We start from the raw sequence: 56,673 nt of genomic DNA, 5'->3' as shown, positions 1-56,673 counted from the left end.
CGATGACGCTGGGGTCGTCGTAGAAGGTGACGGCCTTGACGATGGCGTTGGCGCGGGCCTGCGGGTTGCCCGACTTGAAGATGCCGGAGCCGACGAATACACCGTCCGCACCCATCTGCATCATCAGGGCCGCGTCGGCGGGGGTGGCCACGCCACCCGCGACGAAGAGCACGACGGGGAGCTTGCCGGTGGCGGCGATCTCGGCGACGAGTTCGTACGGCGCCTGCAGTTCCTTCGCGGCGACGTACAGTTCGTCCTTGGTCAGAGCCGACAGGCGGGCGACCTCACCCTTGATGGTGCGGATGTGCTTCATGGCCTCCGAGACGTCGCCGGTGCCGGCTTCGCCCTTGGACCTGATCATGGCCGCGCCCTCGTTGATGCGGCGAAGCGCCTCACCCAGGTTGGTCGCGCCACAGACGAACGGGACCGTGAAGTTCCACTTGTCGATGTGGTTGACGTAGTCAGCCGGGCTCAGCACCTCGGACTCGTCGATGTAATCGACGTTCAGGGCCTGAAGGATTTGAGCTTCGACGAAGTGGCCGATGCGCGCCTTGGCCATCACCGGGATGGATACCTCGGCGATGATGCTGTCGATCAGGTCGGGGTCGCTCATGCGGGCAACGCCACCCTGGGAACGGATGTCGGCGGGAACGCGCTCAAGGGCCATGACGGCGACAGCACCGGCGTCCTCGGCGATGCGAGCCTGCTCGGCGTTGACGACGTCCATGATGACGCCGCCCTTCATCATGTCGGCGAGACCACGCTTGACGCGGCTCGAACCAAAGGCGGAAGTGGTTTCAGTCATAGCTTTGATTCTATTCCTTGGGTGGTGTCGATTCCGCCCGGCGGGTGCCGGTGGAGGGGTATATACGGCTAGTTGCCATCCTGGGGCCAGCCCTCGGCGACTTCGCGCCGCACATCGCCCAGAAGACGGGGAATCGCCTTCGTTCCGGCGATGATCGGGAAGAAGTTCGAGTCGAGCGCCCAGCGGGGAACGATGTGCTGGTGTAGGTGCTCGGCAATGCCCGCGCCGGCAATACGGCCTTGGTTCATGCCGATGTTGAAGCCGTCGCAGTGCGACACCGCCTTGAGCACACGCATGGCCACCTGGGTGAGACTGCCGATCTCGGCGACCTCCTCCGGACTGGCCTCATCGTAAGTCGCGACGTGCCGGTACGGACAGACCAGCAGATGCCCGCTGTTATACGGGAACAGGTTCAGCAACACGTAGGCGTGCGTGCCGCGGGCCACAATCAGTGCCTTCTCGTCGGTCATGCTCGGGGCCAGGCAGAAGGGGCAGTCATCCGGGTGCGGCTGCTGGCCGTCCTGGATGTAGACCAGGCGGTGCGGGGTCCATAGCCGTTGGAAGGCATCCGGAACCGCGGCGAACTCGGACGACTGCTCGAGCCCCTCGAACTCGTCGCTGTGCGTGTCCATCTCAGACCTGGCCCTGGGTCGTGACCTGCGCGCGCGCATGGATCGCGGCGATGATGCGACGGATGGCCTCGTCGGCCGGTACGCCGTTCTCCTGGGTGCCGTCGCGGAACCGGAAGCTCACCGAGCGATTGGAGCGGTCATCCTCGCCGACGATCAGCTGGAAGGGCACCTTCGCCTTGGTGTGGTTGCGGATCTTCTTCTGCATGCGGTCGTCGGAGTGGTCGACCTGGGCGCGCACGCCTGCCGTCTCGAGCCGGCCGATGATTTCGTCGAGGTATGGACCGTATTGCTCGGACACGGGGATGCCGACGACCTGCACCGGGGACAGCCACACCGGGAACGCCCCGGCGTAGTGCTCGGTGAGCACGGCGAAGAAGCGTTCGATCGAACCGAACAGGGCCCGGTGGATCATCACCGGGCGCTGGCGGGAGCCGTCGGAGGCGGTGTACTCGAGGTCGAACCGTTCCGGCAGGTTGAAGTCCAGCTGGATGGTGGACATCTGCCAGGTGCGGCCGATCGCGTCGCGGGCCTGCACGGAGATCTTCGGGCCGTAGAAGGCGGCGCCGCCCGGGTCGGCCACGAGTTCGAGACCGGATGCTTCGGCGACTTCGCGCAAGGTGTCGGTCGCTTCCGCCCAGGCCTCGTCGGTGCCGACGAACTTCTTCGGGTCCTTCGTGGAGAGCTCGAGGTAGTAGTCCTCGAGGCCGTAGTCGGCGAGCAGCTTGAGCACGAAGTTGAGGGTGCTGGTGAGCTCCTCTTTCATGCCTTCGCGGGTCGTGTAGATGTGCGCGTCGTCCTGGGTCATGCCGCGCACGCGGGTGAGGCCGTGCACGACGCCGGACTTCTCGTAGCGGTAGACCGAGCCGAATTCGAACAGGCGCATGGGCAGGTCGCGGTAGCTGCGGCCGCTGGAGCGGAAGATCAGGTTGTGGAACGGGCAGTTCATCGGCTTGAGGTAGTAGTCGACGCCCTGACGGGTCATGTGGCCGTCGGCGTCGTACTCCGCGTCGAGTTTCATCGGCGGGAACATGCCATCGGCGTACCAGTCGAGGTGACCGGACGTCTCGAACAGGTTCGACTTGGTGATGTGCGGCGTGTAGACGAAGTCGTAGCCGGCCTCGGTGTGGCGCTTGCGGGAGTAGTTCTCCATCTCCTGACGGATGATGCCGCCCCTGGGGTGGAAGACGGGCAGGCCGGAGCCGATCTCCTCGGGGAAGCTGAAGAGGTCGAGTTCGGCGCCGAGCTTGCGATGGTCGCGCTTGGCGGCCTCCTCCTGGCGGGCTTGGTAGGCCCGCAGTTCGTCCTTGGTGGCCCAGGCGGTGCCGTAGATGCGCTGCAGCTGCGGGTTCTTCTCGGACCCGCGCCAGTAGGCGGCGGCCAGACGGGTCAGGGAGTAGCCGTTGCCGATCATGCGTGTGTTCGGCAGGTGGGGACCGCGGCAGAGGTCTTTCCAGAGCGTCTCCCCCGTCTTCGGGTCCACGTTGTCGTAAATGGTGAGTTCGGCGCCGCCGACCTCGACCGACTCGTTGTCGACGGTCTCGGCGGCCCCGCCCTTGAGCCCGATCAGTTCGAGCTTGTACGGCTCGGCGGCGAGTTCGTCCCGGGCCTGGTCGTCGGTGACGACGCGGCGCACGAACCGCTGGCCCTGGCGGATGATGCGGTCCATGGCCTTCTCGAGCGACTTGATGTCCTCGGGGGTGAATGCCTCTTCAACGTCGAAGTCGTAGTAGAAACCATCGGTGACGGGCGGGCCGATGCCCAGGCGCGCCGCCGGGTTCACGGTCTGCACGGCCTGTGCGAGCACGTGCGCGGCCGAGTGGCGCAGGATGCTGAGGCCGTCGGGCGAGCCGATGGTCACCGGTTCGACGACATCCGTCGGAGTCACCGTCGTGGCGAGATCCTTGAGCTCGCCGTTGACGCGCATTGCGACAACGGACCGGTCGGTGAATAGCTCAAAGCCGTCAGCCACGTGTATTACTCCTTCAGTATTGTTCGAACCCCAATAACTTTAGCGGCGCGCCTCGACCACGACGGGCACGGCCATTTTGGGCAAAGAAAAACCCCCGAGTTACCGGGGGTTTGCCTGTGGGCGATACTGGGATCGAACCAGTGACCTCTTCCGTGTCAGGGAAGCGCGCTACCGCTGCGCCAATCGCCCATTCTCTGAAAAGACATTCCAGAAGTGGAGGTGGATACGGGATTCGAACCCGTGTACACGGCTTTGCAGGCCGCTGCCTCGCCTCTCGGCCAACCCACCACATACGTTTCGTACCAAAAAGAACCGGCTTTGCGGCCGATTCCATTCGAGCGGATGACGAGATTCGAACTCGCGACCCTCACCTTGGCAAGGTGATGCGCTACCACTGCGCCACATCCGCACTTATCAACGTTTCCGCTGACTTGAAAGACTCTAGCCGATTCCGGCCGAACCCGCCGCACCCTCCCTGGCGATTCATCGCGGCGAGCCCGAGGAAGGCCCGACTGCACCTGGATTTCCGGTGCTGTGCGGGCAAAAAAAACCCCCGCTTTACCGGGGGTTATCTGTTTCCCAACTCTGTGGGCGATACTGGGATCGAACCAGTGACCTCTTCCGTGTCAGGGAAGCGCGCTACCGCTGCGCCAATCGCCCATTTCCTGAAAATCATTCCTGCATTGCGACTTCCGGGATTGGAGGTGGATACGGGATTCGAACCCGTGTACACGGCTTTGCAGGCCGTTGCCTCGCCTCTCGGCCAACCCACCACTTGGGATTCGTACCGAAAGAAACCGGCCTCGCGGCCGATCCCATTCGAGCGGATGACGAGATTCGAACTCGCGACCCTCACCTTGGCAAGGTGATGCGCTACCACTGCGCCACATCCGCAACTGCCCGCATTTCTGCGCGCTTGAAAGACTCTAGCCGATAGTCCTGTTCATATTCAAACCGAGTCGTTCCGGCGTGTTGAGGCCCCCACGATGTGCGCCTTCCACCCGGTCTGGGTTAGTATCGAGACTTGTGGCTACAGTACGAGGCCACAGGGGCGATTGGCGCAGTTGGTAGCGCGCTTCCTTCACACGGAAGAGGTCATCGGTTCGAGTCCGGTATCGCCCACAGCCAAGAAAAAGCCCCGAAAGTCGGGGCTTTTTCTTTTTCTCGGTACGGGTTGGAGACCACATGCGCGGCCCGGTCAGGCCCGCTTCCCGGAGATCGTCCGGGCAAGCCAGACGATCAGCGCGATCACGACGAGCACGATGCCGACCCAGATGAGGAAGTTGAGCGACTCGACGAACCCTCCGGTGAACAGAAGCGCGATGGCGATGATGGCAACAATGACGAGGAGTACGTTCATCCTGCTCGCCGTCCTTTCTTTTGATTGACGTGCACTGATGGTGTGGAGATGCGGATTCGACTCAATCAGTGACGGCGTCCTTGACGTTCTCTCCGGCCTGCTTGAGGTTTGCCCTGGCCTGTTCAGCCTTGCCCTCGGCTTCCAGCCGCTCGTTGTCGGTCAATTTGCCGGCGGCCTCCTTTGCCTTGCCCACGGCTTCCTCGGCCGAGTTCTTCATCTTGTCCGAAGCACTCATGGGGACCGTCCTTTCACTCGTATCCAGCTTTTGCGATCAGTATAAAGCTCCCGCCCAAGGTAATCTAGGCTGAAATCCATGGACGGGCTTGTCGATCTCTGGGGGCAACTCTCCGCCCGAAACGAGCCTCTGCCCGCGATCACGGCCTGGCTGACCATCGCGGCCGCTGCCGTGCTCGTGCTGGTGCCGGCCGCGTGGCGGGTCACCCGCCACGTCATCACGATCGCGCACGAGGGCGGCCATGCGGTGGTCGCGACGGTGAGCGGTCGCCGGCTCGGCGGTATCCGTCTGCATTCCGACACCTCGGGGTTGACCGTCAGCAGCGGACGCCCGCGCGGACCCGGCATGGTGCTGACCCTGCTGGCCGGCTATACCGCCCCTGCCCTGCTGGGGCTCGGCGCGGCACGGATGCTCAGCCTCGGCTACGACATCGGCCTGTTGTGGCTGTCGCTGGCGGCCCTGGCACTGCTGCTCGTGCAGATCCGCAACTGGTTCGGACTGTGGTCCGTCCTCGTTACCGCTGGACTGGTCTTCGGCATCACCTGGTTCGGCACTCCTCCGGTGCAGAGCATCTTCGCCCTGCTGATCACGGCGTTTCTGCTGCTCGGGGCTGTGCGCACCGTGGTCGAGCTCCAGCGGTCCCGGTCGCGGAGCCGCGGTACCGCCTCCGACGCCGACCAGCTGGCCCGTCTGACCCACATCCCGGGCGTGGTCTGGGTGGCCGTGTTCTTCACCGCGACGATCGCGTGCGCAGGGTTCGCCGGACGGCTCCTCGGCCTGCCTGCCTGATCCTGCCCCGCGGGGGTGCTGCCGTCAGGAGACCGTCGGCACGGCGTGTTTGAAGCCCACGTGGGACGCGGTGAAGCCCAGCCGTTCATAGAACCGGTGCGCGTCGACGCGCGCTGCGTCCGACGTGAGCTGGACGAGTTGAGCCCCGAAGGCCGGGGCATTCTGCACGGCCCACCGAATCATGGCTCCGCCGAGCCCGCGGCTCCTCTGATCCGAGCGAACCCGGACGGCCTCGATCTGCAACCGGGTGGACCCGACACGGGCGAGCCCAGGGATGACGGTGAGCTGCATGGTGGCCAGCACCTCGCCCAAAAGCGACGTCGCGACCAGCAACTGTTGGGCCGGATCTGCGTCGATTGCGGCGAATGCCCGTTCGTAGGCGACGCGATCTTCCGGCCGGTCGGCGTCGCCTCGGGAAGCGCTGATGGAGTCGTCGGCGAGAAGCCCCACGATTGCAGACAGATCCTGGGACAGGGCGCGCCGAAGGAGCACAGCGCCGGCGGGAAGGGTGAGGGTGACGTCGACCATTCTCCGAGTATCCCAAATGCCGCCTTCGCGTCTGTGCTCAGTTGAGCTGGGCCCGGGTCTGGGTCTGGGTCTGGGCCCGAGCCCCAGCCCCAGCCCCAGCCCCAGCCCCAGCCCGTGATTGTGCCACTGGGGTCTCGCTGGGTGAGCAGCCGGAACCAATTCGACGGAGATTCTCCGGAAAAAAGGGATTTCCAAACGATTTAGGGCCGATTTTGACAAAATCTCCGTCGAATTCGTTCGGGAGAGCCTGCCGCTCTCACGCTGCCGACGACAACGCTCATGAAGTCCGCGCTGTGTCAGACCGCGTTGAGTCCGCGTAACGCGGCTTGACGGTTGCGGTCGACTCCATGCGCGAGCATGCGCACGAGATGTCGATCGTGGGGCTGCACCCGGGAGAGTGCGACCCAGGCGACATCCTCGGCGCAGGCGGTCGGGCCGGGGGCTTCCCCGATCGGACCGGCCCCCTCAGATCAGGGCCGCGCCGATGACCAGCAGCACTACGCTCATGATCGTGGCATGGTGGCGCACCAGGAGGTCGACGGTTCGGTCGAAGCCGAGCGGATGACCCTGGCCGGCTCGCTCACGAGCCTGCGCCCCGTCGGCGACGTCCACTCACGTAAGCCGCCGCCGCGGTGCAACATCCGCCAACCGGTCTCGCTCGTCAGCGCATGACAGCCCGCAGACAGACGTGCCAGATTGTCGTGCGCGGTCAGCCCATCGAACTATCAATCCAGGGAATGCTCGATATCGCAGTTTGCGACCGACCGGTTGCAGCCTGGAAACCGGCAGGTTTGACCCACACCCGCAGGAACCGTTTCGGGTCTTCCGGCACCATGTACCGGTCGCGGCCGACCAAGAGCACCGCCCCCGCCTCCGGACGCACCAGAATCCGGGTGAAGCTCGGCACCCGACCGCGATCCGCCGGGCCGTCTCCGCGGCGATCGGACCGCAGCGCCACTTTCTCAGCACGGTCGTAGAGCGTCCGCGACGCCATGCCGCGGGGCCTGGTACGTCAACTTCGACGCCGGCAACCTGCCTGCCGAACGCAGAACCTCCACCTCGAACGCCGGCCTCACCTCGTCGGCACCGACCACGCCTGAACGATCACCACCCTCGCATGCTGACAACTGATCTCACCCGACTCCAACGCGGCGCGGGCCAGCCCGAAGCGACGCGCGCCTCGACCGGTTCCGCCCGCCGAGCGAACGCCCCGTCCTACCTTGCCTCGATAGCGTCGGCCCGCGACTCAGCCGGCGGCGCCGAACCAGGTGGTGACCCCGGGCGAATACAGCACGGAATCCGGCTCGCGTCCGGCCAGCCCGGGGAACCCCGCCACGGCGAGCAGGGTGTCGTCAAGGCTCACCAGTTCGGCCTCGAAGAGCTCCCACGGCTCATGGTGGTTGCGCAGGTGCACCGTGCGGCCACGCGTACGGGTGAATAGAGCCCAGCGGGCGGTCAGGAAATCGGCGAGCGGGTCGCCGAAGACCGGGCGGGCAGTCGGCCGCACCACGATCTCGGTGTGCGCCCCGGCGGCCAGGTGTCGGCGCGCGGTGTAGCGGTATTCCCCCGCCCCGACCTCAAGCTTGGTGCGGGACCACATGTACGGGATCGAGAACAATGCCCGGGCCGCCAGCACAGCCGCCAGCCGGGAGGCCTCCAGCGAGACGAAGACCACGCCGCGGTGCCCGTTCGCATCCACCGCGTACAGGCGCACGTTCACCTCAACGAAGGTGCCGAAGTAGGGAATGGGCGGACTGCCGAAGACGGTGGCCCGGTCCAGCACGAACGGGATCAGCCCAACCCAGCTAGCGCCGTCGAATTCGTCGGGCACGAGACCGTCCGGCAGCAGCGGAGCCACGAGAGCGGCGTCCACGCGCCAGTGCACGAATATCAGATTCGACCAGCGCTGGCTCGAGGACGCTCGCCCGGCCAGCAGGGGCGCAACGGCCGAGACCGGGTCCATCGCGGCATCCGTCATCTGGAAATCTCCCCTTGTTCCCGAGCCCATGCGGACCGGACTGCGGCATTCTGTGAACATCAACGCTACTCGCACCGGGACCAGGTCGACGCCCTCGAAATGCGAGCGATCCAGGCGCGAAGGCCTGAATCAGCGTCCGACCTGACTGCGTGCTATGCCTCGACGGCCGGCGCGGCCAGAGCGCTGTCGACGTCGGCCTGCTGGGCGGTCGTGAGTGAGGCCTGTGGCTTGGCGGTTTTGGTCGCGGCCGCTCCGACAGCGGCTCCACCGACGAGGTTGCCGAGCAGTTCCCGGATGCCGATACCCATGGTCGACTTGAGCACGCCGTCGACCTCGGTGATACCGGAAGCGACATTCTTGGTCAGTTGGCTGGCGCCATCCGTGGAGATGACCGTCAGGTTGTCGATGTTCGACATCGGAGCGGCCAGCTCGCGGGCGATCTCGGGCAGCATTTCCACCATGCGAAGCTGGATCAGCGCCTCACTCTGCTCGGCGACGGCCTCGGCGGACAGCCGGGTAGCGGTCGCCTCAGCGGTACCGCGGGCGAGGATGGCGTCGGCCTCGGCCTGCCCCTCCGCGCGGAGGGCCTCGGCGTTGGCGATGCGGCTGTCGCGGTCGGCGTTCGCGCCGGCCACGGCGGCCTCCGCCGCCGCGATGGCGGTCACCCGGATGCGGTACGCCTCGGCGTCGGCGATCGCGTTGACCTCGGACTCAAGCTCGGCCTTGCGGAGAGATGCGCGCCGCTGGGCGGTGAGCTCCTGCTCCTGAACGATGGCCTGCTGGGCCTTGGCCTCGGCCAGCGGCTTGGCCGCGGCGGCTTCGGCGGCGGCCTTGTCGGTGTCCAGCTGCAGCGCCGCTTTTCGAAGTGCGAGCGTGTTCTGGGCCTCGGCGATGGCCTGCTCGGCCAGAATGGCGGCCTCCTGTGCCTCCCGGTTGGCCGCGTGCTCGGCAACCTCGGCCTGGCGCCGCACCTTGGCCTGCTCGGCGCGTCCGAGGTCCCGGATGTAGTCGTTCTCGTCAGTGATGCCCTTAATCTCGAACGAGTCCACGTCGACGCCCTGGTTGGCCAGGGACTCCCGGGCGGTCGCCAGCACCGAGGAGCCGAGCTCGTCGCGCTTCTGGATGATGGTCATCACGTTCGTGCCACCGATCGACGACCGCAGGGATCCCGACAGTACTTCCTGTGCGAAGCCGTCGATGTTCTTGTCCTGGCCGAGAAACCTCTGCGCGGCGGCACGAATGGCGGCCGGGTCGTCGCCGACCTTCACAATGGCGACTGCTTCCACGGTGAGGGTGACGCCGTTCTGGTCCTGGGCGACGGCCGTGATCTCGATCGCCCGGCTGCGCAGGCTGATCTTGAACGCCTTCTGGAAGAACGGGGTGATGAACACGCCCTGGCCGTGCACGACGCGTTGCCCGGATTCCTCCAGCGTGGCGCCGTCGACGATGGTCTTCTTCGATTTCTTGCCGGTGATGATCAGGGCTTCGTCCGGCCCGGCGTTCTTGTAGACGCTCTTGGCATAGAACAGGCCGATCAGGAAGACGACGATACCCAGCATGATGAGACCGGGGATGGGGCTGAGCAGGAATTCAAACATGGGGTCCTTCCGTTCCGCCGGCACGAAGATCATGCACGTGGCCTGGCACTTCGCGCGGCGCGCGCGGGCACGAGACCCTCGAAGCCTAGTGGTCTGGGTCAGGCGGAACCATTCCCATTCGGGGGGTGCAGGTCAGAGCAGGCCGCGCTCCTGAGCAATAGTCACGGCCCGGGTGCGGTCGGTGTCCTCAAGCTTCTGATAGATGTTGCGCAGATAAGTTTTGACGGTGTTCGGGCTCACATTGTGCTTGCGGTCGATGTCCGCCACGGATTGATGGAAGGGCAGCTCGCGCAGCAGCACCCGCTCCCGCTCGGTGAGCGGTGCGACCGGGGCCGGGGCTGGGGCTGGGGCTGGGGCTGGGCTGGGGCTGGGGCTGGGGCTGGGGCTGGGCAATTCTCCCCCGGCGCCTGAGCGGACCGAGTCACAATCCGGTTTGCGAAACCGTCGAGGTCCCGCAGCTGCTCAGCCAGGCGCGGCGCCCGAGCCAGACGGGCATCCGCTTCGGCAGATCGTTCACCCTCCTCAGCGATGCCGGCGAGCACGATCCAGGCGCTCACGAGCGTGGTCCCGCTCCAACACCGGGCGGCCGGCGTTGCGGCGGCTTCCAGCCGCCCACCGGCGCCGTGGCGGCCCGGGGCCGGCGGGTACGCCAGGGAGCGGAGCAGCACGGCCTCCAACGAGTCCGTACCCAGCACGTTCTCCACCAGGAGCGTGACACGTCGGGCCTCGGCCCGCCCGTCCAGCGCACCGGTCAGCTCGAACCAGGGGATGCAGCACAGGCTCGGCACACGCGGGTGGGCGTCCGCATTCTCCCGCATCAAGCCGTTCAGATTCTCGAGCACCGATCGCCGCCTCGGGTCCGCCGCCGGTGCCGACAGGGACAGGAAGGTCTGGGCGGGCACGATCAGTCCGGAATCCCACACCAGAGGGTCGGCCGCGACAAGCCGTTCCAGCACGCCCTGATCGATCGGCTCGCAGCGTTCGTACCGGCGGATCTGGAGCGAGACCGAGGCGCGGGCCGCTGCGCGGTTGAACGCCGCCCCCGCCACGGATGCCACGGCACCCGTGGCCGGGCGCGCTGCGGCATCCGTCGCCCGAGCGAGTTGATCGTCGATGAGACCGGCGCGGGCCCAGTCGCCCCGGCGGGAGGCCGACATGGCGGCGAGGTCGCCGGCAAGCAGGAACAGCCATTGGTTACCGGCATTCCGCGCGGTCACAGCCACCATTCGCAGTCCCGCTTCGGCTCGCTCCGCCTCGCCCAGACCGGCGCGGCACCAGGTCTCCGCGGTGGCGGCCAGCAGGTCGACACCGAGGTCTCCCCGCCGCCCCGGTGCGGCGCGGACGGCGCCCAGCCTGGCCAGACGGTCCCGGATTTCGTCAGGCGTCGCTGCGAAGAAGGCGGCAAGCGCGTCGATCACGACGGTCCAGATCTCCGCACTGCCGCCGGACGCGAGCCCCACCACCTCGAGCTCCGCCAACAGGTGGTCGGCCTGCCCCCGGTCGGGAAAGTATGGTGCCTCCAGGAGCAGCCTTAGGGACGCCGCCACGGATGCACCTGGGTTCCCGGCGCGCGCGGCCGGCTCTGCCAGGGCACGGAGGACGAGGTCTGGCGTTCCCCTGAGCACGAGATCGAGACCGAAAGCATCGAGCATCTCGGCGGTGAGGACGGGCAGCCCGGCAGCAAGCGCCTGCTCGAGAGCGTTTTGACCGTCGGCGCGGCGCGCGAACCACCGGGCCGCGGTCTCGTGAGCCGCCGCCGCCGCGAAGTCACGTCGCCGCGCATCGCCCTGCAGATAGGCCAGCAGGATCGAGTGGATGCGATACGCCCTGGTGTCGTCGCCGCTCTCCCTGGTGATAAGTGCGCTGGGCCCGGCCAGCCGGTCCAGCCCAGCCCCGGCATCCGCTCGCTTCGTCACCTCGACGGCCAGGTCGACCGAGAGGACAGGCCTGACGGCGGCGCGCAGCTTCGTGTTCTCGTCACCGTCAGCTCAGCCGGCGATGATCTCCGACCGGAGGAAACCGGCCACCGCCGGATCGTCACCGTCGAAATCCACCACCAGCCGTGCGGAATCGTTCCTCCCGTGCAGGAACGGCACGATCAGCAGCAGCTCGCTCCGATCGAACGCCAGGTCCGCCGGCGGCACGTCGACCATGAAGCCGTCGCCGCGCAGTCGCGTCGGCCCTGCGCACGGCCGAGTGCGCCCGGCGACCACGAGACGGATGCCCTCGGGCGCCGACGCGACCAGCTCGCCCACCAGCCCGGCCGATCCGCTTCGACACGGTCCAACCCACCGATGAACACGTACCGGGTGTCCCCGTCGCCTGACACCCCCGAGCGCCGCCCGACCTGCCGCCAGACGTCAGCGGGACGGAACCGGCCCGGCTGCGCGCGTACCCAGGTGACCGACTCCCCGTTCCGGTGAAAACGGCCAGCCCAGGACGCCAGCAGGGTCATCTTCCCGGGGCCTGCCGCAGCCCACACGCAGACGCAGCGCGCTTCGCCGGCGATGAGCCGATGAAATGCACCATCAAGCCGCGGCCGTTTCACCTCAGCGGTCGACGGAGCCGGGATCGGCGTGCCGACCCCCGGTGACGGTGCAGCCGGTGACGACGCTGCAGGTGTCACGGCTCCCGGTGTCAGGGCTGCGCCCGGAAGCGCCATCTGAGCCGGTACCCGATGCGAGGTCATAGAGACGCGTCCTCCATTCGCGGCCCCGAGTGGTCGTTCAGCCTCGTCACCGTGGCTCTCGGCCTGCCCCACGGCTAAGGTGCACGCAGTTCCACGGAGTCGAGGGAGTACCAGGCGCAGACCGATCAGTGCATCCGCAGTGTCGCCGGAACCAGTGCCGGGCCCACGGAGGAGATCGGCCGGGCGAAGGCTCTGCACGCTGCGGGCGCGATCACCCCGGCCGAGTTCGACGCCCTGAAGTCCCAGGCGCTGTCGAGGTCGTCCTACACCGAATAGGACAGCCACCGAATAGGACAGCCACCGAAAAGGACAGCACGCACAGGGCGGTGCTGCTTCATGGTTAGACGGCGTCGAGCGCGTAGCCCTCTTCACCGTGCACGATGGTGTCCACTCCGGCCACCTCGTCTTCGTTGTTGATTCGGAAGCCGATCGTCTTCTGAATGATCACGCCGATGCCGTAGGCCATCACGAAGGAGAAGATCGCGATGCCGAAGGCTGCGACGAACTGCACCCAGAGCTGGTTGAGGCTGCCGGTGTCGAGCAGGCCGATGCCCGACCCGAAGATACCGATGTAGAGCGTTCCGATCATGCCACCGATGAGGTGGATGCCCACCACGTCGAGCGAGTCGTCGAAGCCCCACTTGAACTTCAGGTCGATGGCAACCGCGCATACCGCTCCGACGAGGACTCCGAGGACGATCGCCCAGAACGGGGTGAGGATGTTACAGGCAGGGGTGACGGCGACGAGCCCGGCGACGGCACCCGAGGCGGCACCGATCGAGGTGGGCTTGCCGTCCTTGATCTTCTCGACGATCAGCCAGCCGAGAATACCGGCGGCGGGAGCGACGAGCGTGTTGATCCAGGCGAGGGCGGCGACACCGTCGACGGCGGCTTCGGAGCCGGCATTGAAACCGAACCAGCCGAACCACAGGAGCGAGGCACCGAGGAGGGTGAGCGGAACGTTGTGGGGCTTGGAGATGCCTTTCTTGAAACCCACCCGCTTGCCGAGCACCAAGGCGAGAGCCAGACCGGCTGCACCGGCGTTGATGTGCACAGCGGTGCCACCGGCGAAGTCGTTGACCCCGAGAGCGGCGGGAGCCCAGCCATCGGCGAGGTTGAAGACCCAGTAGGCGACCGGGAAATACACCAGGGTCGACCACACGGCGGCGAAGATCAACCAGGCGCCGAACTTGGCACGGTCGGCGATCGCACCAGAGATCAGTGCGACGGTGATGATGGCGAAGGTGGCCTGGAAGCCGGCGAACGCCAGCCCGTTCAGGTCGGGAGAGAGGGATCCGTCTTCCCCGGCGCCGAGCAGCCCACTCAGGCCGAGCAGCCCGGACGGGTTGCCGAGGAAACCGGGGATCAGCGGCGGGCCGAAGACGAGCCCGTAGCCGTAGAGCACCCACAGCACACCGACAACGCCCATCGCGCCGAAGCTCATCATCATCATGCTGATGACGCTCTTCGCCTTCACCATTCCGCCGTAGAAGAAGGCAACACCGGGAGTCATCAGAAGCACGAGGGCGGCCGCGACGAGGAGCCACAGGGAATTGAGATTCAGGGCTATTTCATCAGTTGTGGCGTCCAACAGGACTGACAGTTGAACCATGGATATGGTTACCTCTCGCTAACTAACAGTGATTGCCGTCGACGTGCACAGGGTGAGCGGTTGATCGTGTCTCGGCGGGTACAGAGTCAGTTTGAAGTTGTGAAGTTTCGGTGAGTGCGCGCGGATGTTTCGCCCGCGTTACGCGCCGAGCGACGGTGTTAACATCGCGTTTCCGGCAAGCAGAGCGGTGGTCCGGCCTCGATCAGTCGTGGATCAGTCGTGCGGTGGAAGCTCACCTGTGGTCAGCGCCACGAGACGGGACTGGGACCGCTGGTACTTCTTCCGGTAACCGCCGGAGAGCATCTCCTCGTCGAAGACCTCGTTCAGGGGCTGCCCGTTGGCGATGATCGGAATCTCCGCGTCGTAGACCCGGTCGATGAAGGCGACCAGCCTGAGGGCATCCGTCTGGTCGGTCAGTAGGTACACATCGGTCAGGGCGATGACGTCGATGCCGTGGATCAACTTGATGTACTTCGACGGATGCACCGTGCTGAGATGTCGGATCAGGTCGCCGAAGTCGTCCCGGGTCACCGTGGAGCCGCGTTCGACCAGGGCGGGCACCAGCTGGTCCACTTCGTCCCGGGACACGGCGATGGCGTGGCCCTCGATGTCGCGCCTGCGGAAGTCGAGGCCGTCGATACGCACGATCTCGAAGTTCGCGGACATCGCCTGGATCTCGCGAAGGAAGTCGATCGCGGCGAAACGCCCCTCGCCCAGCGAATTCGGCGGCGTGTTCGACGTGGCGGCGACGCGGGTACCCGAGGCCACGAGCTCGCCCAGAAGCCGGGTCATCAGCATGGTGTCGCCCGGGTCGTCGAGTTCGAACTCGTCGATGCAGATCAGGCGGGCGCCGGAGAGCTGCCTGACGGTGGCTGCGTAGCCGAGTGCTCCCACCAGTGCGGTGTACTCGATGAAGGTGCCGAAGTATTTCGGTCCCGGGGCGGCATGCCAGAGCGCGGCCAGCAGGTGGGTTTTGCCGACGCCGAAACCACCGTCCAGGTAGATGCCCGGCAGCTCCGGCTTGGACTTGCGGGTGCGGGAGAAGAAGCCGCTGGGCCGCTGGGCCAGCCAGGCTCCGGCAAAGGTGCCCAGCCGTTCAACGGCCTCGAGCTGCGAGGGGAAGTTCAGGTCAGGTCGGTACGACGCGAAGGAGGCGTGCTCGAACTGGGGCGGCGGAACCAACTCGGCCACGATCTCCGGCCCGGTGATGCTCGGAGAGCGATCGGCCAAACGTTGCACCTGGCTGAGAGCTTGTGGAGCCATGCTGTAGTACCCGGTTTCTGTGTCGAACTGATAGTCCCGGTCGGAGCACCATCGTTGAAGAACGACCGCGGATGCGATCAGGACCCATACCGCGTAGATTCGAAAACGCGGACCGGTAACCAGCCTAAACCGCGCCCATTTGATTCCAGTGTCCATCGGACGCCACCAGGAGGTTCCCCCCATGTCTGTTGATCTCGATCCGGCACCGAAGTTCATGGCCTACGCCCACCCCGAACGTCTGGTCAGCACCGAGTGGCTGCAGGCGCATCTCGAAACCCCCGGTCTTGTTGTCGTCGAATCGGATGAAGACGTTCTGCTCTACGAAACCGGCCACATTCCGGGAGCCGTGAAAATCGACTGGCATACCGACCTCAATGATCCGGTCGAGCGCGACTTCGTCGACGGTGCCGCCTTCGCCGCAATGCTCGGTGCCAAGGGCATCTCCCGCGACACCACCGTGGTCATCTACGGCGACAAGAACAACTGGTGGGCGGCCTACGCCCTGTGGGTGTTCACCCTATTCGGCCACGAAGACGTCCGCCTGCTCGACGGCGGCCGTGACAAGTGGGTGGCCGAGGAACGAGGCCTCACCCGGGACAAGCCCGTTATCACCCCGACCGTGTACCCGGTCGCCCCGCGCAACGATTCCGCCATCCGCGCATTCCGCGAGGATGTCTTCGCGCACTTCGGGAACCCGCTGATCGACGTGCGCTCCCCCGAGGAGTACACCGGCGAACGCACCCACATGCCGGCCTACCCGGAGGAGGGCGCCCTGCGCGGCGGCCACATCCCGTCGGCGGCGTCGGTGCCGTGGGCGCGCGCCGCTGCCCCGGACGCCACCTTCCGCACCCGCACCGAGCTGGACGCCATCTACCGTGACGAGGCCGGCCTCTCCGACGGCGACAACGTCATCGCCTACTGCCGGATCGGCGAGCGGTCCAGCCACACCTGGTTCGTCCTGACCCACCTTCTCGGCTTCGAAGGCGTGCGCAACTACGACGGGTCCTGGACCGAATGGGGTAACGCCGTGCACGTGCCGATCGTGATGGGCACGGAGCCGGGCGCCGCACCTCAGCCCCGCTGAGCCGGCCGGCCCACTCGGATTCTGGGGCCTCACGGCCCGCGCATGGCAGAATGAGTGTCGATGACCGCTACCGAACTTCCCGCCAAACTGGCCGAGATCCGCGATGACTTCCTCGAACTCGAGGAGTCCGACCGGCTGCTGCTGCTGCTTGAGTTCGCCGACGAGCTGCCGGCGCTCCCGCCGCGCTACGCGGAGCACCCGGACCTGCTCGAGCGAGTCGTTGAATGCCAGTCTCCCGTCTTCATGTTCGTCGAGGTGGACGGCGAGTCCGCGGTGCACCTCTACGCGACCGCTCCCCGGGAGTCGCCGACGACCCGGGGCTTCGCCTCGATCCTGGCCCAAGGTCTGGATGGGCTCAGCGCCCAGGAGGTGCTCGATGTGCCGGATGACTATCCGAACACGATCGGATTGACGAAAGCGGTGTCTCCCCTGCGCATCCGCGGCATGTCAGCCATGCTCGCCCGCACCAAGCGCCGCCTGCGCGAGGGCGCTGCGTGACCCTGACCCGGGTGTTTCCGGAGCCGGACGCGGGCGGCGATACGGTCGACCTGCCGCGGAGCGTCGACGGGCTCGACCCGGTCAGCCGGGATTGGCTGTTGCGGCGCTACGCCCCGGCGCCGGGCGCGTACCTGCGGGTCAACATGATCGCCAGCCTGAACGGCGGCGTGGCCGGGTCCGATGGCACCTCGGATTCCCTCTCGAGCCGCCTCGACCGCCGGATCCTCGGTGTGATCAGGGAACTTGCCGACGTCGTCCTGATCGGCGCCGGCAGTGTCCGTGCGGAGGGGTACGTCGTGCCGGCCCGGGCGGCCCTCGCGGTCGTCACCTCCAGCGGAAACCTGGCCGGTCATCGGCTCGAGCACTTTACGCACCGGGACTCCGCACACCCGGAATCCGCGCATCGGCAGCCGGTGTTCATCCTCTGTCCGCGCTTCGCAGTCGGCCGGGTGGAGGCCGCCACGGTCGGGGCCCGCACGACCGTCGTGCCGCTCGACGATGAGAACGGCGTCCTCACTCCGTCCACGATTCTCGCGGCCCTCTGCGCCCTCGGCCTCCCGCGCATCGTCTGCGAGGGCGGTCCGGTGCTGGCCGGGCGATTCTTCGCGGCCGACCTGGTCGACGAATTCTGCCTGTCCACGAGCCCCCAGGTGGTGCTCGGCGGCCGGGGGTTGCTCGAATCGGCCACGGCCGGATCCACCGGATTCAGGTTGCGGCAACTTCTCCTGGACGACCAGGGAGCGACATACGCTCGGTGGGAGCGATCTCGACCAGCCAGTTCGTGATGGCCTGATTCCAACCCTCGCGGTCGTAGTTCCACAGCTTCGTGTGCCGCGCCACCGCGAACGGCAGAAAGGTCACAATGTCGGGTCGGCGCCCGGCCAGGGCGCGGGAGCCGGTCGCGGGCACGAATCCGTCGTCGTCGCTGTGCATCAGGAGCACCGGTAGGTCGAGCTCGGCGGCGCGCGTGACGAAATCGAGGCGTCCGAAGTCGATCGGTTGGGTCTGACCGGTGATGATCTTGCCCCAACGCCGTCCCAGGACCTCCAGAGCACTGCTGGCGATGACCGCGGGCAGGCCGAGCAGACCGCCGTGGAAGCGCGCGACATCCGCCCAGTCGATCACGGGCGAGTCGAGCACGATGCCGACGATCCGGTCGCGCAGCGTTGATCGCGTCGCGCTCTGCAGCACGATCGCGCCGCCCATGGACCACCCCATCAACACGATCTCGGTCGCACCGCGGTGCACCGCGAACGCGATCGCCGCATCGACATCCTGCCATTCCGCGTCTCCGAGGGAATACCGGCCGTCGCCGCTCCGCGGTGCCTCCCCGTCGTTGCGGTACGACACAAGCAGGGACGTGAAGCCCGCATCCCGGAAGACCGGCGTCGCTCGCAGCGTCTCCTGCCGCTGCACCCCGCGCCCGTGCACCTGGATCACCCAGCGGCCGTCCGGCTCCTCGGCCGGGATCAGCCAGGCCGGAGCATCACCGACGTCGGTGGAAACGAGCACGTCCTCGAAGGCGAAGCCGAGGTCCCAGGGCCCGAGGTACGAGTAGCCGCCGAGCCGGCCGCGCTCGGCTCGGGCCAGATCCCCGTGATCGACGCGCAGGATGCGCCGCGTCACCTTCGTGGGCGTGAGACGAAGGATCTCGCCCAGGTGGGCGTGTCCTGTATCGCCCGAGAACCAGAAGCTGTAATCGCCCTGCAGTACGGAATCCGCCGTGGACTGCAGCGTAATTGTTCCCGCCACGAGGTCGACGGAGTGGATCCGCACGTCGTCGGAGCGCGTGGTCGAGGGCGTCACAATCCGACGTGCCATCACGGCCGCCAAAACACCGCCCGCGATCCCCAGCAACACCGTTGCCCCGGCGACTGCGATCCCGCTCACCGCCAGAAAACGCCTCGGGTACCGCCCTGAGCCCGCCCGCTCACGCATGACTACCTCCCCTGTCCGGCGTGCCTGTCCGACTCCGCTCGAAAAAAACTCTAGTCTGCACACGTGCCCGAAACACAAGAAACGCCTTCGCCGGAGTTCGCCGCCGCCCGCGCATCCTTCGCACGTGCCCGCATCCGTACGGAGCTTATGGTCAATGAGATTTCCGCACCCGGAAACCTCGCTCCGCACTCCATCGCCTTCTCGGCCGACGTGACCCCGGTACGTCACGGGAGCGACTCCGATCTCGGGACCGGACGCTTCATCCTGCTGTATGACCCGGCCGAGCCCGAGGAGTGGGGCGGCGCCTTCCGCGTCGTCTGCTTCGCCCAGGCTCCCCTGGAAACCGACATCGGCCTCGACCCGTTCGTCGCGGGGGTCACCTGGTCGTGGCTCGTCGATGCTCTCGACGCCCACGGGGCACGGTATACAGCGGCCTCGGGGACCGCTACTAAGATTATCTCGTCCGGCTTTGGCGAACTTGCCAAGCAGGGCGATGGCGCGCAGATCGAACTGCGGGCCTCGTGGACGCCGCTGGACCACAATCTCGCCGCCCACGTCGAAGGATGGGGCGAGCTGCTCTGCATGCTCGCAGGTCTTCCACCCACTGGCGAAGGAGTCAGCATGTTGTCCACACGCCGAACCGGTCGTGCTTGATCACCAGGTGATCGATACGCGGGACGCCTACCTCGCGGCGACCGCAGCCCTCAGCGCGGGCACGGGCCCGATCGGCATCGACGCTGAACGAGCCTCCGGCTTCACCTACTCCCAGCGCGCCTACCTGATCCAGATCTATCGGCGCGACGCTGGCACATTCCTGTTTGACCCGCCCGCGATCGGCAACTTCCACGAGCTCAACCAGGCTCTGCGCGATGACGAGTGGATTTTCCACGCCGCGAGCCAGGACCTGGCCTGCCTGCGCGAGGTCGGACTTGACCCCCGACACATCTTCGACACTGAACTGGCCGCCCGCCTGCTCGGAATCCCCCGGGTCGGCCTCGGCACGGTGGTAGAAGAGCTGCTCGGCATCCATCTTGCCAAGGAACACTCCGCCGCCAACTGGTCGACCCGCCCACTGCCGGAGGCCTGGCTGGTCTACGGCGCGCTCGACGTGGAACTGCTTCCCGACCTGCGTGACCGTATGGTCGACATGCTCGCCACCGATTCCAAGACCGACATCGCCGCGCAGGAATTCGCCGCCGTGCTGGCGCGTGAGGCGAAGCCCGTCGGCCCCGAACCCTGGCGCCGCCTTTCCGGCGTGCACTCCATCCGGGGACAGCGTGGCCTGGCCGTGGCCCGGGAATTGTGGCTGGCTCGCGACGCTCTGGCACAGGAGCTGGATGTGTCCCCCGGCCGGCTTGTGCCCGATGCGTCGCTGACGGCGGCAGCACGGGCCATGCCGGCGAACCGGCAGGCCCTGGCTGATCTGAGGGAGTTCAGCGGCCGTGCGAGCCGCAGCGAACTCGACCGCTGGTGGCGTGCCGTCCAGAAGGGCCTGGCGTCAACCGACCTGCCGTCGCTTCGGGGCAACGGCGACCTGCTCCCGCCCCCGCGCGCCTGGTCCGACCGCAATCCCGAGGCTGACCTGCGCTACAAGGCCGCTCGCGCAGCCCTCACCGAGGTCTCCGAGGAGCTCGCCATCCCGCTGGAGAACCTCGTCACCCCGGACTATGTCCGCCGGGTGGCGTGGACGCCGCCCGTCAACGTCGATCCCGCATCCGTCGGTGAGGCGCTCGCGCACCTGGGTGCGCGCACCTGGCAAATTGAAGTGACCGCACAACGGATCGCCGATGCCTTTGTGGATGTCCACCAATCGATCGAGCTCTCTTCGGATGCGGATTCGTAGGATCCGTCCAAGGATTCGACCCTCCACGGGAGCCCCTTTAGGATCGACCGACACCTGATCGATGATGGAGGCAAAGTGGCCGATAGAACAGAAGTCGTGTTTGTGGACGGGGTTCGTACCCCGTTCGGACGCGCCGGTGAAAAGGGCATTTACTGGAACACCCGGGCGGATGATCTCGTGGTCAAGGCCATGATCGGACTGCTGGAACGCAACCCGTCGGTCCCTGGGGAACGCATCGACGAGGTGGCGATTGCCGCCACCACCCAGACCGGCGATCAGGGCCTCACGCTCGGTCGCACGGCGGCACTGCTTTCGGGGTTGCCGAAGTCGGTACCCGGATTCGCCATTGACCGGATGTGCGCCGGCGCCATGACCGCCGTGACCACTCTCGGAGCCGGGATCGGATTTGGCGCCTACGACCTGGCCATCGCCGGCGGCGTCGAGCACATGGGACGCCACCCGATGGGTTCGGGCGTCGACCCGAATCCGCGTTTCCTGTCCGAGCGCCTGGTCAGCGAGGACGCCCTCAATATGGGCGCCACGGCCGAGCGCATCCACGACCGGTTCCCGGCGTACACCAAGGAGCGGTCCGACCGGTTCGCCCTGCGCAGCCAACAGAAGGTCGCCGCGGCCTATGCCGCCGAGAAGATACAGCCCGACCTGGTGTCGGTTGCGATCCGCAGCGATTCCGGCTGGGGTCTGGCGACCCGCGACGAGGCTCCCCGCCCCGAAACCACGATGGAGGGCCTCGCGACTCTCAAGACCCCCTTCCGTCCCCACGGACGGGTCACTGCCGGCAACGCTTCCGGGCTCAACGACGGTGCCAGCGCCTGCCTCCTCGCCAGCGGCAAGGCCGCCAAGGACCTCGGTCTCACCGTCAAAATGAAGATGGTCAGCTTCGCCTTCGCCGGCGTTGAGCCGGAGGTCATGGGACTCGGTCCGGTCCCCTCCACCGAGAAGGCCCTGCGCAAGGCCGGCCTCAGCATCACGGACATCGGCCTGTTCGAACTCAATGAGGCTTTCGCCGTGCAGGTCATCTCGTTCCTCGACCACTTCGGCATCGACGACGAGGACCCACGGGTGAACGAGTACGGCGGCGCGATCGCCATCGGACATCCGCTCGCTTCCTCCGGCGTGCGCCTGATGAACCAGCTCGCCCGTCAGTTCACCGAGCACCCGGAGGTGCGCTACGGCCTCACCGCCATGTGCATCGGTCTCGGCCAGGGCGGCACCGTGATTTGGGAGAACCCGAACTTCAACCGGAAGGCAAGCAAGCGATGAGCAACTACTCCGAACTCGATTTCACCCCGCTGGTCGAGCTGTCGGCCGACGAGGTCGTCACCCACTGCTACGTACACGATGTGCCTCTGTCCGGTGGAAGGACCCTGGCGCTGGTCACGCTCGACAACGGCCGGGACCACACCCGCCCGAACACGCTCGGCCCGAACACCCTGCTCGAGTTCGCCATGGCGATGGACCTTCTCCGGGAACGCGCCGCCCTCGGCGACATCCACGGCGTCGCCGTCACCGGCAAACCGTTCATCCTCGCCGCCGGCGCCGACCTGAGCAAGGTCAGCGAGATCCCATCGCTCGCGACGGGCAAGCTGCTGGCCCAATTGGGCCACTATGCGCTGGGCAAGCAGGCCGAACTGGGTGTGCCCTCCTTCGTGTTCATCAACGGGCTCGCACTGGGGGGCGGGCTGGAGATCGCCCTCAACGCCGACTACCGCACCGTCGACGCGACCGTGCCCGCGATCGCGCTGCCCGAGGTCTCCCTTGGGCTGATCCCGGGCTGGGGCGGCTCCTACCTGCTGCCCAACCTGATCGGCATCGAGAACGCGCTGAAGGTGATCATCGAGAATCCGCTCAAGCACCGCACGCTCAAAGCGGCGGATGCTCTCGAGCTGGGCATCGCCGACGTGCAGTTCGCCTCGGCCAGGTTCCTTGAACAGTCCATCGAGTGGGCCGATGGCGTGATCGCCGGAAAGACAAAGGTCGCCCGGCCCAATACGCCCGGCAAGGTCGAACGGCTCGTGAAATGGGATGTGGCCGTGGGCGTGGCCCGTAAGATGCTGGAAAACCGCATCGGAACCGTCGCCCGGTCGCCGTACATCGCCCTCAACCTGCTCAAAGCAGCCAAGAGCGGATCTCGCCAGGAAGGGTTCGAGCGGGAAGACGACTCCTTGGCCGAACTCATCGCCGGAGACCAGCTGCAGGCCAGTATTTACGCTTTCAACCTGGTGCAGAAGCGAGCCAAGCGGCCGGCCGGTGCGCCGGACAAGGCCCTCGCCCGCCCGATCAACAAGGTAGGCGTCATCGGCGCCGGCCTGATGGCCAGCCAGTTCGCCCTTCTCTTCGTGCGTCGCCTGCGCGTGCCCGTAGTCATCACAGACCTCGACCAGGCCCGCGTCGACAAGGGCGTCGCGTACATCCACGGCGAGATCCTCACCCTGGAGACCAAGAACCGTATCTCCCCCGACGAGGCCAACCGGCTCCGCGCTCTGGTCACGGGAACGACAGACAAGGCACAGTTCGCCGACGCCGACTGGGTGATCGAGGCCGTCTTCGAGGAACTCGGCGTGAAGCAGGATGTCTTCGCCGAAATCGAGAAGCACATCTCTCCCGACGCCATCCTCGCCACCAACACCTCGTCCCTCTCGGTCGAACAGATCGGTGCGAAGCTGGCCCACCCCGAGCGCCTGGTCGGTTTCCACTTCTTCAACCCGGTGGCGATCATGCCGCTGATCGAGGTCGTGAACACCCCGCGGACCAACGACGCCACTCTCTCCACGGCGATGGTCGTGGCAGCCAAACTGCGAAAGAACGCGGTCATCACCCGGGACACCTCCGGGTTCGTCGTGAACCGCCTCCTGGCGAAGCTCTTGGGTGAGGCCATGCACGCCGTCGACACCGGAACCCCGTTCGAGGTCGTCGATGGGTCACTGGCTCCGTTCGGGATGCCGATGACCCCGTTCGAGCTGCTCGAGCTGGTCGGCCTCAAGGTCGGCGCACACGTTCTGGACACCCACCATGCCGCATTCCCGGACCGGTTTTTCGAGAGCGCGAACCTGCATAAGCTGGCCGAGCACGGAACCATTCTGGAGCGCGACGCCAAGGGCAGGATCAAGGGCTTCGACAAGGGCGCCGTCAAGATCGTCGCAGGCGGGCAGACCCCGATGACAGCCGAGCAGATCCTACGCCGGATCGAGGACGGCCTCGCCGATGAAATCAAGCGGATGCTGGACGACGGCGTCGTGCACGCCGCGGAGGACATCGACCTGTGCATGATCCTCGGGGCCAACTGGCCGTTCCAGATGGGCGGGATCACGCCCTACCTCGACCGCGTCGGTGCGAGCGAACGGGCCTTCCAGGGCACGTTCCACACCCCACCGATCCGCGGCGTCGCTGCCGCGGCCCTGCCTGCCACCCGCACGAGCGTAAGCAACTGACCGCAGGCGACTGACTGCATCCACTCCGCCGACCCGTAACCTCGGCTCCTTTCTCTTCACGGAAGGGGAGCCGAGGTCGTGGCTCGGCGCGGTGGTCGGCGGTATTTTTCTGCGGCCGGCGGGGCCGGAAGGGTGAGGCCCGCCAAGTGTGGGCGTTGGGGGTCGCACGGGCCGGGGTTTCCGAACCGGGCGTTTCCCTTGCCGACGTAGACGATCAGGGGACCTCGATGTGGGCAGAACGTGCATTCCACGCCCTATCCGAGTCCGGGCCCGGCCCGGCCAGCAACTCTGCCCTGAACGAATTCGACGGAGATTCTGCCGGATTTGGCCCACAAACCCCCGAGAAAGCGGTTTTCCCCCAGAATCTCCGTCGAATTGGCTCGACGCCGGGCATGGCACCCCGCCTGTGATGAACAGCGATCACGCGGTGATCTCAGCCCCAGCCTTCCGGAAACGACACAACCATTCGATCGGGAATCGCCTAATCCTGCTGAAGGTTTGCCGGGATGCTGGCGGTGTCGGCGCGGTCCGCCGGCAGGGGCCGCGCATGCGGGATCTTGCTGCCGAGCACCATTGCGACGACATCGCGGGCGATGCGCTGCGGGGTCAGCCCAACACGGTCGAGGATCTCGGCGCGGGTGCCGTGGTCGAGGAATTCGTCGGGCAGCCCCAGTTCGGTGACCGCCGTGTCCACGCCGGCTTCACGCAGATCTTGACGGACACGGGTGCCGACGCCGCCGACCCGGACGCCGTCCTCGATGGTCACGACGATGCGGTACTCCGCGGCCAGGGCCACGATGCTCCGCGGTACCGGGACGACCCAGCGCGGGTCGACGACGGTGGCTCCGATGCCCTGGGCTGCGAGCCGGTCCGCCACATCGAGACCGATCGTGGCCATCGGCCCGACGGTGACGATCAGCACGTCTTTCTGGGCTGATTCCAAGAGCACGTCTACGCCGTCGCCCAGGCGGCGCACGGCGTCGATTGGGGCGCTCACGCTGCCCTTGGGAAAGCGCAGCACAGTGGGCGCGTCGTCGACGGCCACGGCCTCTTCGAGCTCCTCTGCCAGGCGCACCGAGTCCCGAGGTGCCGCGAGGCGGATCCCGGGGACGACCTGAAGGATCGCCAGGTCCCAGATGCCGTGATGGCTGGGACCGTCGGGCCCGGTCACCCCGGCCCGGTCGAGCACGAATGTGACGCCGGCCTTGTGCAGGGCGACATCCATCAGGACTTGGTCGAACGCTCGGTTGATGAAGGTGGCGTAGAGCGCGACGACCGGGTGCAGGCCGCCGAAGGCGAGGCCGGCGGCACTGGTGACGGCGTGCTGCTCGGCGATGCCCACGTCGTGCACCCGGGCGGGGAATCTCTCGGCCATCTTGTGCAGGCCGGTGGGACGGAGCATGGCCGCGGTGATGCCCACGATCTTCGGATCGAGTGTGGCAAGGCGCAGCAGCTCGTCGGCGAACACCGACGTCCAGGAGGGTGCGCCGGCGGATTCGGTGGACTCCCCTGTTTCCGGGTCGATCTGGCCGACCGCATGGAACTGGTCGGCGGTGTCCTGAACGGCCGGGTCGTATCCCTTACCCTTCTGGGTGATCGCGTGCACGATCACCGGCGCGCCGTAGCCCTTGGCCTGATGGAGCGCCTCGACCATCGCCGCCATGTCGTGGCCGTCGATCGGACCGATGTACTTGATGTCGAGGTTGGAGTAGAGCGCCTCGTTGTTGGAGAACCGGGCGAGGAAGCCGTGCATGCCGCCGCGCACGCCGCGGAAGAACGCCCGGGCGGGCGCGCCCATCCGTTCGAAGGCCTGACGGCTGGTCAGATAGGCACTGTGGTAAGCCTGTCGGGTGCGCACGGTGTTCAGGAAGCGGGCCATGCCGCCGATGGTGGGCGCGTAGGAGCGGCCGTTGTCATTCACGATGATGATCAGGCGACGGGTGTTGTCGTCGCTGATGTTGTTGAGGGCTTCCCAGGTCATGCCCCCGGTCAGGGAGCCGTCGCCGACGACCGCGATCACATGGCGGTCGCTCTGCCCGGTCATCTCGAAGGCTCGGGAGATGCCGTCAGCCCAGGACAACGAGCTGGAGGCGTGGGAACTCTCCACGATGTCGTGCTCGGACTCGCGCCGCTGCGGGTAGCCGGCCAGGCCGCCGGCCTGGCGGAGGAGGCTGAAGTCCTGGCGCCCGGTGAGCAGCTTGTGCACGTAGGCCTGATGTCCGGTATCGAAGACAATGGCGTCACGCGGGGATTCGAAGACCCGGTGCAAAGCGATGGTCAGCTCGACCACGCCGAGGTTGGGACCAAGGTGCCCGCCGGTCTTGGAGACTTCCCGAACGAGGAACGCCCGCACCTCGGCCGCGAGCTGGACGAGCTGTTCCATCGAGAGGCGATCCAGATCTCTCGGCCCGAAGATCGTGTCCAGTAGCGCCATCGATAACACCTTTCACGTTGCGCTATCCGCCACCAGAAAACCGGCGCATAGATTCGGTCAAGCCGAGTCTACGCGCCGGTTTCGGTAGCTGGCCTAAAGGCTCCTGCGTGCTAGGCGACCAGCGAACGCAGGACGTACTGCAGGATGCCGCCGTTGCGGTAGTAATCGGCCTCACCCGGGGTGTCGATGCGGACGACCGCGTCGAACTCGACTGTGGCCTTGCCGGCGGCAGACTGCGCACTCGGCGCCGCCGTGACGCGCACCGTCTTCGGGGTGACCCCGCTGTTCAGCTCGACGAGACCCTCGATTGTGACGACCTCCGTGCCGTCCAGTCCAAGTGACGCCCAGCTCTGGCCGGCCGGGAACTGCAGAGGCACGACGCCCATCCCGATCAGGTTCGAACGGTGGATGCGTTCGAAGCTCTCCGTGATGACGGCCTTCACCCCGAGGAGGCTGGTGCCCTTCGCGGCCCAGTCGCGGGACGAACCCGAACCGTATTCCTTGCCACCGAAGATGACCAGCGGCGTGCCGGCGGCCTGGTAGTTCTGCGAAGCGTCATAGATGAACGCCTGCGGAGCCCCGTCAACGGTGAAGTCGCGGGTGTAGCCACCCTCGACTCCGTCCAGCAGCTGGTTGCGGAGACGGATGTTCGCGAATGTGCCGCGGATCATGATCTCGTGGTTGCCGCGGCGCGAGCCGTAGGAGTTGAAGTCGCCCCGTTCGACGCCGTGCTCCAGCAGGTAGGCGCCGGCCGGGCTATCGGCCTTGATCGAACCAGCAGGGCTGATGTGGTCGGTCGTGACCGAGTCGCCCAGTTTGGCCAGCACACGGGCACCGACAATGTCGACCACCGGGGTGGTCTCCATGGTCATGCCGTCGAAGTATGGGGGCTTCCGCACATACGTGGACTCAGGGTCCCACTCGAAGACCTCGCTGTCCGGTGTCGGCAGGCCGCGCCAGCGCTCGTCGCCCTCGAAGACATGGCCGTACTGCTTCGTGAACATGCCGGTGTCGATCGAGCCGTCGATCGTGGACTGCACCTCGGCGGAGTCGGGCCAGATGTCCTTGAGGAACACCTCGTTGCCGTCGCTGCCGATGCCGAGCGCATCCGTCTCGAAGTCGAAGTTCATCGAGCCTGCGAGGGCGTAAGCGATGACCAGCGGCGGGCTGGCCAAGTAGTTCATCTTGACGTCGGGGCTGATCCGACCCTCGAAGTTGCGGTTGCCTGAGAGCACCGCGGTGACGGCCAGGTCGTTGTCGTTGATCGCGGTCGTGACCTCGTCGATGAGAGGGCCGGTGTTGCCGATGCAGACCGTGCAGCCGTAGCCGACGGTGTAGAAGCCGAGGGCCTCGAGGTCGCCGGTGAGGCCGGCCTTCTCGTAGTAGTCGGTGACGACCTTCGAGCCCGGAGCCAGGGTGGTCTTGACCCACGGCTTGCTCGTGAGGCCCTTCCTGACGGCGTTTCGGGCGAGCAGGCCCGCGGCGAGCATGACACTCGGATTGGACGTGTTCGTGCACGAGGTGATGGCCGCGACAGCGACCGCTCCGTGGTCGAGCGTGTAGTTCGCGCCGTCCTGCGTGGTGATCGCGACGGGCCTGGACACGCTGATCGGAGCGTGGCTCACGTGGTTGTGTGAGGCCTTGTGGTCAAGGTTCTCGTCCTCGGCGGTGAAGCCGATCGGGTCTGAAGCAGGGAAAGAGGCCTCGACGGCCGCGTCCACAACAGTCCAGTCCTGCGTCGCGTAGCTCTGCAGGTCAAGTTCGAACTGCGACTTCGCCTCGGTGAGGATGACGCGGTCTTGCGGGCGCTTCGGGCCGGCAATCGACGGCACGACGGTGCCCAGGTCGAGCTCGAGGTACTCGCTGAAGACGGGCTCCTTGTCGGCATCGTGCCACAGGCCCTGCAGCTTCGAGTAGGCCTCGACGAGTGCAACCTGCTCGTCGCTGCGACCCGTCAGGCGCAGGTAGTCGAGGGTGACGTCGTCGATCGGGAACATCGCGGCCGTGGATCCGAACTCCGGGCTCATGTTGCCGATCGTGGCCCGGTTGGCCAGCGGAACCTGCGAGACACCCGCGCCGTAGAACTCGACGAACTTACCGACCACGCCGTGCTTGCGCAGAATCTGGGTGATGGTGAGCACGACATCCGTCGCGGTGACGCCGGTCGGGATGGAGCCGTTGAGCTTGAAGCCGACCACCTTGGGAATGAGCATCGAGATGGACTGGCCGAGCATGGCTGCCTCGGCTTCGATGCCGCCCACACCCCAGGCGAGCACGCCGAGGCCGTTGACCATGGTCGTGTGCGAGTCGGTTCCCACGCAGGTGTCGGGGTAGGCCTGAAGCACGTCGTTGCCCTCCGCGTCCGGCACGGTGCGGGTCATCGTGACGCGGGCCAGATACTCCAGATTGACCTGGTGCACAATGCCGGTTCCGGGCGGCACGACCTTGAAATCGTTGAACGCGGTCTGGCCCCAGCGCAGGAACTGGTACCGCTCACCATTGCGCTCGTACTCGATCTCCACGTTGCGCTCGAGGGCGTCCGCGGTTCCGAACAGGTCGGCGATGACGGAGTGGTCGATGACCAGCTCGGCCGGAGCCAGCGGGTTGATCTTCTTCGGGTCGCCGCCGAGTTCGGCGACGGCCTCGCGCATGGTGGCGAGGTCGACGATGCACGGCACGCCGGTGAAGTCCTGCATAACGACGCGGCCAGGGGTGAACTGGATCTCGGTGTCGGGTTCCGCCGTTGGGACCCACTCACCCAGGGCGCGAATGTGGGCCTCGGTGATGTTGGCGCCGTCCTCGGTGCGAAGGAGGTTCTCCAGCAGCACTTTCAGGCTGAACGGAAGCCTCTCGTAGCCCGTTACCGCGTCGAGACGAAAGACCTCGTAGTCCGTCGACCCGACCCGCAGGGTGTCCTTGGCTCCAAAACTGTTTACGACCGCATTATTAAGCGCCGACACGATGCCCTCTCCTTCGTGGAAACCGACGGCGAAACCGTCCGCAATCCTCAATCCTGACGACCAGACGCCTGCCCCTGCCAGCAAGGGTAACCTAACCGGCGGATGCCACGTGCGGACGATGTCCAACGCCGAACTATCTTGACGTAGAGATAACTCTAGCGGTGCCACCGCGTTTCCCGCGCCTATTTCCGGCGGGTGTCGCGGAATCGCGGTGAATTTATTCGGGCCGGCGACCCGCTGCGTCGTCGGTCTCCCGGTCGTCGGCGCGGTAGACCGCCCGGACCACCAGCCACGAGATCACCAGGAGTGGCGCGTAGAGCGGAATCCCCATCAGGAGCTTGACGGCGCCGAGCCACTCCACGTTTCCGGAGTAGTAGAGGGGAAGCTGAACAGCCAGGCGCAGGGCGAACAAGCCCGCCCAGCAGAGCGTGAGAATGGTCAGCACCCGACGCCTGGACCGGTTCGACCGCCAGGCGATTCCCTCGCCCATCAGGAATCCGACAGCCAGCCCGATCAGCGGCCAGCCGACGACCGCCGAGATGAAGAGGGCTCCGCCGTACAGTCCATTGGTCCAGAATCCGGGCAAAAAGAAGACTTCGGCGCGGCCAGTGAACAGGGCGAGCACGGCGCTGACGATCAGTGCCACCAGGCCGCCGACGGCAGGCGTCACCGTTTGGCGGCTAATCCGGCGCAGAACGATGAAAACGACGCCGATCAGCACCGGCACAACAAGGGACAGCACCAGCGACTGCTCGGGAAAAAACTGCCGGGTGAAGGTGTAGGTGATCAGGAAGACGAGTCCGGGCAGCAGGGCCTCGACCAGTCCACGGATGCCGCCCATCGCGGCCAGCAGGGCGCGCCCGCTGATCGGATCACCCTCGGCCGCCGGCGTGAAGCCGGCCCGCCGGGCCGCCGCCGCCATACCGTCGGCGAACGCGGCCGGCACGGGCGAGTCAGGCGCGTTCTCTGATGCGTCGGGCTCGCGGGCCTCATCGGGGAGTGGTGCGTCCGTCATCCCGGCGTTCTTCAGGACTGGCCCGGCTCGGCCGCAGTGGCGGGGGTGGCCGGCATCCGCAGCGGAATGAGGTCACGCGGCGGCATCGGGGCGGATCCGCGCACCACGACGATGCTGCGGAACAGGTTTTCGATCTCGGTCGCGGCGTCGGTGTTGATGGCACCCTCGCCGGCAATCACGCCGCGCAGGAACCAGCGCGGGCCGTCGACTCCGATGAAGCGGGCCAGCCTGCTCGTTCCGTCGGATCCCTGACCCGCGGCCACGGGGATCTCGGCCACCAATTCGGGGCCGAACGGGCCTTCGCGCAGAGTCGTCGTTCCGCCCTGCTTGCCGATCTGATCGGCGATCTGGGCGCGGATTTCGTTCCACAGGCCACTTGAGCGGGGCGCGGCGAACGGCTGTACCTGGAGGGTGGAGCCGGCGTAGTCGAGCCCGATCGCCACGACCCGCTTGCTGCCCTCTTCGATCTCCAACCGTAGGTGAAGCCCCTCACGCGGGAGGATCTTGACCCCGCCGAGGTCCACGTAGGGCCGCACCGGGTTGGCTTCGGCTTCGTCGAGGGGACCCTCGGTCGCACGATCGCCCGGCGCCGACTTGGCCGTCTCGTCCGGGTTCTCCTCCGGGTTCGCGGTGTCGCTCACTGGTTGTCTCCTGACGTTGAGGTGCCCGTGCTGATGTTCCGGCTCAGGCCGGTGGACCCGAATCCGCCAACCCCGCGCTGGCTGCCGGGCAGCCGATCCACGGGAATAAACGTGGCCCGACTGACGGGCATGATGATGATCTGGGCGATGCGGTCGCCGATCGCGATCGCATGGGGCGTGGTCTGGTCGGTGTTGAGCAGCGTCACCTTGATCTCGCCACGATACCCGGCGTCGACGGTGCCCGGCGCGTTCACGATCGTGATGCCGTGCTTGGACGCGAGACCGCTGCGGGGCACGACGAATGCCGCGAAACCGTCGGGCAGGGCGATCGCCACGCCCGTGCCGACCAGTGCTCGTTCGCCGGGGGCCAAGACTAGAGCCTGGGAGGAATGAAGGTCCGCTCCCGCGTCACCCGGGTGCGCGTAGCTCGGGAGGATGGACGCGGTAATCAGGACTTCGACGCTTTCTGCCACGTGTCGAGGCTAGTGCAGAAGTCTGATCGAATAGACCCATGCCTGAATATCGCGAAAAACTCTGGGCCTCTCCCGCACCTTATGTGGCGACTGCGCTCATCATTCCTGCCAGCATCCTCGTGTTCGCACCGATTTCGATGCTGGCCGGGGTGCTGCTGGCCGCCGGTCTGTACGCCGCTTGCGTTCTGGCGCTGCTCTTGTCGGCACCGGTGGTGCAGGTGCGGGGCGGTGAGCTCACCGCCGGGCGCGCGAGCATATCGATCGATCTGGTCGGCGAGGTTTTGCCCTTCGACGGAGATGAGGCCGCCCTGGAACGTGGCCAACGGCTCGACGCCCGGGCCTGGCTGCTCATCCGCGGGTGGATTCGGCCCGTCGTGCGAATCCCGATCGTGGATGCGACGGATCCGGCGCCGTATTGGCTGGTGTCGACGCGGCGCCCACAGAAATTGGCCGCCGCGATCAATGGATCGCGACGGCCAGCATCACATGATTGAGCGCGTTTAGGAGTCGCACTCCAGGCATACCAGGCCGAGCTTGGTCTCGTGCGACATCTGCGAACGGTGCTTCACCAGGAAGCACTCCACGCAGGTGAACTCGTCCGCCTGCGGAGGCAGAACGACGACATCGAGGTCGAGGTCGGACAGATCAGCGCCGGGAAGGTCGAAACCACCGGGGTTGTCCGAGTCGTCGACATCTACGACACCGGACATCTTGTCGGGTACGCGCTCCTTGAGGGCCTCAATCGACTCTGAGTCGTCTTCGGTCTTCCGTGGTGCGTCGTAATCGGTTGCCATACCCATCCATTCAGTTACGCCGAGAAAGGATTTCGGCGGCCATAGTTTCCAACAATCCGGGCGGAATAGCAAACTACACGCCGCGTCATTTGCTCGGCACAGTCATCAACTTGCGGCACGCCCGGCGTATTCCCCGAAGATTCACTCTTTACATGGCAGTCTTAGGCGCACTAGTGATGGCGAAAGGGCTTTCAACATGCAGGAATTGAAAGTTATTGGAGTCGAGAGCGGTGCGTTGCTCGCAGCGTCTGAAGAGGGAGACCGATTCAGGATCCCCATCGACGAAGTTCTCCAGTCCCGGCTTCGCCAGGCCCAGGTGGAACCAGCGTCGGGGCCGAAGCTGAGTCCCCGGGAAGTGCAGGCGCACATCCGTGCCGGCATGTCCGCCGAGGACGTCGCCGCGGTCACGGGTGCGTCCCTCGATTTTGTGCGCCGCTTCGAGGGCCCGGTCGTCGCCGAACGCGACTACATGGTCTCCTGCGCGCTGAGCGTGCCGGTGCACACCGCCATCGACCTCGACCCGATCGAGGGCGGCGCCACCTTCGGCACCGTCATCCGTGAGCGTCTGGCCTCGCTCGGCGCCACGAACGAGCGCTGGGCCAGCTGGAAGGAACCCGGCGCCGGCTGGATCGTCAAACTGGCCTTCACCGCCGATGACATCGACCACGACGCCCGGTGGGGCTTCGAACCCAAGAAGAACTCGCTCTCTCCGGTCGGCAGTGAAGCCATCGCCTTGTCGCAGCAGGGTGAACTGAAGGGTGCCCTGATCCCGCGGCTGCGGGCCGTCGGCGCCGAGACCAGCCTCGCCGATGTGTCCCGCTTCGACAGCGGCGCCTTCACCTTCAAGGAATCACTGTCCGAGGAGACGTTGCACGATACGGCGCCGCTTCTGGACCCGGTGCCGTATTCCCGGTCGGCCGGCACGACGGATGCCGTGTCCCGTGCAGCCATCAAGCGCGCCGACGAACCGCCGCAGAGCCTGAGCGAGACGGCCGACCTGCTGGCGTCACTGCGCCGCCGCCGCGGGGAGCGCGAAGCCGCCGCTTTCGAAAGCAACCACGTCGAGAGCCACTCCAGCCACAGCAACCCCGCCAGCACCAGCCCGGCCCCGGGCATCCGTCTGGTGAACCAGCCGGTCGAGGCCGCCGCGGAACCCCACGCCGCTCCCTCGGCTCTCGCCGCCCCGCCGACCGAGGCCCCCCGCAACGCCTGGTCTGCCCAGGCCGCCGGGGGTCAATCACCGGCCGCGACTCCGCGAGCGTCGGGTCATGGCAAGCGCGGGCGGGCCTCGATGCCCAGCTGGGACGAAATCGTGTTCGGTGCCCGCACCGACGACGACCTGCCCTAGCACGCAGGGTTTCAACGGCGCCGGCACCGGCACCGGTCCGACGAGCCTGTGCATACGACTCGCCCACGCATTCGACTACCCTAGGCAAGTGAGAATCAACACCCGGCTGCGATCCACAAGCCGGATTCCTCTGCTCCAGGCAGTGAAGACATCCGTGGCCGTCGCCCTCGGCTGGATCCTGTCGCAACTGCTACTGGACACGGAGCAGCTGCCCGTCTTCGCCGCGATCGCCGCCCTGCTGGTGGTGCAGCCGAACATCAACCAGACCCTCGGTCGCGCGGTCGAACGCAGCCTGGGTGTTATCGGCGGGGTCATCATCGCCTATGGCGTCGGTGTCGCATTCGGCCAGTCCAGCTGGGTCGTTCTCCTGGCCATCGTGTTCTGCATCATGCTGGCGTGGGCGCTTCGGCTGGCCCCCAGCTCGGCGAGCCAAATTCCGATCAGCGCCATGCTCCTACTCACAATCGGCACGGCTACGGCTGAGTACGCGCGGGACCGCATCGTCGAAACCATCATCGGGGCGGCGGCCGCACTCCTCGTCAACGCCCTGATCGTGCCGCCAGTGCTTCTTCGTCCGGCGCACGCGGCTGTGATCCGACTTGCCTACGAGATCGCGGACACCCTCGACCGGATCGTCGACGCCCTGCGGTTTCCGCAGAAGGCCAGCCAGATCGAAGAGATGATGATTAAGGTGCGTCTGCTGCGCCCCATGCTCGCCAAGGCGGATCAGGCGCTCAAGCAGGCCGAGGAGAGCCTCACTCTCAACCCGCGGCACGCGGTGAACCGGCGTCTCCTCGACATCGACGAGGAGCTCTTCGCCCGGCTGACCTCGCTCGTCGCACGCGCGATCGGCATGACCCGGTCCCTGCGCGACCACTACGACCATTCCCTGCACCTCGAGCCCACGGTGCTCGCGATCACTGTCGAGCTGAGCCGTGCCGCCCATGACCTGAGGCTCCTCGCCGAACAGGTGGACCACCCCGGCGTCCAGCAGGTCAGCCTGCCGCAGGAACCACCCACCCTGACCGCCCCCCTGATCATTGCGACGCCTCATCCGCAGCACTGGATCCTGATCGGATCCCTGATGGAGGACCTACGACGGGTGCGTGAGGAGATCAAGGGCGAATAGCCGATGATGTCCGAGGTGCACAATATGCCCGTCGGATCGAAAGGGAGCGCCCGCGTTTCTGGCCCCGAACGCCTGCGCTCGGCCCGAGCAGCGTGGTCTCTCATTCACGACCAATACCCCGGGGTGTAGAGGATCGGAGCGGCCGCGTCGGTACCCTGACCAAAGGTCGACACGAGAGGGACCTCACTCTCGTGGGGTCCCTCTCGTGTTTATTATCCACCCTGCGCAGACCTCTGCGCGGGGACGACTACGCCTGGTTGAGCGCGGCCTGAAGTTCGATGGTGATGATGACCTTTTCGCCGAGCAGCATTCCGCCGGTCTCAAGGGCCGCGTTATAGGTGAGGCCGAAGTCGGCGCGGGTGACCTCGGTCTTCGCCGTGGCGCCGGCCTTGTAGTTGCCGTACGGGTCGGTGCCGAAGCCGCCGAACTCGAAGTCGAAGGTTACGGGCTTGGTGACGCCCTTGATGGTGAGGTTGCCGTCGACGAGGAAGTCGTCCTCGACCTGACGCACGCCGGTAGAGACGAAGTTGATGGTCGGATAGGTCTCGGCGTCGAAGAAATCGCCGGTGCGCAGGTGGCCGTCGCGGTCCGCCTGGTTGGTGTCGATCGTCACGACCTGGGCCGTGGCCGTGACGGAGGAGTCGAGCGGGTTCTCGCCGGTAACGAAGGTCGCGTCGAACTTCTCGAACGTGCCCTTGACCTTGCTGATCATGAGGTGGCGGATGCTGAAACCGACCTCACTGTGGGTCGGGTCGATGGTCCAGGTTCCGGCCTTGTAGCCGGGTATGCTCGCTGCGGTGGTCTGAGTCATGGGTTCTCCTCAATTCGCGGAACGGTGGATTCTCGTCCTCACATTCATGCAAGCGCATAGGAAAGTGAAATATTCCGAATCGGGGAGAGTTCTTTTCGACAGTGGTCCGGCCGCTCCTGCCGGAATCCCTTGACTGCCTCCGGGGCCGAGGGTACCGTCGGTCGCTCAGGGGCTGGTGCATGGGTGGAACGGAGGGCTGAAATGCGCTCACGGTTTTTGCTCCCCCTGGGTCTGCTGATCGCCCTGCTCGCCGGATGCGCGCCCCCGGCCCCTTCGTCGCCCTCCTCTGCTTCGGCAACGGCAACCGAGAGCGTGGTAATGCGCCCCATCACCGAGGGCGGTCTGCCTGCCGCGGGCTTCACCGTCACCGAGGAGACGACCGTCACGCTCGACTGTGGCAGCGCGTCGTTCGATGATCGGCCGTCCGCAGTCGCCGTCGACGACAACATCCACGCCTGCACACCGTCGAGCGCGTTCGCCGTAGCGTGCTGGCAGGATGCGGCGCCCGGCTTTGTGGCCTGCTACCGCGACCCGTGGACCACGGCGGTGGTGCGCCTGCCGAGCACCGGGAGCCTGCCGGCGGCCACCGCGCCCGAGCAGGCGCGACCGCTCGGGCTGTTGCTCAGCGACGGGGACCGCTGCCTGATTCGCAGCGGTGGCGTTTGGAACGACCTGACCGAGCACCCCGCCTGGTACGGCACCTACTCGTGCACGGAAGATGGGGCGGTCTGGGCGGAGAGCGCAGACGGCATCGATCGGTCAGGCCCCCGATGGACGGTGCGCGTCGCGCCTATTTCGGGGGGAGATCCGCTCACCACCCGCGAAGTCGTCACGGCGTACTTCGTCGGCACGGCAGAGGGCTAGCGGACTGAGAGCTGACCGGGCGCCCGATGGACTGGGTCATGACTTTGGTGACACCCAGCTGAGGACACTCCGGTGCCTCCGACGAAGACGAGAATGCGTGATTAGAGTGTGCCGGCATCCATGAGTTCCTACTCGGTGCGGTTCGCTGCACAATCTGGATTTGGGGTTCACTCCTGGGATGCGCTGAGGGCGGCCCGGCCGCGCAGCACCAGGAGCTTGTAGGCAGCATCATCGATCTGCTCCAGCGTGAGCCGCCCGGTATCGACCGCTTCGACGATTCTGCCGATCAGAACTGTGACATCGGTGCCGTACCGCGCGGGATTCGCCGGCAGAACGGAGAGCAGCATGGTGTTGCCCGCTGCCAGGGCGGCGATCCCGTTCTCGGCCGGGTCGGCGTACTCCGGCAGGCCGAAGTCCTGGAGCATCAGCAGATCGTCGGTAATCGTGACGCCGTCGAAACCGAGTTCGGTGCGGAGGATCTCGTGCCAGGCCGGCGACAGGCTCGCCGGACGCGGATCGACGCTCGGGTAGGCCAGGTGGCCGAACATGATCAGCGCCGCGCCAGCCTCGATTCCGGATTGAAACGAAGGCGCCTCACGGGTCAGCCAGTCCTGATAGCCAAGCGGAGTCGACGGGATGCTTCGGTGCGAGTCCCCCGGCGCCGCCCCGTGACCGGGGAAGTGCTTGAGCGTGCTCAGAACCCGCGCACGCTCACCGGTGACCGCCGCAGCCACCCGGGCGGATGCCGACGCCGGGTCGGTGCCGAGCACCCGGCCGGCCAGGAACGAGCTCGGGTCGGCCGTGACGTCGGCGACGATGCCGAAGTTGACACTCACGCCGACGGACTGGAGCAGGGTCGACCGACTGCGAAAGGCGTCTTCTGTGGCCGGTGCGGGAAGCGTCTGCAGCTGGGCAGCCCCGGGCGCCAGGTCGGCGGGCAGCGGGGAGACCTCGCCGCCCTCCTGGTCGATGCCGATGAGCAGCGGGAGTTCCGGGTCGGGACTGAGGGCATCCGTCATTGCCCGCATTTCTTCCGGGGAGACCGGCACGTTGTCACCCATCAGGATGAGTCCACCGAGGCCGTTCGCCCCGGCGAAGGTGCGCAGCTCGGCCGCATCTGTTCCCGGCTGGTGCAGCATCAGTAGGCTGGCGACCTTCTCGGTCAGGGACATGGCGGCCAGGCGGCGAGTGGCGTCTTCGGCAACGGGGCCGGCCGACCAGCCGGGCCCGAGCGGGGCGGCGGTGCCGCTTTTCGCGTCTGTTCCGCGCGCCGCGGTGCAGCCGGAGAGGGTGAGGGCCAGCAGGGCCATGGCGGCGAGCGCCGCCAGGCGGCGGGCTGGGGCCGGGTGTCGTCGGCCAGAGATCACCGGTCCAGGCTAACCTGCCGGCAGCTACCGCGGCGAAGCGCCCATCCGCTTCACCGCTGGCGGCGTTACAATCGGTCTTCGAGCGGGGAGGCGCGCATGCAGATGAGGGACATGGCCGGCGAGGCCGTGCTGATCGCCGCCGGCGGGCGGTCCATCCTCCTGCAGATCGCCGACCCGGCGATCGGCCACGGAATTGCGCACCACAGCGACTTCGCCTCCCGACCGCTCGATCGGCTGCGCGGCACCCTGACCTACGTGTACGCGGTCGTGTTCGGAACGCCGGAGGAGGCTGCCCGGGCACGACGCAGGGTCGATCACGCCCACGCCCCGGTGTCGGGCTTGGCCACCGAGGCTCGTCCGGCTTACACCGCCTTCACCCCAGAACTGCAGCTCTGGGTGGCGGCGACCCTGTATGACTCCGCCATGACCATGCGGGAGCTGGTCTACGGCCCGCTCGACGGAGCCACGGCGGACGCGCTCTACCGGGAGTACGCCGTGCTGGGCACGGCGTTGCAGATGCCCGCGGAGCTGTGGCCGCCCAACCGGGCCGCCTTCGCCGCCTACTGGGACCGACGTGTCGGCGAGTTGCAGACGGATGCCGCCACGCGCGCCGTGGCACGCCAGCTGCTGCATCCCCGCACCGGGCCGCTCTGGCTGCGGCTGATGATGCCACTGGGCCGGTTCGTGACCGTCGGACTGCTCCCCTGCTCGGTGCGGGAACTGTTCGACCTGCCCTGGACCGTGGGGGCGCAGCGCCGCTTCGACCGGCTGATCCGGCTGACCATACGTGTCTATCCCCGGCTTCCGCGCCGGCTGCGCCACTGGCCCAAGAACCACTACCTGCGCGCGATGCGGTAGTCGCCTGGGCTCGCGGTAGTCTGAGGGTTTCCCCAGCCTGAGGATTCCAATGACGCAGCACTCGGCCCCCGCCGCCCCGGGCACGCCCGACGGTCTCGACGCGATCGACCGGCAGATCGTGGCCGAACTCAGTCGCGACGGCCGCCTGTCGATGCGCCAGCTGGCCGTGCTCGTGCACATTTCCCGCACCACCGCGCACACCCGGATGCAGAATCTCGTGCGTCACGGTGTGGTCACTGGATTCGGCGCACAGATCGACCGCCGGGCGCTCGGGCTCAGGATCTCCGCCCTCGTGATCGTCAAGATCGGCGATGTCTCCTGGGCCGAGATGGCCCGGCGCCTGAGTGAACTGCCCTTCGTCGAAAAAGCTCAGGCCGTGAGCGGCGACATCGACATCATCCTCACCGTCAGCGCTCCGGACCACGAGCAGCTGAGCCAAGCCATCCTGCGCGATATCCACAGCATGCCCGGCGTGATCTCCACCCGGTCCCACCTCATCCTCGAGGAAATCACCGGCCTGCCCCCGGCCCGCGCTGCGGACAGCTGGCGCTGAACGGTCGTTTTCCGCGGACGAATGGTCCGGCGCGACGCCGCTTCGGACCAATCGTTCGTATCCGTTGCCGGGGCATCGTCGGCGGCGCGGAGATGCCCCACCATTGCGACATGAGCCTCAATGTCGAGAGCCTGGTTGAGAGCCCCCTCGCCGCGCCGCGTCCCCTCCGCCTGATCGATGACACCGGTCGCGCCGCGCCACTTGATGAGGCCGGCGGGTTTGACCTGCCGGACCCGGCCACACTGCTCAATCTCTACCGGCGCATGGTCGTCGCCCGCCGGTTCGACGTGCAGGTCACCGCGCTGACCCGGCAGGGACGCCTGGCGACGTACCCGTCAGCTCTCGGCCAGGAGGCCTGCGAGATCGCCGTGGTCGCCGCCCTCGGCGCCGAGGACTGGCTCTTCCCCACCTACCGGGACAGCATCGCCCTACTGACCCGCGGCGTGCCGCCCGAGCACATCCTGGCCTCGTTCCGCGGGGACTGGCACAGCGGCTACGACCAGAACGCCCACCGGATCGCCCCGCAGGCCACCCCTCTGGCTACCCAGGCGCTGCACGCCGTGGGGCTCGCGACCGCGTCCAAGCTGAAACGGGAGCGCACCGTCGCACTGACCCTGCTCGGCGACGGCGCCACCAGCGAGGGCGACGCCCACGAGGCGTTCAACTTTGCTGCCGTCTGGCAGGCCCCGGTCGTCTTCGTGGTGCAGAACAACCAGTACGCGATCAGCGTGCCGCTGGACAAGCAGATGCGCTGCCGCACCATCGCCGACAAGGCCATCGGCTACGGGATGCCCGGCTACTTCGTGGACGGCAACGACGTCGCCGCAATGTACGCGGTCACCTCGTCGGCAGTGGAGAACGCCCGCGCCGGCCACGGCCCGACCCTGATCGAGGGTCTGACCTATCGGATGGAGGCACACACGAACTCCGACGACCCGAGCCGCTACCGCGATCCCGGGGATCTGGAGATCTGGCGACGCCGCGACCCGATCACCCGCCTGGACACCTACCTGTGCGAGATCGGTGCGCTGAGCGACGCGGAGCGTGCGGACATCCGTGCCGAGGCCGAGGATCTGGCGGCGGACACCCGCGAATGCATGACCCGGTCCGCGCCAGTGGATCCGCTGGAGCTATTCGACCACGTCTACTCGACCCCGCGCGCCGCCCTGGCGGAACAACGAGCCTTCCTCGCAGCTGAGCTCGACGAGCACGCCGAGCACGCCGAGCACGCCGAGCACGCCGAGCACGCCGTCGCAGCATCCGTCGCCGCTCACTCAGGAGTCAACTCATGACGCTCCCCGACACCGCACCGACGCCCCTGCGCGCACCGGTCACTCTCACCATGGCAGCGGCGTTGAACGCCGCGATCCAGGACGCGATGCGCGACGATCCGACGGTCGTCCTGTTCGGTGAGGATGTCGGCCCGCTCGGCGGCGTCTTCCGTGTGACCGACGGGCTGTACGCCGAATTCGGGGAGAGCCGCGTGAGCGACTCGCCGCTGGCCGAATCGGGGATTGTGGGCACCGCGATCGGCATGGCCATGTACGGCCTGCGCCCGGTGGTCGAGATGCAGTTCGACGCGTTCAGCTACCCGGCGTTCGAGCAGATCGTTTCGCACGTGGCCAAGATGCGCAACCGCACCCGTGGGCGCATCCAGCTGCCCCTTGTGATCCGGATCCCCTACGCCGGCGACATCGGGGGTGTGGAACACCACTCCGATTCCTCCGAGGCCTACTGGACGGCCACGCCCGGCCTCACGGTGGTCTCGCCATCGAATCCGGCGGATGCCTATTCAATGCTCCGCGAGGCCATTGCTTGTGACGACCCGGTCATTTTCCTCGAACCCAAGAGCCGGTACTGGGCCAAAGCCGAGCTCAGCCTGCCTGTGCGCACCGCGCCGATGACCACTGCGGTCGTGCTGCGGGAGGGCACCGATGTCACGCTGATCGCCTACGGTCCGACCGTGAAAACGGCCCTCGCGACGGCCGAGCTGGCCGTCGCCGAGGGGCTCTCGATCGAGGTGATCGACCTGCGCAGCCTCTCCCCGTTCGACGACGAGACGGTGGGCGCCTCCCTGCGGAAGACCTCCCGCGCCGCTGTGCTGCACGAGGCGGCGCAGTTCGGCGGCTACGGGGCCGAGGTCGCCGCCCGGCTGACCGAGCGCAACTTCTACCACCTGGCAGCGCCGATCCTGCGGATCACGGGTTTCGATATCCCCTATCCCTCCCCCAAGCTCGAGCAATACTTTCTGCCCACTCCCGACCGCATCCTGACCGCCCTCGGAACCTGGGAGTGGAACTGATGGGTCAGAATTTCATCCTGCCCGACCTCGGCGAAGGACTCACCGAAGCCGAAATCGTCTCCTGGCTGGTCGCCGTGGGCGACACCATCACCATCGACCAGCCCGTGGTGGAGGTCGAATCGGCCAAGTCCATCGTGGAGTTGCCGTCGCCGTTCGGCGGTGTGGTCGAGGCCCTGAACGGGGTCGCCGGCCAGATCATTCACGCCGGGCAGGTGCTGCTGACAGTGACGGATGCCGCCGAGGCCGACGCCGCACGGCCGACCGCTCGGACTGCTGTTAAGCCCGCAGCGATGGCAGCCGGGGTTCCGGTCGCGGAGGTCGACGGGTCGGCATCCGGTGCTGTGCTCATCGGCTACGGCACGAGGGAGAACACGGGTCCCGTGCGGCGCCCTGCCACTGCGCGCTTCGGCGTGCGACCCGGCTCAGCGGCTCCGGTCGTCGCGGCAATCGTCGAACCGGTCTCCGAGGTGACTCCGGCCACCCCGGTAACGGCTCCGGCCTCTCCGTCTTACCCGGCCGGCCGCTCCCCCGTGGTCTCACCGCTGGTGCGGCGTCTGGCCCGCGAAAACGGCCTCGACGCGACCCTGCTAATCGGCAGTGGGAGCAACGCGCTGGTGCTGCGCCGGGACGTGGAATCGGCAATCCGGGAACGGGCCGCAGCGGTTGAGTCCACACCGGTGGTCGAGCCCGCGGCACTGGCCCAACCTGCACCCGTGGCGGAGCCTATCGGAACCCGGGCCGCGCCCACCGACGACATCCGGATCCCGATCACCGGCCTACGCAGGGTGGTGTCGGAGCGGATGACCACCTCGCGCCGGGAAATCCCCGAGGCAACCGTCTGGCTCGATGTGGACGCCACCGAGCTCTTCGCCGCGCGGGACCGTCTCTTCGACGCCACAGGCGAACGCTTCAGCGTGACCGCGCTGATCGCCCGGTTCACGGTCGCCGGACTGCGCCGGTTTCCGCTGTTGAACTCCTCAGTCGACACGGCCAGCCAGGAGATCCTCCAACGCGGTGCCATCAACCTCGGGCTTGCCGCTCAGACCCCGCGGGGGCTGATGGTGCCGGTCGTGCACGACGCCCACTCACTGACCACCCGCGAACTCCGGGATGCGATCGCCGGTATCGTGACCCAGGCAACGGATGGCTCGTTTCCCCCATCTCGACTCAGCGGCGGCACCTTCACCCTGAACAACTTCGGTGCTCTGGGTGTCGACGGGTCAGCCGCGATCATCAACCACCCCGAGGCCGCCATTCTGGGCATCGGACGGATGATCGAGCGCCCCTGGGTAGTCGATCACACCCTCGCGGTGCGCACTGTGGTCGAGCTGTCGCTGGTCTTCGACCACCGGGTCTGTGACGGAGGCACCGCCGCCGGTTTCCTCACCTACATCGCACGCTGCATCGAGAACCCTGTGAGCATGCTCGCCGACCTTTGACCGAGCCGCAAACGGCCTCGACCCTGCTGTGGTGCCGCCTGGGGTCGAGGCGTGCGCCAGGTCGTCTACGACACGCCAGGACATCTCGTGGCAGGGGTTTCCTGCCGCTGGGGTTTGTTGCGGTCGACGCCCTCAAGTGCGAATCCTCACCGGGCGGACTATCCGGGCGGGCTATCCGGGCGCTCCGCCCGGCTGCGTTTGCTTCTGGCCCCGAATTCCGGGCCCGAGTGCGCTTAAGGTCCGGCTTGCGGGCAGCCTGGCGGGCCGTGCCGTTCGCAGGCGAGCACGCTCGACTGCGCGCAGTTCGGCGCGACACGACAATCGAGCAAGTCTCTCGATATGACTCCGAGGCTGTGATCTGTATCGGAGTGCCATTCGGACACAGCAGACCCAGTGGATCGTCCCGCACGGCAATACGATCCGGCTCGATGGCAGAGCCCGCACAGTCAGCGCTGACAACACCTGAAGTCAGCGCGGCAAGCATGACAAGGTATGCCAGCGCTGCGACTATTCGACTGTTAGAACCAACCCGGTGGCCCTCCAGTGAATACCGAATCTGCCGGCGCGACGCGAGGACGGACTGGTGGAGCTAGGAGCGTGATTCTTACGCGAGCAGAAGGTCACGCACGCCCAGACCGTTCATGGTGCGTTGGTTCGACCGGCGCCAGCACTTAACCCGACGGCGATAGAACTGTAGCCGTTGCGCATTCGAAACCGAACCAGCTTGTGCACTGGAACACGCGTGGAGCCGATAACGCGGTCAATCTCATTTCGACGGGACTTTCTCGGCGGAACACACTTCGTAGAAATGGACTTCCATGATCGTCAAAAATTCTGCTTTGGTTCTCGTTACCCTCGTCGGCCTCGCTACCGTCAGCGGCGCGGCCGCACCATCACAGGCCGACATCGTGCCCGGCGAACCGCAGGATGCCGCCCACGCGCACAATGACTATGAGCATGAGCGTCCGTTATTTGATGCCCTCGAGCACGGATTCACCAGTGTGGAAGCCGATGTTTGGCTCGTAGATGGCGAGCTTCTCGTCGCTCACGATCTCGAGGATGTCCAGGCGGGGGTTACTCTCGAAAGCCTCTACCTGGATCCGCTCGACCGCCTCGTGGACGGCCGTGCTGGCAGTGTCTACTCTGGCTGGGATGGCAGCTTCCAACTTCTGATCGACATAAAGAGTGACGGCGAGAGTACCTACGCTGCGATCGAGGAAGACTTGGCTGAGCATCGCTCGATCATGACCAAGTACACGAACGGCAAAACCAAATCCGGACCGGTTGTCGCCGTGGTCAGCGGCAACCGCCCTCTAAAATCCATGCAAAATCTTGACTCACGATTGGCTTTCTATGACGGCCGCTCCGGCGACTTGACATCTGGAATACCAGCCGATCTCATGCCGCTGGTCAGTGAGAATTGGAACAAGCTATTCGTGTGGCAGGGCGTCGGTCCGATGCCGGAAAGCGAAAAGGTCAAGCTGCGCGAATACGTGCAGTCGGCGCACTCTCAGGGCTACCGCGTCCGTTTCTGGGGGACCCTCGATGTTCCGAGCGAAGCCCGCGAAGCGATCTGGACTGAGCTGCACGAGGCCGGCGTTGACCACATAAATACCGATGACCTCGCCGCGCTGGAGAAGTTCCTGGGGAGCCGGAGCTAGCGGAAATCGCCATCCACTCGCCTGGACCTGAAAGAAGTACTGTGAACACAGTAGAAATCGATCGGTGTACCCAGTTCGCGAACGAATTCCGCGGTTAACGGCACTGGCCTCCACGGCAAAATCTCTCAACGGGCTGCTGGGAGATTCATGCGGAGACCGTTTCCAAAGGCCCTTTCCCCGAGACGTCGAAACGGTCCTTGTTGCCCGAAGTTGGGCAAGGCCTGTAGCTTTCGGAAATGACGACCGACCGTGTAAGGCCGACAGGGAACCACCGCCTACCCTCCTGGGCCGCGGGGTCGATGGGCGCCTACCTAGTGTCAGTCGCCGGGCTCATTGCGGCAGTGTCCGTGATGCGCGCCTTCGAACTGGGCGGCGGGACGGCCGCACCCGAAGCGATGGTTCTGCTCATCGTGGTACTGACGTTGCCGTTATCTACTGCGTACTATGTCGTCGGTTCACTGGGTTCATCGCAAGTGTCGGGGCCAGAAGAATTCGCCGTCGGAGCATTGACCATGAGCGCGGCGTTGTACTACTTGGGATTCTTTCTCTTGGCTGCCATTAACGCTGCCGTCTTCAGATGGATAGTTTTTAGCACTCGACGACGGCGGGCGAAAGCTCAGTCTGATCCCTGACGGTCAACCGACGCGCTAGGGCGCGCGGAGACAGCGCGAAGCAGTGGCCTGGCGAGGACAAGCCCGCAAACCAGGCCAGCGAGGGCAACAGGGAAAGCCACCAAAGCGCTGAGGTGTGGGAACAGAGAACCTCCGAAAAACAAGGTGAGGCCGCCGACAAGGACAGCCGGGGCTGCGACGAGGGCGCAGGACCAGATGGGAGCGTGCATCGACCGAGCCCAGACCGCGGCAGCGAAGAGGGCGACCGAACCAACAAGAATGAGATTCTTCCCCACACGATCGCGTTCGAGAGCCCCACCGGTTGGCTCAAAAAAGAACGTTCTATCGAGACCTGTCCCCAACAGGACCAGCCCGACGAGGATGAGCGCGGACCATGCGACCAGGGCGGCAACCCAGAGTGAGAGGCGGACCCAGCTGGCTGTCATCGCTGCACTCATCTCTGTTGCAGTCATGTGCGGAACCTGAAATCCGCCTTTTCGAAAGCCGCCGGTCGTCGAGTGTCACCTCGTCAGGTTCCCGCCCAACTGGACGCGTCAACTGCGGCCCCAAGGCCCGACCCTACTGTTCAGAATCGCTATCCGCACCGCCCAATTCGGGGAAGAAGCCTCGGCGTTGCCCGACGCTTTGATCTGACGATCGCGTGCAGAAGTTTCGCCCATGGGACGAATCTGACACCGGGCACCTGCTTCGCGCCTTCGGTGCCAACGATGACCTCGCAACCCAGGTCGGCGACACCGACCTGTCAACGCTCGAGCGCTGCCAGGAATTCATCGCACTTCAGCTCGCCCCGTCCAGCCCGTCCGTGCGCAACTTCGCAATCAGCGTCGACGGCAGGGCTGTCGGCAATGTGGGCATCGAAAACATGGAGCATCGACACGCCACCGGTAGGGTCTGCTACTGGGTGTCCGCCGAGGCCCAAGGCCAAGGCCTTGCCTCATGCTCTCTCGCCTCGGCTACCCGCTGGGCATTTGAAAGGCGCGACTTGCTCCGGCTCGAGCTCGGCCACAGGGTCAACAACCCGGCGTCCTGCATCGTCGCACTGAAAGTGGGATTCAATATCGCAATCTCCCAGCGGGCTGCTGGCAGGTTGATGCGGAGACCGTTCTGCTATCGGTGTCTCTTGGTTACGTCCCCGTGAGTGGTGTGGTTTCCCGCTCTTGAGTGTTGCTTCGTCAACGTGAAGAGCCACCGTGGGATGGTCAGTGAGTACCGATCAAAGAACTCACAAAGGACACCACACGATGGCTCTAGACCAGTTTGCCCTGCTTGACCTGCTGGGAGAACTCAAACTCACCGATGTCACCGACCGCATCCGCGTCGCGACCGAAACCTTGTATCAAGAATTGATCGATGCGGAGGCGACCGCGTTCATCGGTGCAGCCCCGTTCGAACGCCCCGGCGACCGCACCACCCACCGCAACGGCACCCGAGCGCGCACCCTGACGACCACGGCCGGGGACCTCGACCTGAAGATCCCGAAGCTGCGCGCCGGCTCCTTCTTCCCCGCGCTCCTGGAGCGCCGCCGCCGGGTCGACCAGGCGTTGTTCGCGGTCGTGATGGAGGCCTACGTCCACGGTGTATCGACCCGGAAGATCGACGACCTCGTCAAAGCGCTCGGCGCTGACACCGGGATCTCCAAGTCGGAAGTGTCCCGGATCTGCGCAGGCCTGGACGCCGAGGTCGCCCAGTTCCGCGACCGCACCCTCGCCGCGCAGGACTTCCCCTACGTCTTCCTCGACGCCACCTACTGCAAAGCCCGCGTCGGCCACCGGATCGTGTCCCAAGCCATCGTCGTCGCGGTCGGGGTGGCTGCCGACGGACGCCGTGAAGTACTGGGTTTCGACGTTGGTGACAGCGAGAACGAGGGCTTCTGGACCAGCTTCCTGCGGTCGTTGAAGACTCGCGGCCTCGACGGGGTCAAGCTGGTTATGTCTGACGCTCACACCGGCCTGAAGAAGGCCATCGGGACCGTGTTCCAGGGCGCCGGCTGGCAGCGCTGCCGGGTGCATTTCATGCGCAACGTCCTCGCCGTGATCCCGAAAGGATCGCAGGACATGGTCGCCTCGATCATCCGCACCATCTTCGCCCAACCGGACCGCGAACATATCGAGAAACAGTTCCGAGAAGTCACGACCATGCTCGGCCGATCGCACCCCAAGGTCGCTGCCATGCTCGTCGACGCACAACCCGACCTCCTCGCCTTCGCCGCGTTCCCACGGCGGCACTGGCGCCAGATCTGGTCCACCAACCCGCTGGAACGGGTCAACAAGGAGATCAAACGCCGCACCAACGTCGTCGGCGTTTTCCCCAACTCCGCGGCCCTGCTGCGCCTGGCCGGGTCGGTCCTGATCGAGCAGCATGACGAGTGGGAAGCCGGCGAACGCCGCTACTTCTCCGAAGCATCAATGCTCGAGCTGGCCACCATGAACAACCCCATCGAGGTCCTCGACGAGGCGGTGATCCTCCCCGAACTCGCCGCCGCCTAAGCTAGAACAGCTGACCCGCACGGTGTCGAGAAACTCCACCACTCCGCGGGACGTGACCTCGCTGGGCTCGCAGGCATCGCGATGTTTACCCTTGAGCTAATGGGACCGGTTCTCGGTTTCGATGACACCGACAACTCCGCAGTGAGCCTCGATTATCTGCGCCAGTATCCGCAGTTTCACGCTTTGGCGGCGGTCGCAGTGTTTATCATGGCACTCGCGTACATCGTGGCGAGTTTCGCTATCTCAGATGTGCTTACGCCACGCACAAGTATGATCACGCGCCGAAGCCTGAGCGCGCTCGGACTTTTCGCGGCTGCGTTCTCGTTCATGCATGGGGTCTTGCGCGAGTCGGTCGGAACGTTGCTCTACATCGACTCGGTCAATAGGGGATGGAGCCAGTCCGCATAGCTCACCATTCAGATGTTGGGAACCCATGGTTTCCTTGCGGCGGGCCTCATTACGCTCGCTGTCTGGTCCGTGGTATCTGTGTGGCCGGGGCTCACTCCCGCTCCCGTCCGATCTGGTTATGTGCCTTGGGATTAGTCGCAGGCCTCCGTCTCGTGATGCTCACGGCTGGGCCATTGATGACGGCAGCAGCGATCGACCTGCCCGGGATCTGGCTCGCCTCCATGGGACTGATCCCTCTGGGAATGCTTTGGTGGCTGGCCCTCGGCGTGGTGCTGCTTGTCAAGTCCCGCCGCAATCACGAGTAGACGCGTAATGAAACCTGTATGACAACACCACGAGAATCACCCCGGCATACGATATCGTGCCGCAAACTCATCAGGGGAAGTGCGCTCACCTCGTTCCATCGTCACCTCAGCGCTCGAGGCAGTGGACGTGTTCGTCCGTTCGGAGGGGCCCGCCCCAAGCGCCTATGCCGAATTTCGGGACGACGTCGCGAGGTTCACCAGCAACCTGCTCGATGGACGCCCAACCGGCGGCATCAAGTAGGTCCCGCCGGGAAGGTATGCCACCGGCGGCTGCCGCACTGCAACCCGCCCGCATGAGGTTCCGTTAGAGCAAATAACGCGCGGGAGCCTGACGCTTCTTTGCCCTCCGGACCTGGTGGAGGATCGGCTCGGTGTATCCGTTGGGTGAGGATGCACCGTCGATGATGAGTTGGCGGGCGGCCAGAAACGCGAGCCCAGGCCCGGTTCTGCCGATCAGCGCTTCATAGGTCGGGTCATCGGAATTCTGTGCATCGACGACCGCCGCCAGTCGCCCGAGGCTGGCGTCGACATCCGTCTTGCTGATGACGCCGTGGGTGAGCCAGTTCGCGAGGAGTTGACTGGAAATGCGCAGCGTCGCACGGTCCTCCATGAGCCCCACGCCGTGGATGTCCGGAACCTTGGAACACCCGACCCCTTGATCGACCCATCGAACGACGTAGCCGAGGATCGACTGAACGTTGTTGTTCAGCTCGGTCAGGCGCTCCTCATCGCTGAGGTCTCGCTCGGAGAGAGGGAGGACGAGAATCGGGTCCAGGGCCTGGCGTGTCCGCCCGGCCAGTTCGTGTTGACGGGCGGCCACGTCGACCTCGTGATAGTGGATCGCATGCAGCGTCGCCGCTGTGGGAGACGGGACCCAGGCTGTGGTTGCACCGGAACGGGGGTGCGCAATCTTCTGCTCGAGCATGTCGTGCATGAGATCGGGCATGGCCCACATGCCCTTGCCGATCTGGGCACGGCCGGGAAAGTCCGCCGCGAGACCGGCGTCGACATTCGCGTTCTCGTAGGCAGCCATGAAGGGCATGGAACGTATCAAGCCCTTGGTGGCCACTGGCCCGGCGTGCATGGAGGTGTGGATCTCGTCGCCCGTGCGATCGAGGAATCCCGTGTTGATGAAGACGATTCGCTCGGCGGCAACGGCGATACAGGCCCGCAAGTTGAGCGTCGTTCGCCGTTCTTCGTCCATGATCCCGATCTTCACGGTGAGTAAGGGCAGGCCGAGGAGCTGCTCCACCCGGGCGAACAGGTCGACGGTGAACGCGACCTCGTGGGGGCCGTGCATTTTCGGCTTGACGATGTACACCGAGCCGGTGCGTGAGTTGCCGCCGCGGGCCTCGCCGACGAGGTCGGGGAACGAACCGAGAACGGTCAGCACCGCGTCGAGGATTCCTTCGAACACTTCGGCGCCGGACGCATCCCGCACGGTGTCGGTCTGCATCAGGTGCCCGACGTTGCGCACCAGCAGCAGGCTTCGGCCGTGCAGCGTCAACTCGCCGCCGGTAGGAACGGTGTAGACGCGGTCGCCGTTCATGGTGCGCGTGAAGACGCCGGCGCCCTTCCTGACGGTCTCATTCAGTCTGCCGCGCATGAGTTCGCGCCAGTTGCGGTAGCCGAGTACCTTGTCGTCGGCGTCGACTGCGGCAACCGAGTCTTCGAGGTCCATGATCGTGGTGACAGCGGACTCGAGCACGATGTCCTGGATGCCCGCGCTGTCCGTGGCCCCGATAGGTGCGCTGCGATCAATGGTCACGTCGAGGTGCAGTCCGTGATGTCGGAAGAGCACGGACGACGGTTCCAAAGCCTCTCCCCTGTAGCCGACCAGCGCCGAGGGCGACGCCAGGACAGCGGATGATCCGTCTTTCAAAGCCACGATCAGCGCACCGTTCTCGACTCGGTAAGCGACGGCATCAGCGTGCGAGCCCCGTTCGAGTGGGATGGCCTGGTCAAGCAGAGCCCGTCCGCGCGCGATCACCCGTCCGCCGCGGACGGCGTTGTAGGAATCCGCCCGGGACGCACCGCCGTCATCGGATATCGCGTCAGTGCCGTACAGCGCGTCGTAAAGCGAACCCCAGCGGGCGTTCGCCGCGTTGACAGCGAACCGCGCGTTGAGCAGCGGAACGACAAGCTGGGGTCCCGCCTGCGACGCGATCTCCACATCGACGTTCGAGGTGGTGATGGTGAAGTCCCCGGGTTCGGGCGCGAGGTACCCGATCCTGGTGAGGAAAGCACGGTACTCACCGGGGTCAGGCTGGCCGGGGTTAGCCCGGTGGAAGGCATCGATCTGGGCCTGCAGGTCATCCCTGATGCCGAGCAACTCAGTGTTCCGGGGAGTGAGGTCGCTGATCAGCGTGCTCAGCCCAAGCCAAAAGGCGTCCGCGGTGATGCCGGTTCCCTGCAGCGCCTCGTTCTCGACGAACGCGGCGAATGAAGAGGCGACATCGAGATCTGCTCGTTCGACGCGGGCGGAGAGGCCAGCAGTAGGCGCTGGGACGGATGCTGTGGTGGGTGTGTTCATCGTTGAACTCCTTGGGCTAGTGCGGGTACGCCCGCTCGGCCGACTGTGTCTGGCCAGTCTCGCACCCCGGCGCCGCCGCTCCTTGACACACTCACGTCGGGCAGGTCTCGTGCAATAGGGTTCAATTATCCGGCAGACGCTTCACCCTCAGTTCGCCGCCTGGTCACAAACGCTGAATTGGGAACCTGATGCCTGAAGTTCGCGCACGCCCCAGTCGATCCGAGCGATTGGATGCGCTGCCGTTCACCCGGGAGCACCGCCGTGTGCTTGTGGGTTCCGGCCTGGGCTGGGCTCTTGATGCGATGGACGTTGGACTCATTTCTTTCGTTCTGGCACAATTGGCGGTGCAATGGCAAGTCTCCGACGTGGAGCTGTCCTGGATCGCATCCGCCGGGTTCGTCGGTATGGCCATTGGTGCAGTTCTCGGTGGTTTGCTGGCCGACCGTATCGGCCGACGCCAGGTTTTCGCTCTCACCCTTCTCGTTTACGGTCTCGCGACGGGAGCGTCGGCACTGTCCGAGACTGTGGCCGTACTCATTGCATGGCGATTTATCGTGGGGCTCGGTCTTGGCGGTGAGCTCCCGGTCGCTTCGACGCTCGTGAGCGAGTTCGCGCCTCCACGAATTCGCGGCCGCATCATCGTCATCCTCGAATCCTTCTGGGCCATTGGCTGGACCGTTTCCGCGGTCATCGGGTACCTGGTCGTACCGTCATCGGCCGACGGCTGGCGCTGGGCACTGGCTGTCGGAGCGGTTCCGGCCGTGTACGCGGTGGTCGTGCGCCTTCGGCTGCCGGAATCGGTTCGCTTCCTCGAGTCGCGTGGCCGCCTCTCTGAGGCGGAGTCGACCGTCCGACGTTTCGAAAAGTCCGCCGGAATCACCGCCGGACCCTATGATTCTGCGCGCCCCGCAAAGACAGGTGAGGGGCCGAACAAAACCGGTTCCCGGACACGCGTCACCGCGCTGTGGTCGCGCGGCCTGCGTCGCCGAACCGGTGCGCTGTGGCTGGTCTGGTTCTGCGTGAACTTCTCCTACTATGGCGCCTTCATCTGGCTTCCGACCATCCTGGTCGCGTCGGGATACTCGCTCGTTCGCTCCTTCGCGTACACGCTGATCATCACCGTGGCCCAACTGCCGGGTTATGCCGCTTCGGCGTACCTCATCGAGCGTTGGGGACGGCGCAGGACACTGGCCGTATTCCTTGCCGGCTCGGCACTTGCGGCGGCGTTATTCGCGGTAGCCGGCGATGCCACCCAGGTGATCGGTGCCGGCATGCTGCTTTCCTTTTTTAACCTGGGTGCGTGGGGAGCGCTCTACGCAGTGACCCCGGAGCTGTACCCGACCCGCATCCGTGCCACCGGGGCCGGCTGGGCAGCCGGCGTTGGACGGATCGCCGCGATCCTGGCTCCGCTGGCCGTGCCGATGCTGCGCGAGATGGGCGGGACCGCAATTCTTTTCACGGTCTTTGCAATGTTCTTCGTGGTCGCTGCACTCGGCGCTCTTGGACTCCCCGAGAAACGGGGCGAGGCTCTGGAGGACTGAAACGGCAGGAACGGTTGCGCGAGACACTGGGGTATGCCCGAACTGACTTTGCACGACGGCGGCGGTCGGTTTCCGTCTCCTCCTCGGTATTAAAGTGGTAGAGGTTGCCGAAGAACGCGTCGAACCCGTGCACGGTGGGCAGGAACTCGTTCGGTGAAGGCGATGCCCTCGTTGGCAACCCGAAATATGGATGAGATTCGGTGGCCCCGAAGCATTGGAATTGCACCACGATTGGCTCCGGCCGCGGCCGCAGGACCATCAGGTGCTGGTGAAAGTAACAGCGGCTGCCGTCAACAACACAGACATTTGGACGCGCCAGGGAGCACATGGGTCGCCGGAAAATCCCACGGCGCAGGCCGGCTGACTGGGTTTGTTTGATTTTTCGCGCATTCAGGGTGGGGATATCACCGGCATTGTCGTCGAGGTGGGTCATGGTGTGACCGAAGAACTGTTGGGTCGCCGGGTGCTCGTGGACCCGGCTATCTACGGATGCGACAGCGAGAATGCGTCTCCGGCGGGGTACCTGGGCAGCGAGGCCGATGGCGGGTTCGCGCAGTACGTCGCCGTGGATGCCATCCATGCTCATGACGTGCTGGATTCCCCGCTATCGGATGTGCAGCTGGCGTGCCTGCCTGTGGGCATTCGCCATCGCGATCGGAATGCTCGAACGTGCCAACGTGCGAGGCGGCGAAACCGTGCTCGTGACGGGAGCATCCGGCGGGGTTGGACGTGGTTGCTGACATCGCCGGTGGACCGGGGGTCTCCACCATGATGCCGATGATTCGGGACAACGGACGCTGGGTGATCGCGGGTGCTGTGGCGGCGCCGGTGATCGACTTCGACCTCCGCCGCCTCTATCTTCACAATGTGCTGCTCATCGGATCCTCGATGCACACCCGGGTTCATTTTCGTCGGCTCGTCGAGCTTGCACGCGGCGGGCAGGTCAGTCCTCAGGTCAGCAGCACGTTTGCCCTGACCGAGATCGCCGAAGCCCAAACGGAGTTCTCCGAGCGACGACACATCGGCAAGATCGTCATCCTCCCCCACTGAGACCAACTGTTGGTACCCGAGGGAAAACTCTGATTGATGTACCAATAGTGCACTATCGTGCACTTATGGAGGAAAGTGCTGCGGAACTTGCGACTGCCATCGGTGTACGCGTCAAACACGAACGCCAACAACGTCGGTGGACTCTTGACCAGCTGGCGGAAGGCACCGGGGTGAGTCGCCGAATGCTGGTCAACATCGAGCAGGGTGCCGCGAACCCGAGCGTAGGGACACTGCTCCGGATCAGTGGCGCCCTCGGCGTGGGCCTCCCCGATCTGGTCGAACCGCCCCGATCGAAGCGGATGAAAGTTACCCGAAGGGGCGAGGGCACGGTGCTGTGGACCGGCGCGCACGGCGGGCGCGGAGTGCTCGTCGCGGTGACTACACCGCCGAACGTCGTCGAACTGTGGGACTGGACCCTCGAAGCAGGCGATCGACATGTGAGTGAACCGCATACGGCCGGTACGAGAAAGCTTGTGCAGGTACACCTGGGAACGATCTCGATTTCGTCGGGAGAAGAGACGATCACGCTCAACGATCGCGACGCGCTCTCCTTCCCCGGCGACGTAGCCCATACCTACGTCAACGCCGGCCCGCACGCAGCACGATTCTCACTGACAGTGTTTGACCCGGGCGTCGGCTCGGCTACCCGAACGGAACGCGTTGATGCCTGAGCAGACGGCCTTGAACACGTTCCTCGACGCCGCCCGAGTCAACGATGACGTCTTTGCGTTACGGCCCGACTACCGGGCGGTGTTGGTCGCTGTCGATGGACTCGAGTCCGGCCCGAGTGATGAGGCAAGCGAGGCGCTGCTCCTCGCGGCGGAAGAGGCAGCCCGCTCCACTCTCCAGCAACAGGCTGTCGAGGAGGTTCCACACATTGCCGCGTGGCGCCAGGCGTACCGGGCGTTCGGTGCGAAGCCGCAGCGCACCCGCAACAGTCTGGAGGCGCTTATGCGCCGCGCGGCATCCGGGCTGCCCCGCGTGAATCGACTCACGGACCTGTACAACGCAATCTCGATTCTGCACGTGGTACCGCTCGGCGGGGAGGACCTGGCGCACTACGTCGGAGCACCACGCCTGATCCGCGCAACCGGGTCGGAACCTTTCGAGATCATGTCCGAGGGCGCATCCGTGACTGAGTATCCCGACGCCGGGGAGGTCGTGTGGACCGACGCGGGCGGTGTGACGTGTCGACGCTGGAACTGGCGTCAGGCACGTCGCACCCAGCTCACCGACACCACCACCAGCGCCCTGTTCATCCTCGACGCACTCGAACCGCTCGACGACGACGCACTATTGGCAGCAGCTCGGGAGCTCGAGCGGGAGCTCACTCGTCTCGGCTCGAACGTTCAGGTCGCGCAGCGCCGGCTCGGAGCAAACGCACTGTCCGGAAATGCCTGACATGAGCCAACGCAGCATCCCGATTCCCGCCTCGGCGCTTGGTGTCACGGCCATGCTGTCTGTTCGGCTCGGCTCGGCACTCTCCGTCGACCTGATCACGACAGTCGGTGCTGCCGGAACGGCGGACTTGCTCTGAGGTACTGGCCTCACCCAACCCTGACGCGTAAGCGTTCGGCAATCAGGCACCGGAGGGATGGGTCCGGGTGAGCGATTTTCTCATCATGAGTCCTAATGCGGACTACGCGTCAACCTCACCGGTTTTTGGGTGCCCGGGCAAGTCCGTGAGTAGTCTCAACGCATGATTGTGCTGGGTGAGCTCGTCATCGGCTTGCTCGCCCTGATCGGCGTCACGGTGGTCGCGGTCGGCACCATTTCTGCCGACGATCGTCGGCGCATCCGCTCTGATGTTGATCTTCGCCGGGGATGGGCTACTCACGCGGCTCGACGGTGGAATCCTGCTACTCGTCGGCGTCGTCTACACCGTGCTCCTAGTGCCTGCCGCTCGCCGTGAGGCCGCCGTCGTTCGCACCGAGTCCGCCCGCGAGTCCGGCATCACGAAACGAGAGATATCTCCACTGCACAGCTGGGGCGCGACGTGCTCTGCTCGTCGTTCGGACCTGACAAGACGACGGGATGATCCGGTCTGTCACGCCCGACCAGCAAGCGTGTGGACAGGCCAGCGGCCGACTCGTGGGACGATGCCGTTGTGCGGATATTGATGAGGCTCAGGCGGACGTTCGACGTGTCTACCCCGGCGGCTTCGTCGGTCAATTGGTTTCAGGCACACTGTGGCTGATCGCGGCGGCCGTGGCGACTTGATTGTCGCCAGGCGCATCGATCGCAACGCTGTTCCTGGGTGGGATGCTGATTTTTCCCCTGACGACGCTCACGCTTCGAACCGCCGGCGGGCCAGCGGCATTGCCCAAGGGCCATCCGATGGCGGCGCTCGCGACGCAGTTCGCATTCACCGTCCCTTCGGGCACGCTCGTGGCCGTTGCCCTGGGACTGACCGAACCGAACCTGTTCTTCCCGGCAAGCATGATCATCGTCGGTGCGCATTATCTGCCGTTCGTTTTCCTTTACGGGATGCGTCTCTTCGCCGTGCTCGCCGGATACTGATCCTGGTCGGAACAGTGCTTCTCCTGTAACTACCGGTGGGCGCTCCGCTCGGCGGATGGTTCGCGGGTGCACTCCTGGTCGGTTTCGCGTATCTGCCGCGCGCGTCCTCAGAACGGCGTGGGCTCCCCTGACTGGGCATCCCGACCGGGTGGGGCGGGCGACGGTGTGGTCGACGCCGAGCGGATGACCGTGGCCGGCTCACTCACGAACGTGCGCCCGGTCGGCGACGTCCACTCAAGCGTGCCGTCACCGAGGTGCAACACCCGCCACCCGGTCTCG

Annotated in this window: 55 protein-coding genes and 7 tRNA genes (1 of these 62 only partly in view); 31 read left to right on the top strand and 31 right to left on the bottom strand. The window is 65.9% G+C overall.

Annotated elements, in window-relative coordinates; genetic code table 11:
* From pdxS to E3T25_RS00400, 9 genes are all read right to left on the bottom strand, one after another.
* On the bottom strand, positions 1-805 hold the 5' portion of the coding sequence (pdxS, locus tag E3T25_RS00440) for a pyridoxal 5'-phosphate synthase lyase subunit PdxS (protein WP_104100483.1). 92 nt of this gene lie to the left of the window's left edge; 805 of the gene's 897 nt are visible here — the first part of the coding sequence; it begins with the start codon at positions 803-805; the stop codon falls past the left edge of the window.
* A gap of 68 nt (positions 806-873) precedes the next feature.
* On the bottom strand, positions 874-1,437 hold the full coding sequence (locus E3T25_RS00435; protein ID WP_104100482.1) for an HIT family protein: 564 nt from the start codon (positions 1,435-1,437) through the stop codon (positions 874-876).
* 1 nt (position 1,438) lies between these two features.
* Positions 1,439-3,361 (bottom strand): threonine--tRNA ligase, encoded by a 1,923-nt coding sequence (gene thrS, locus E3T25_RS00430; RefSeq protein ID WP_233191359.1) that lies wholly within the window; start codon positions 3,359-3,361, stop codon positions 1,439-1,441.
* A 162-nt stretch (positions 3,362-3,523) separates the two neighbouring features.
* Positions 3,524-3,595 (bottom strand) — tRNA-Val (locus E3T25_RS00425).
* Positions 3,596-3,620: 25 nt separating this feature from the next.
* Positions 3,621-3,694 (bottom strand) — tRNA-Cys (locus E3T25_RS00420).
* Positions 3,695-3,743: 49 nt separating this feature from the next.
* A tRNA-Gly gene (locus E3T25_RS00415) sits at positions 3,744-3,815 on the bottom strand.
* A gap of 179 nt (positions 3,816-3,994) precedes the next feature.
* Positions 3,995-4,066 (bottom strand) — tRNA-Val (locus E3T25_RS00410).
* Between the two features lie 39 nt (positions 4,067-4,105).
* Positions 4,106-4,179: transfer RNA gene (locus tag E3T25_RS00405), tRNA-Cys, on the bottom strand.
* 49 nt (positions 4,180-4,228) lie between these two features.
* Positions 4,229-4,300: transfer RNA gene (locus E3T25_RS00400), tRNA-Gly, on the bottom strand.
* Between the two features lie 155 nt (positions 4,301-4,455).
* On the opposite strand from E3T25_RS00400, the gene E3T25_RS00395 reads away from it, so the two are divergent.
* A tRNA-Val gene (locus E3T25_RS00395) sits at positions 4,456-4,528 on the top strand.
* A gap of 76 nt (positions 4,529-4,604) precedes the next feature.
* Here the strand turns inward: E3T25_RS00395 and E3T25_RS00390 are convergent.
* The gene (locus E3T25_RS00390) at positions 4,605-4,766 is read right to left on the bottom strand and encodes a hypothetical protein (RefSeq protein ID WP_134371589.1); all 162 of its coding nucleotides are present in this window, start codon (positions 4,764-4,766) and stop codon (positions 4,605-4,607) included.
* 61 nt (positions 4,767-4,827) lie between these two features.
* Positions 4,828-5,001: a CsbD family protein gene (locus tag E3T25_RS00385; protein WP_104100480.1), complete on the bottom strand. Its 174-nt coding sequence runs from the start codon at positions 4,999-5,001 to the stop codon at positions 4,828-4,830.
* A 78-nt stretch (positions 5,002-5,079) separates the two neighbouring features.
* Between E3T25_RS00385 and E3T25_RS00380 the strand changes: the two genes are divergently transcribed.
* Entirely contained in the window at positions 5,080-5,790 is a 711-nt protein-coding gene (locus E3T25_RS00380) for a M50 family metallopeptidase (RefSeq protein WP_134371511.1), read from the top strand.
* Between the two features lie 24 nt (positions 5,791-5,814).
* On the opposite strand, the gene E3T25_RS00375 is transcribed toward E3T25_RS00380, so the two are convergent.
* From E3T25_RS00375 to E3T25_RS00350, 8 genes are all read right to left on the bottom strand, one after another.
* The gene (locus E3T25_RS00375; protein ID WP_104171045.1) at positions 5,815-6,318 is read right to left on the bottom strand and encodes a GNAT family N-acetyltransferase; all 504 of its coding nucleotides are present in this window, start codon (positions 6,316-6,318) and stop codon (positions 5,815-5,817) included.
* Positions 6,319-6,783: 465 nt separating this feature from the next.
* The gene (locus E3T25_RS16585) at positions 6,784-6,930 is read right to left on the bottom strand and encodes a hypothetical protein (protein WP_166785111.1); all 147 of its coding nucleotides are present in this window, start codon (positions 6,928-6,930) and stop codon (positions 6,784-6,786) included.
* Between the two features lie 97 nt (positions 6,931-7,027).
* Complete coding sequence (locus tag E3T25_RS00370; protein WP_134371509.1) at positions 7,028-7,225, bottom strand: hypothetical protein; 198 nt, start codon at positions 7,223-7,225, stop codon at positions 7,028-7,030.
* 339 nt (positions 7,226-7,564) lie between these two features.
* Positions 7,565-8,296 (bottom strand): YqjF family protein, encoded by a 732-nt coding sequence (locus E3T25_RS00365; protein WP_134371507.1) that lies wholly within the window; start codon positions 8,294-8,296, stop codon positions 7,565-7,567.
* A gap of 152 nt (positions 8,297-8,448) precedes the next feature.
* Positions 8,449-9,894, bottom strand: coding sequence for a flotillin family protein (locus E3T25_RS00360; RefSeq protein ID WP_158250210.1), 1,446 nt, complete (start codon positions 9,892-9,894; stop codon positions 8,449-8,451).
* Positions 9,895-10,026: 132 nt separating this feature from the next.
* Complete coding sequence (locus tag E3T25_RS17145) at positions 10,027-10,161, bottom strand: helix-turn-helix transcriptional regulator (protein ID WP_166785917.1); 135 nt, start codon at positions 10,159-10,161, stop codon at positions 10,027-10,029.
* On the bottom strand, positions 10,131-11,858 hold the full coding sequence (locus tag E3T25_RS17140; protein WP_478213428.1) for a winged helix-turn-helix domain-containing protein: 1,728 nt from the start codon (positions 11,856-11,858) through the stop codon (positions 10,131-10,133). Before E3T25_RS17140 ends, E3T25_RS17145 begins: the two co-directional genes overlap by 31 nt.
* Positions 11,859-11,882: 24 nt before the next feature.
* On the bottom strand, positions 11,883-12,149 hold the full coding sequence (locus E3T25_RS00350) for a hypothetical protein (protein ID WP_134371503.1): 267 nt from the start codon (positions 12,147-12,149) through the stop codon (positions 11,883-11,885).
* A gap of 566 nt (positions 12,150-12,715) precedes the next feature.
* Here E3T25_RS00350 and E3T25_RS17215 point away from each other — a divergent pair.
* Positions 12,716-12,859: an SHOCT domain-containing protein gene (locus E3T25_RS17215; protein ID WP_134371587.1), complete on the top strand. Its 144-nt coding sequence runs from the start codon at positions 12,716-12,718 to the stop codon at positions 12,857-12,859.
* A gap of 64 nt (positions 12,860-12,923) precedes the next feature.
* Here E3T25_RS17215 and E3T25_RS00340 read toward each other — a convergent pair whose 3' ends face one another.
* Positions 12,924-14,195, bottom strand: coding sequence for an ammonium transporter (locus E3T25_RS00340; RefSeq protein ID WP_134342482.1), 1,272 nt, complete (start codon positions 14,193-14,195; stop codon positions 12,924-12,926).
* A gap of 213 nt (positions 14,196-14,408) precedes the next feature.
* A complete protein-coding gene (gene zapE / locus E3T25_RS00335; protein WP_134371501.1) occupies positions 14,409-15,458 on the bottom strand; it encodes a cell division protein ZapE in 1,050 nt (349 codons plus the stop codon).
* 181 nt (positions 15,459-15,639) lie between these two features.
* Here zapE and E3T25_RS00330 point away from each other — a divergent pair, with 181 nt between their 5' ends.
* The 3 genes from E3T25_RS00330 to E3T25_RS00320 are packed head-to-tail and all read left to right on the top strand — an operon-like array spanning position 15,640 to position 17,825.
* Positions 15,640-16,542: a sulfurtransferase gene (locus E3T25_RS00330; protein ID WP_134371499.1), complete on the top strand. Its 903-nt coding sequence runs from the start codon at positions 15,640-15,642 to the stop codon at positions 16,540-16,542.
* A 60-nt stretch (positions 16,543-16,602) separates the two neighbouring features.
* On the top strand, positions 16,603-17,040 hold the full coding sequence (locus E3T25_RS00325; protein WP_104099618.1) for a SufE family protein: 438 nt from the start codon (positions 16,603-16,605) through the stop codon (positions 17,038-17,040).
* Positions 17,037-17,825 (top strand): dihydrofolate reductase family protein, encoded by a 789-nt coding sequence (locus E3T25_RS00320; protein ID WP_104099617.1) that lies wholly within the window; start codon positions 17,037-17,039, stop codon positions 17,823-17,825. Before E3T25_RS00325 ends, E3T25_RS00320 begins: the two co-directional genes overlap by 4 nt.
* On the opposite strand, the gene E3T25_RS00315 is transcribed toward E3T25_RS00320, so the two are convergent.
* Positions 17,746-18,930, bottom strand: coding sequence for an alpha/beta hydrolase family protein (locus E3T25_RS00315; RefSeq protein WP_166785918.1), 1,185 nt, complete (start codon positions 18,928-18,930; stop codon positions 17,746-17,748). The two genes, E3T25_RS00320 and E3T25_RS00315, sit on opposite strands and share 80 nt — an antisense overlap.
* Before the next feature lie 111 nt (positions 18,931-19,041).
* Between E3T25_RS00315 and E3T25_RS00310 the strand changes: the two genes are divergently transcribed.
* The 4 genes from E3T25_RS00310 (at position 19,042) to E3T25_RS00295 (ending at position 24,270) form a co-directional block, all read left to right on the top strand.
* A complete protein-coding gene (locus tag E3T25_RS00310; protein ID WP_134371495.1) occupies positions 19,042-19,632 on the top strand; it encodes a DUF3000 domain-containing protein in 591 nt (196 codons plus the stop codon).
* Positions 19,625-20,821: a ribonuclease D gene (locus E3T25_RS00305; protein ID WP_134371493.1), complete on the top strand. Its 1,197-nt coding sequence runs from the start codon at positions 19,625-19,627 to the stop codon at positions 20,819-20,821. The genes E3T25_RS00310 and E3T25_RS00305 overlap by 8 nt, the downstream gene beginning before the upstream one ends.
* 75 nt (positions 20,822-20,896) lie before the next feature.
* Entirely contained in the window at positions 20,897-22,102 is a 1,206-nt protein-coding gene (locus tag E3T25_RS00300) for a thiolase family protein (RefSeq protein WP_134371491.1), read from the top strand.
* Complete coding sequence (locus E3T25_RS00295) at positions 22,099-24,270, top strand: 3-hydroxyacyl-CoA dehydrogenase NAD-binding domain-containing protein (RefSeq protein WP_134371489.1); 2,172 nt, start codon at positions 22,099-22,101, stop codon at positions 24,268-24,270. The genes E3T25_RS00300 and E3T25_RS00295 overlap by 4 nt, the downstream gene beginning before the upstream one ends.
* A 481-nt stretch (positions 24,271-24,751) precedes the next feature.
* Here the strand turns inward: E3T25_RS00295 and dxs are convergent, their stop codons facing one another.
* The 5 genes from dxs to dut all read right to left on the bottom strand — a co-directional run bounded on the left by dxs (position 24,752) and on the right by dut (position 31,793).
* The gene (gene dxs, locus E3T25_RS00290) at positions 24,752-26,704 is read right to left on the bottom strand and encodes a 1-deoxy-D-xylulose-5-phosphate synthase (protein WP_104099611.1); all 1,953 of its coding nucleotides are present in this window, start codon (positions 26,702-26,704) and stop codon (positions 24,752-24,754) included.
* Between the two features lie 110 nt (positions 26,705-26,814).
* Entirely contained in the window at positions 26,815-29,664 is a 2,850-nt protein-coding gene (gene acnA / locus E3T25_RS00285) for an aconitate hydratase AcnA (RefSeq protein ID WP_104099628.1), read from the bottom strand.
* Positions 29,665-29,881: 217 nt separating this feature from the next.
* Complete coding sequence (locus tag E3T25_RS00280; protein ID WP_134371487.1) at positions 29,882-30,679, bottom strand: DUF3159 domain-containing protein; 798 nt, start codon at positions 30,677-30,679, stop codon at positions 29,882-29,884.
* An 11-nt stretch (positions 30,680-30,690) separates the two neighbouring features.
* Complete coding sequence (locus tag E3T25_RS00275; RefSeq protein ID WP_104099609.1) at positions 30,691-31,320, bottom strand: DUF3710 domain-containing protein; 630 nt, start codon at positions 31,318-31,320, stop codon at positions 30,691-30,693.
* The gene (gene dut, locus E3T25_RS00270) at positions 31,317-31,793 is read right to left on the bottom strand and encodes a dUTP diphosphatase (RefSeq protein WP_104099608.1); all 477 of its coding nucleotides are present in this window, start codon (positions 31,791-31,793) and stop codon (positions 31,317-31,319) included. The genes E3T25_RS00275 and dut overlap by 4 nt, the downstream gene beginning before the upstream one ends.
* Before the next feature lie 38 nt (positions 31,794-31,831).
* Here dut and E3T25_RS00265 point away from each other — a divergent pair, with 38 nt between their 5' ends.
* The gene (locus E3T25_RS00265; RefSeq protein WP_104099607.1) at positions 31,832-32,287 is read left to right on the top strand and encodes a DUF3093 domain-containing protein; all 456 of its coding nucleotides are present in this window, start codon (positions 31,832-31,834) and stop codon (positions 32,285-32,287) included.
* 6 nt (positions 32,288-32,293) lie between these two features.
* Here the strand turns inward: E3T25_RS00265 and E3T25_RS00260 are convergent, their stop codons facing one another.
* Positions 32,294-32,587, bottom strand: a complete 294-nt coding sequence (locus E3T25_RS00260; protein WP_104099606.1) for a DUF4193 domain-containing protein — start codon at positions 32,585-32,587, stop codon at positions 32,294-32,296.
* Positions 32,588-32,783: 196 nt separating this feature from the next.
* Here E3T25_RS00260 and sepH point away from each other — a divergent pair, with 196 nt between their 5' ends.
* Entirely contained in the window at positions 32,784-33,935 is a 1,152-nt protein-coding gene (sepH, locus tag E3T25_RS00255; RefSeq protein WP_134371485.1) for a septation protein SepH, read from the top strand.
* Positions 33,936-34,023: 88 nt separating this feature from the next.
* Positions 34,024-35,064, top strand: a complete 1,041-nt coding sequence (locus tag E3T25_RS00250) for an FUSC family protein (protein WP_166785109.1) — start codon at positions 34,024-34,026, stop codon at positions 35,062-35,064.
* 247 nt (positions 35,065-35,311) lie between these two features.
* Here the strand turns inward: E3T25_RS00250 and E3T25_RS00245 are convergent, their stop codons facing one another.
* Positions 35,312-35,875, bottom strand: coding sequence for a YceI family protein (locus E3T25_RS00245; protein ID WP_134371481.1), 564 nt, complete (start codon positions 35,873-35,875; stop codon positions 35,312-35,314).
* A 318-nt stretch (positions 35,876-36,193) separates the two neighbouring features.
* Between E3T25_RS00245 and E3T25_RS00240 the strand changes: the two genes are divergently transcribed.
* Positions 36,194-36,739 carry a hypothetical protein gene (locus tag E3T25_RS00240; protein ID WP_134512235.1) on the top strand — a complete coding sequence of 182 codons (546 nt, stop codon included), beginning with the start codon at positions 36,194-36,196 and terminating at the stop codon, positions 36,737-36,739.
* Positions 36,740-36,906: 167 nt separating this feature from the next.
* Here the strand turns inward: E3T25_RS00240 and E3T25_RS00235 are convergent, their stop codons facing one another.
* On the bottom strand, positions 36,907-38,106 hold the full coding sequence (locus E3T25_RS00235; protein WP_241980488.1) for a glycoside hydrolase family 3 N-terminal domain-containing protein: 1,200 nt from the start codon (positions 38,104-38,106) through the stop codon (positions 36,907-36,909).
* A 96-nt stretch (positions 38,107-38,202) separates the two neighbouring features.
* On the opposite strand from E3T25_RS00235, the gene E3T25_RS00230 reads away from it, so the two are divergent.
* The 10 genes from E3T25_RS00230 to E3T25_RS17600 all read left to right on the top strand — a co-directional run bounded on the left by E3T25_RS00230 (position 38,203) and on the right by E3T25_RS17600 (position 48,750).
* Complete coding sequence (locus E3T25_RS00230; RefSeq protein WP_241976868.1) at positions 38,203-38,964, top strand: oxygenase MpaB family protein; 762 nt, start codon at positions 38,203-38,205, stop codon at positions 38,962-38,964.
* A gap of 49 nt (positions 38,965-39,013) precedes the next feature.
* Positions 39,014-39,517 (top strand): Lrp/AsnC family transcriptional regulator, encoded by a 504-nt coding sequence (locus tag E3T25_RS00225; protein WP_134371477.1) that lies wholly within the window; start codon positions 39,014-39,016, stop codon positions 39,515-39,517.
* A 110-nt stretch (positions 39,518-39,627) separates the two neighbouring features.
* Positions 39,628-40,809, top strand: coding sequence for a pyruvate dehydrogenase (acetyl-transferring) E1 component subunit alpha (gene pdhA / locus E3T25_RS00220; RefSeq protein ID WP_134371475.1), 1,182 nt, complete (start codon positions 39,628-39,630; stop codon positions 40,807-40,809).
* Positions 40,806-41,819: an alpha-ketoacid dehydrogenase subunit beta gene (locus tag E3T25_RS00215; protein WP_134343468.1), complete on the top strand. Its 1,014-nt coding sequence runs from the start codon at positions 40,806-40,808 to the stop codon at positions 41,817-41,819. Before pdhA ends, E3T25_RS00215 begins: the two co-directional genes overlap by 4 nt.
* Positions 41,819-43,258: a dihydrolipoamide acetyltransferase family protein gene (locus E3T25_RS00210; protein ID WP_134371473.1), complete on the top strand. Its 1,440-nt coding sequence runs from the start codon at positions 41,819-41,821 to the stop codon at positions 43,256-43,258. The genes E3T25_RS00215 and E3T25_RS00210 overlap by 1 nt, the downstream gene beginning before the upstream one ends.
* A gap of 818 nt (positions 43,259-44,076) precedes the next feature.
* On the top strand, positions 44,077-44,919 hold the full coding sequence (locus E3T25_RS00205; protein ID WP_134371471.1) for a phosphatidylinositol-specific phospholipase C/glycerophosphodiester phosphodiesterase family protein: 843 nt from the start codon (positions 44,077-44,079) through the stop codon (positions 44,917-44,919).
* Between the two features lie 1,272 nt (positions 44,920-46,191).
* Positions 46,192-46,689 carry a GNAT family N-acetyltransferase gene (locus E3T25_RS00200; RefSeq protein ID WP_134371469.1) on the top strand — a complete coding sequence of 166 codons (498 nt, stop codon included), beginning with the start codon at positions 46,192-46,194 and terminating at the stop codon, positions 46,687-46,689.
* 103 nt (positions 46,690-46,792) lie between these two features.
* Positions 46,793-48,037 carry an IS256 family transposase gene (locus E3T25_RS00195; protein ID WP_134371467.1) on the top strand — a complete coding sequence of 415 codons (1,245 nt, stop codon included), beginning with the start codon at positions 46,793-46,795 and terminating at the stop codon, positions 48,035-48,037.
* A gap of 81 nt (positions 48,038-48,118) precedes the next feature.
* A complete protein-coding gene (locus E3T25_RS00190) occupies positions 48,119-48,445 on the top strand; it encodes a hypothetical protein (protein WP_206750252.1) in 327 nt (108 codons plus the stop codon).
* A 176-nt stretch (positions 48,446-48,621) separates the two neighbouring features.
* Complete coding sequence (locus E3T25_RS17600) at positions 48,622-48,750, top strand: hypothetical protein (protein WP_255572935.1); 129 nt, start codon at positions 48,622-48,624, stop codon at positions 48,748-48,750.
* Positions 48,751-49,054: 304 nt separating this feature from the next.
* On the opposite strand, the gene E3T25_RS00185 is transcribed toward E3T25_RS17600, so the two are convergent.
* Positions 49,055-51,283, bottom strand: a complete 2,229-nt coding sequence (locus E3T25_RS00185) for a malate synthase G (protein WP_134371463.1) — start codon at positions 51,281-51,283, stop codon at positions 49,055-49,057.
* A 188-nt stretch (positions 51,284-51,471) separates the two neighbouring features.
* Here E3T25_RS00185 and E3T25_RS00180 point away from each other — a divergent pair, with 188 nt between their 5' ends.
* The 7 genes from E3T25_RS00180 to E3T25_RS00155 all read left to right on the top strand — a co-directional run bounded on the left by E3T25_RS00180 (position 51,472) and on the right by E3T25_RS00155 (position 56,394).
* Entirely contained in the window at positions 51,472-52,824 is a 1,353-nt protein-coding gene (locus E3T25_RS00180; RefSeq protein ID WP_104099590.1) for an MFS transporter, read from the top strand.
* Positions 52,825-53,194: 370 nt separating this feature from the next.
* The gene (locus tag E3T25_RS17835) at positions 53,195-53,596 is read left to right on the top strand and encodes an alcohol dehydrogenase catalytic domain-containing protein (protein ID WP_198415622.1); all 402 of its coding nucleotides are present in this window, start codon (positions 53,195-53,197) and stop codon (positions 53,594-53,596) included.
* Positions 53,548-53,874: a zinc-binding dehydrogenase gene (locus tag E3T25_RS17130; protein ID WP_255572934.1), complete on the top strand. Its 327-nt coding sequence runs from the start codon at positions 53,548-53,550 to the stop codon at positions 53,872-53,874. The genes E3T25_RS17835 and E3T25_RS17130 overlap by 49 nt, the downstream gene beginning before the upstream one ends.
* A 65-nt stretch (positions 53,875-53,939) precedes the next feature.
* The gene (locus E3T25_RS00165) at positions 53,940-54,545 is read left to right on the top strand and encodes a helix-turn-helix domain-containing protein (RefSeq protein WP_174722144.1); all 606 of its coding nucleotides are present in this window, start codon (positions 53,940-53,942) and stop codon (positions 54,543-54,545) included.
* Entirely contained in the window at positions 54,538-55,275 is a 738-nt protein-coding gene (locus E3T25_RS00160) for a B3/B4 domain-containing protein (protein WP_134371457.1), read from the top strand. The genes E3T25_RS00165 and E3T25_RS00160 overlap by 8 nt, the downstream gene beginning before the upstream one ends.
* A complete protein-coding gene (locus E3T25_RS16570) occupies positions 55,268-55,411 on the top strand; it encodes a hypothetical protein (protein WP_166784809.1) in 144 nt (47 codons plus the stop codon). Before E3T25_RS00160 ends, E3T25_RS16570 begins: the two co-directional genes overlap by 8 nt.
* A gap of 683 nt (positions 55,412-56,094) precedes the next feature.
* Entirely contained in the window at positions 56,095-56,394 is a 300-nt protein-coding gene (locus E3T25_RS00155; protein ID WP_134371455.1) for a DUF7010 family protein, read from the top strand.
* Positions 56,395-56,673: the final 279 nt, after the last annotated feature.

The organism is Cryobacterium sandaracinum (assembly GCF_004403415.1).
Taxonomy (GTDB): Bacteria; Actinomycetota; Actinomycetes; order Actinomycetales; family Microbacteriaceae; genus Cryobacterium; species Cryobacterium sandaracinum.
This window is presented reverse-complemented; position numbering and strand designations above follow the sequence as displayed.

Coding starts and splice junctions, on each gene's coding strand:
- E3T25_RS00435 (WP_104100482.1), bottom strand. CDS start 1,437: ATGGACACGCACAGCGACGAGTTCGAGGGGCTCGAGCAGTCGTCCGAG.
- thrS (WP_233191359.1), bottom strand. CDS start 3,361: ATGCGCGTCAACGGCGAGCTCAAGGATCTCGCCACGACGGTGACTCCG.
- E3T25_RS00390 (WP_134371589.1), bottom strand. CDS start 4,766: ATGAACGTACTCCTCGTCATTGTTGCCATCATCGCCATCGCGCTTCTG.
- E3T25_RS00385 (WP_104100480.1), bottom strand. CDS start 5,001: ATGAGTGCTTCGGACAAGATGAAGAACTCGGCCGAGGAAGCCGTGGGC.
- E3T25_RS00380 (WP_134371511.1), top strand. CDS start 5,080: ATGGACGGGCTTGTCGATCTCTGGGGGCAACTCTCCGCCCGAAACGAG.
- E3T25_RS00375 (WP_104171045.1), bottom strand. CDS start 6,318: ATGGTCGACGTCACCCTCACCCTTCCCGCCGGCGCTGTGCTCCTTCGG.
- E3T25_RS00365 (WP_134371507.1), bottom strand. CDS start 8,296: ATGACGGATGCCGCGATGGACCCGGTCTCGGCCGTTGCGCCCCTGCTG.
- E3T25_RS00360 (WP_158250210.1), bottom strand. CDS start 9,894: ATGTTTGAATTCCTGCTCAGCCCCATCCCCGGTCTCATCATGCTGGGT.
- E3T25_RS00340 (WP_134342482.1), bottom strand. CDS start 14,195: ATGGTTCAACTGTCAGTCCTGTTGGACGCCACAACTGATGAAATAGCC.
- zapE (WP_134371501.1), bottom strand. CDS start 15,458: ATGGCTCCACAAGCTCTCAGCCAGGTGCAACGTTTGGCCGATCGCTCT.
- E3T25_RS00330 (WP_134371499.1), top strand. CDS start 15,640: ATGTCTGTTGATCTCGATCCGGCACCGAAGTTCATGGCCTACGCCCAC.
- E3T25_RS00325 (WP_104099618.1), top strand. CDS start 16,603: ATGACCGCTACCGAACTTCCCGCCAAACTGGCCGAGATCCGCGATGAC.
- E3T25_RS00295 (WP_134371489.1), top strand. CDS start 22,099: ATGAGCAACTACTCCGAACTCGATTTCACCCCGCTGGTCGAGCTGTCG.
- dxs (WP_104099611.1), bottom strand. CDS start 26,704: ATGGCGCTACTGGACACGATCTTCGGGCCGAGAGATCTGGATCGCCTC.
- E3T25_RS00280 (WP_134371487.1), bottom strand. CDS start 30,679: ATGACGGACGCACCACTCCCCGATGAGGCCCGCGAGCCCGACGCATCA.
- E3T25_RS00265 (WP_104099607.1), top strand. CDS start 31,832: ATGCCTGAATATCGCGAAAAACTCTGGGCCTCTCCCGCACCTTATGTG.
- E3T25_RS00260 (WP_104099606.1), bottom strand. CDS start 32,587: ATGGCAACCGATTACGACGCACCACGGAAGACCGAAGACGACTCAGAG.
- sepH (WP_134371485.1), top strand. CDS start 32,784: ATGCAGGAATTGAAAGTTATTGGAGTCGAGAGCGGTGCGTTGCTCGCA.
- E3T25_RS00245 (WP_134371481.1), bottom strand. CDS start 35,875: ATGACTCAGACCACCGCAGCGAGCATACCCGGCTACAAGGCCGGAACC.
- E3T25_RS00240 (WP_134512235.1), top strand. CDS start 36,194: ATGCGCCCCATCACCGAGGGCGGTCTGCCTGCCGCGGGCTTCACCGTC.
- E3T25_RS00230 (WP_241976868.1), top strand. CDS start 38,203: ATGCAGATGAGGGACATGGCCGGCGAGGCCGTGCTGATCGCCGCCGGC.
- E3T25_RS00225 (WP_134371477.1), top strand. CDS start 39,014: ATGACGCAGCACTCGGCCCCCGCCGCCCCGGGCACGCCCGACGGTCTC.
- pdhA (WP_134371475.1), top strand. CDS start 39,628: ATGAGCCTCAATGTCGAGAGCCTGGTTGAGAGCCCCCTCGCCGCGCCG.
- E3T25_RS00215 (WP_134343468.1), top strand. CDS start 40,806: ATGACGCTCCCCGACACCGCACCGACGCCCCTGCGCGCACCGGTCACT.
- E3T25_RS00210 (WP_134371473.1), top strand. CDS start 41,819: ATGGGTCAGAATTTCATCCTGCCCGACCTCGGCGAAGGACTCACCGAA.
- E3T25_RS00205 (WP_134371471.1), top strand. CDS start 44,077: ATGATCGTCAAAAATTCTGCTTTGGTTCTCGTTACCCTCGTCGGCCTC.
- E3T25_RS00195 (WP_134371467.1), top strand. CDS start 46,793: ATGGCTCTAGACCAGTTTGCCCTGCTTGACCTGCTGGGAGAACTCAAA.
- E3T25_RS00190 (WP_206750252.1), top strand. CDS start 48,119: ATGTTTACCCTTGAGCTAATGGGACCGGTTCTCGGTTTCGATGACACC.
- E3T25_RS17600 (WP_255572935.1), top strand. CDS start 48,622: ATGACGGCAGCAGCGATCGACCTGCCCGGGATCTGGCTCGCCTCCATG.
- E3T25_RS00185 (WP_134371463.1), bottom strand. CDS start 51,283: ATGAACACACCCACCACAGCATCCGTCCCAGCGCCTACTGCTGGCCTC.
- E3T25_RS00180 (WP_104099590.1), top strand. CDS start 51,472: ATGCCTGAAGTTCGCGCACGCCCCAGTCGATCCGAGCGATTGGATGCG.
- E3T25_RS00165 (WP_174722144.1), top strand. CDS start 53,940: ATGGAGGAAAGTGCTGCGGAACTTGCGACTGCCATCGGTGTACGCGTC.
- E3T25_RS00160 (WP_134371457.1), top strand. CDS start 54,538: ATGCCTGAGCAGACGGCCTTGAACACGTTCCTCGACGCCGCCCGAGTC.
- E3T25_RS16570 (WP_166784809.1), top strand. CDS start 55,268: ATGCCTGACATGAGCCAACGCAGCATCCCGATTCCCGCCTCGGCGCTT.